The sequence below is a fragment of the Methylocystis sp. genome, assembly GCF_050246715.1.
Taxonomy (GTDB): Bacteria; Pseudomonadota; Alphaproteobacteria; order Rhizobiales; family Beijerinckiaceae; genus Methylocystis.
Window position 1 is genome coordinate 1 of the sequence record NZ_JBFWVN010000007.1, and the last position, 56679, is coordinate 56679.

Genomic DNA, 56679 nt, shown 5'->3' on the forward strand with positions numbered 1-56679 from the left:
ACAACTTCCGCCGCCTGCTCGCATGGCTGGCGCTTCTGTGGGCCTTGTTCCTGAGCGTCCTCGACGACGCCAACGCCTCAAATCGCCGACTAATCGCCGCTTAAATCGCGTTCTTCACGGGCGACGGGCTTGCTCTGGATTCCCGATCGCGCGCGCTGCGCGCGTCGGGAATGACAGCTGAACGGTTCAACCACATTTTAGAACAGAGACGCCACGCTCTGCGCGAAGAAGCCCGCGAACAGCACCAATCCGGCGTCGCGATTGGAACGGAAGAGGCGAAGCGCGGTCGCCGGCGCGGCATCTTCTCGGGTCTGCGCAGTCTGCCAGGCGAGATGCGCCGCATAGGCGGTGACGCCGAGATAGGACAGCCATCCGCCGCCCGCCAGTAATACCGCAATCGCGGCGCTTGCGACGGACAGGGCATAGAGCGCGCCGACCGCCAATTGCACGCGCGGCCCGAAGAGACGCGCCGTCGAGCGCACGCCGACGATCGCGTCGTCGGCGAGGTCCTGAAGCGCGTAAATCGTATCGAAGCCGATGGTCCATAAGATCGCGGCGGCGTAAAGGAAAAGCGCCGGCGCGCCGATCGCGCCCGTTTGCGCCGTCCAGCCGAGCAACGCGCCATAGGCGAAGGCCGATCCGAGAATCGCCTGCGGCCAGGAGGTGAACCGCTTGGCGAAAGGATAGATCAGCACGATCAGCAGCGAAATCAGTCCAAGCGCGATCGTCAGCCCGTTGAACGACAAGAGCACGGCGAGCCCGACAAGGCACTGCGCGACGATAAAGACGAGCGCGGCGCGCGGCGTCACCCGTCCGCTGGCGAGCGGTCGCAGTCGCGTGCGCTCGACCTTGGCGTCGATGTCGCGATCGACATAGTCGTTATAGGTCGAGCCCGCGCCGCGCATGACGACGGCCCCGATGAAAAACAGGGTCAGATGCCAGAAATTAGGGCCTTCGCGCAGCGCGCCTGACGCGACCGCGCTCGATTCCCAGCAAGGCAGCAGGAGCAACCACCAGCCGATAGGCCGGTCGAGGCGCGCGAGCTGGAGAAAAGGCAAAAGCGCCGGAGGTGCGCGACGCAGTAACGCATGGTCGGCGATCGCGTCGGGCAGCGCGGCCGCTCCAGGCGAATCGCCGCTTCGTCTTATGCTCACAGCGGTCCGGCAGGCAACTTCGGCGGCGCCATCATGCCGCCGCCGCCTCCAGCGGCCGCCTGATCGCGCATCTCTTTCACCTTCGCCGCCGCCGCGCAGGCCTGCGAGGCGAAGCTCTGGGTCTTGCCGCGCGCATCCTTGAAGCCGTCGACGACATTGTCCGGAATGTTGCACCATTCCTTGTTCTTGGTCAGGTAGTTCATCATCTCCGTCTCGACGGCGACGAGTCGGCGCGCGGCCGGGCAGGCGGCCTCAGGATCCATCTTGCCCTTGCCCGCTTTGCCGATGGCGTTGAGCGCCTCGATGCCGGCCATCCGCTTGACGGTGAGCTTCTGAAAGTCTTCCTGACAGCTCTCCGCATGCGCGCCGCCTGCGGCGAGTAACATCGCGAAGAGCGCAAGGATCGGATTTCGTGCGACAGCGCGAGGAAAAGCGACAGCGCCAATGATCATGTCTCTTGGTCCGCTCATCAGGTTTGCAGCAATACCAGCAGGCTTGCCGGCGACGCAAGTTTTAGCGAACCTGCGCGGCAACAAAGCGGCGGCTTCATGGCAAGCGCGCATCGCGCTCGCGTCGCCGCTCGGAAGCGATTGTGTCAGCTTATGATTTTACGGCTCAGCGCCTGTTCGTTCGCGACGAACTCGCGCCCAGCGCCGAATTCGCGCCTTCAGCTGAGGCGTTAAATTATCTGCTCAATGTCCTGCGCATGCGCGAGGGCGCCGCGATACATGTGTTCAACGGCCGGGACGGGGAATTTCGCGCGACGCTCTTCGACGTTTCGCGTCGCGCCGCGAGATTGCGCGTTGCGGAGCGCCTGCGCGTCCAGCCCCATCGCGCCGACCTCGATTATTGCTTTGCTCCCCTGAAGCAGGCGCGGCTCGATTATGTGGCGCAGAAGGCCACTGAAATGGGAGCCGGCCGGCTCGTGCCGGTGATCACGCATCGCACCCAGATTCGCCGAGTAAATTCGGGACGGCTTCAATCGAATGTCATCGAAGCCGCCGAGCAATGCGGCGTGCTGGCCGTGCCCGAAGTCGCTGCCGCAATCGAATTACCTGATTTTCTGGCGAATTTGCCGGCGGAGCGGCTACTCGCTTTTTGCGACGAACATGCCGATCTCGCCAATCCGGTCGATGCGCTCGCCGGCCGCACGGCCGGGCAGGGCGTAAGCGTGCTCATTGGACCGGAAGGCGGCTTCGACGATGCCGAACGGGCGGCGATTCGACGTTTGCCGAACGTCGTCTGTTTGTCGCTTGGACCCCGCGTGCTTCGCGCCGACACCGCCGCCGTCGCCGCTTTGGCGATCCTTCAGGCCGCGATTGGCGATTGGCGATCCCCGGCGTCGACCCGCGCCTAAACAGAAAATAAATAAATAAATAGAAAATAAAGCGTACGGCTCGTGTGGCGCCGGCAGGCTTCGCGCGCAGGCGTAAAAGACACGATCCTGCCACGATGTTTGGCTCTAGTTGGAAGAAGAGTGAACAGCGTCGGGCTGGCGCGAGCGCGTATCTTCGCCGACGGCCTGAATATGTCGCATCGAGAGACAGGTCGGGATTGCAAGGCTCCTGAAATCCGCGCGCAGGCGCGAATTTTCGGAGGTGAGGCTAAGAAATTATGACGACCCTAAACATCATCTGCCGCAGCGAACGTCATTTTCCGGGGCGCCTGCTTGGAGTCGTCGCGCTTGCCGCGCTTGCTGTGACGCCGGCTCGCGCCCAGAATGTGAGCCAATGCGCGCGCTACGGTGCCGATTATGTCCCGGTCGCGGGATCGAATGGCTGTGTTCGGCTGGGCGGTCACGTGCGCGTCGCCATGCCGAGAACGCCGGTCGCGCCGATGGGCTATGCGGAGATGCCGCGTGACGGCATGCGGCATGCCGCCGCGAGTTCCTCATGGTTCCCGATGGCGCCCTTCGGACTGCACGACCTCTTCCCGCGCTGAATCACGCCGCGTTTCCGCGCATTTCGAAGCCGCTACAGGGGAAGCACGCAATCGACGAAGGCGGCGTCGATCGATCGTCCCCAGCCGCCGTAATAGGCGTCCAGCCGCTGCTGCGCCAAACTTCGTCCATCTTCGAGAATCGCTTCCAGCGGCGCGAGATAAACGGTCTCGTCGTGTCCTTCGGCGTTAAGTCGCGCGCGGCGACGCAAGCCGTCCTTGGCGAGCGATAGGACGTCGCGCCCGATGTCGCGCAGGTTTCGGCCTCCGATCGTCGCGTCGAGCGCCAATGCGGGAACGTCGTTGCGCAGCGCCTGGCGGGCGTCGGCGCTCCAATCCTTCGTGAGTTCGCCCGCCTCGTCGAGCGCGCCCGGATCATAGAACAGGCCGGCGAAGAGCGCGGGAAGGGCGGTGAAATGCGCGCGAGGCCCCGCGTCGGCGCCGCGCATTTCGAGATAGGTCTTCAGTCTCACCTCGGGAAAAATCGTTGAGAGGTGATTGGCCCAGTCGGACATTGTGGCGTATTCGCCGGGCAATTGCTGAAGGCGCCCTTTCATCAGATCGCGAAAGCTCGCGCCCGCGACGTCGTAATAGACGTCCCCGCGCTTGACGAAATACATTGGCACGTCAAGCGCATAGTCGACGTATCGCTCGAAGCCGAAACCCTGTTCGAAAGCGAAAGGCAGCATGCCGGTGCGATTCGGGTCGGTATCGAGCCAAATGTAGGATCGCTGCGACAGCCGGCCGGTCGGCTTGCTGTCGAGAAAGGGCGAGTTGGCGAAAAGCGCCGTGACGAGCGGCTGCAGCGCGAGGCCGACCCGCATCTTTTGAACCATGTCGGCCTCATCGACGAAGTCGACGTTGACCTGCACGGTGGCGGTGCGAAACATCATGTCGAGTCCGCGCGCGCCGACTTTCGGCATAAAGGCCTGCATGATGGCGTAGCGCTGCTTCGGCATCGCCGGCGTTTCCGTGCGCGACCATTTGGGGCTGCAGCCGAGATCAAGGAAACGCACGCCGAGCCCGCGCGCCACCGGCGCAAGCGCGCCAAAATGCGCGTCGAGCTCGTCCCTTGTGGCGTGAACGTCGAGCAGCGGCGCGCCGGAGAGTTCGAATTGGCCGCCGGGCTCGAGAGAAATCGCGCCGCCGCCGTCCGGTTGATAGAGGCCGATCAGCGCGTCGCGGTCGAAAATGGGCGCCCAGCCGAGCGCATCGCCCAGGCCCTCGAGCAGCGCGCGCACGCCGCCGCGGCCGGCCGAACCCTCATAAGGGACGGGCGCGTTGTCGACGGCGTAAAACGGGATTTTCTCGTGTTCCGTGCCGATGCGCAGCGGCGCGCCGCCGGTCTTGCACCCGGCTTCCAGCCATTCGACCAACATGTTGCGCGACGTGATCGGCGTCGTGTCGGATACGTCGCGAGCCATCTATGGAAAATTGTCCGTGTTTGACGAGGGGCGCGATTGCGGCGCGAACGCGCCTCGCGCCGTCGAGGTATTGCGCCGATTGGATTGCAGGAAAGCCGGCGCTGCGCAAGCCTCCGTCGCGCCGGCGGGGAAGGGCGCCTCTTATAAAGATGGGCCGCCGTCCCCAGCGGCTTGGCCCGCCGCCGTCGACCGCGCCGACTCTCTCAGCGTTTGCCCAATATTTGACCGATGATGCTTTCGAAATCCGAGCGCGGACCAGCGGATTCGCCCCGAGTGGCGGATCCGATCTGCAGCGTTTTCTTGATTTCCTCGATCGCCTGCTGGATCGACGCCTGGTCCATGTCGTCCGGCATGCCCTGGGGGCGGCCTCGACCCGGGTCGAGATCAAGCGGGCCGCCGCCGGCCGAATCGTCGGCTGGTCCACGGTAGGGGCCCGGCGCTGGACGGCGACCGGCGCCGAGCAGCGATCCCAGGATCGATCCCAGGATCCCGCCCAGCGCGCCGCCGCCCAATCCCCCGCCGCGCGGCAAGGGCATGGGCGTGGGCATCGGCGCGGGTTCGGGCTGCGGCGCGCGGCCGCCGCCGAGCATTTGCTCCAGGATTGAGCCCAGCGCGCCGGAATTGACGAGTTGACCTAAAACGCCCCCGAGACCGCTCTTGCTCATATTCTTGAACAATCCGCCGATGAGCACCGAGGCGAGAACTGGCAGGAGCTGCGAAAGAATATCGGGACGCAGCCCCGTCTCGCGGGCGGCGACCTGTACGATCTGTCCGGCGGCCGCCGGAGAGCCGAAGAGATCGTCAAGTAGCTGTCGCGACTGGGCGACAGAGTCCACGTCGTGCGCCGCGCCGGGCTCGTCAAAGGCGGCCACGCGTCCGGGCGACGCGATGTCGCCCAGAAGCCTTTGAAACATCGCTGGCTCTTGGGCGGCGTTGCTCAAACCGATTTCGAGCGCGGGGGCGAGCGCTCCGATCGCGCCCTCCATCTGTTCGGTTGTAAGGCCAAAGCGTTGAGCCAGATTGGCGACCAGCTGGCCGCCTTGCGCCGACTGCAAAATCTCGTCGAGATACGACATGCGCGCAGCTCCGTTCATGCGGGTCCCGAATGCCGAGCCCGCCATCATGGTGTCACAGACCGGCGGCGCAGCCAATCGGCGGCGATTTCGGGAAACCGTTCGGGGCGCTCGATGTTTTGCAACGCTTTGGCCAGGCTTGCGGATGAGTCTTTCGCCGCCGACCCGCGCGTCGCCGGCGGCTTGACACCGTCGCGCATGCGCGACATTGCTTGCCGGCGTTCAGTCCGGGGGTCCGGATGGCCGCGTTTGGCGCTTGAGCGATTCGCCGCCTCGCGCCGCCTCTGCCAAAGGCGCGAAGATGAACGTTCACCCTCGGCCCGCGAAGCCGCCGCTCAAAATACTACTGTGTTCGCCGCGGGGTTTTTGCGCCGGCGTCGTGCGCGCGATCGACGCCGTCGAGCGGGCGCTCGCCAAATTCGGCCCGCCTGTCTATGTGCGGCACGAAATCGTCCACAATCGCTATGTCGTCGAATCGCTCAAAGCCAAGGGCGCGATTTTCGTCGAGGAGCTCGACGAGATTCCGAAGACTAAAGCGCCAGTGATCTTCTCGGCGCATGGCGTCGCCAAATCGGTCTCCGCCACGGCGGCCGAACGCGGGCTTCTCGCGATCGACGCGACCTGTCCGCTCGTCACCAAAGTGCATCGGGAAGCGGAAATTCATTGGCGGCGCGGCCGTCGGGTGCTGCTCGTCGGACATTCCGGCCATCCGGAAGTCGTTGGCACGATGGGGCAGCTTCCGGACGGCGCTGTGGTGCTGGTCGAATCCGTCGATGATATCCATCGACTTAAATTCGACGACGAATCCAATCTCGCTTATGTGACGCAAACGACGCTGTCGCTCGACGATTCTCAAGAGATCGTCAATGCGCTGATGCGGCGTTTCCCGAAGATCATCGGCCCGCATAAGGAAGACATCTGCTATGCGACGACGAACCGCCAAGCTGCGGTTAAGGAGGTCGCGCCTTACGTCGACGCGGTGATTGTCGTCGGTTCGCCGAATTCCTCCAACTCGCAGCGGCTCCGCGAAGTGGCGGAGCGCGCCGGCGCGCCGGCGCAGCTCGTACAGGGCCGGGGAGAGATCGACTGGGTGATTTTCGGCAGCATCTCAACGCTCGGCATTACCGCCGGCGCGTCGGCGCCCGAGGTTCTGGTCGAGGAGATCATGGACGCTTTCGCCGAGCGTTACGACATTGTCGTCGAAACCGTTTCCAGCGCTGACGAGAACGTATCCTTCCCCCTGCCAAAGGAGCTGCGGGCGATCGCCTGAGGGCGGCCCGCGGGAACGGTCGGCGCGCATGGCCGTCTATACGTTGGTCGACGATGAGGAGCTGATCGCTTTTCTCTCGGCCTATGACCTCGGCGACTTGCTGTCCTGCAAAGGAATCGCCGAGGGCGTCGAGAACTCCAACTACTATCTCCACACCGGCGCCGGCAGCTTTATCCTCACGCTTTACGAAAAGCGCGTCGCGGAAGCCGATCTGCCGTTCTTCCTGAACCTCATGGAGCATCTCGCGGCGCGGGGCGTCATCTGTCCGTTGCCGGTGCGAGACCGCGCCGGCGTCGCGCTCGGGCGACTCGCCGGCCGTCCGGCCGCGATCATCACCTTTCTTGACGGCTATTCCGTCCATCATCCCGAAGCGGCGCATTGCGCCGCGCTCGGCGCGACGCTCGCGCGACTGCACCTCGCCGGCGCCGATTTCACGCAGCGGCGCCGCAATGCGCTGTCAGTTGAGGGGTGGCGACCGCTTTTTTCGACCTGCGCGTCGCGCGCCGAAGAGGTTGCGACGGGCTTGCGCGCGCTCGTCGAAGCGGAGCTCGATCATCTCGAACGTGGCTGGCCGCGCGACCTGCCGAGCGGCGTCATCCACGCCGATCTTTTCCCTGACAATGTTTTCTTTCTCGGCGAGCGCATCTCGGGGCTGATCGACTTCTATTTCGCCTGCACTGACGCCTACGCCTATGATCTCGCGATTTGCCTCAATGCCTGGTGTTTCGACGCCGAGCATCGCTATCAGTTTGAGAAAGGCGCTGCGATGCTCGATGCCTATCGCCGGGTTCGGCCGCTCTCCTCAGCCGAGATCGCGGCGTTTCTGACGCTCGCGCGCGGCGCCGCGCTGCGCTTTCTGCTGACTCGATACGTCGACTGGCTCAACGTGCCGCCAGGCGCCTTGGTGCGTCCGAAGGACCCGCGCGAATATCTCGCCAAGCTTCGCTTTCATCAGTCCGCGGCCGACGCGCGCGTCTATGGCCTCGCTTCGTGACGCGCCGCGTCGCGATCTGGACCGACGGCGCCTGCTCGGGCAATCCGGGCCCCGGCGGATGGGGCGCGATTTTGCGATTCGGCGATCGCGAAAAAGAGATTAACGGCGGCGAGCCGCTCACCACCAATAACCGCATGGAGTTGATGGCGGCGATCAGGGCGCTCGAAACGCTGACGCGGCCTTGCGCTGTCGACCTTCATACTGATTCGCAATATTTGCGCGGCGGAGTCACGTCATGGATCGCGGGCTGGAAGGCGCGCGGCTGGCGAACCGCCGACCGAAAGCCTGTGAAAAACGTCGATCTGTGGCAAAGGCTGGAAGCGGCGGCGGAGCCGCATTACGTCGACTGGCATTGGGTCAAGGGCCACTCGGGTCACGACATGAACGAGCGCGCCGACGAATTGGCGCGCGCCGGCATGGCGCCCTTTCTTCCGGGAAGGCCTGCGGCAAGCGAGCGCGCTTCCTCGAAATAGTCTTGTCGGCGCGCTGACAAACTCTATCTCTTAGTCAACCAGGACTCTTCTTCGCCTTTGGGGAGCGCGGCGCGGCCGTGTTCCCCATTTTGCTTTGGATATCGCTGAGCGTTCGCCATCATATTGACATCACGCCGCGCAAAGGGAGCCATGTGCGGTTAAAGTATGCGCGTCTTCGCTGATTCTCTCTTCGATGGAGGGCAAGACGTCGATGCACCTTCCCAAGAAATGGTGGATTGGTTTGCCGGTCCTTATGGGACTCGGATATTTTGCGCAGCAGGCGCTGACGCCTCTGCTCGAGAATGATCTGCGCGATGCGGTTCTCTCGCGCCTCGCTAAATCGCCTGACGCGATCGACAGACCGAATGTCCGAGTCGCGGGCCGCGACGTGATTATCGCCGGCATTTCACTGTCGCCCGATGTGAAGGCGCGCCTTCTGACGGCGTTGGGAATCGAAACGCCCGCGCGGCGAATCGTCGACGCGACCGAGCCGCTTTCGCGCGCGACGCCCTTCGTGCTGAAACTCGAACGTCACGGCGGCAAGGCGACGATTTCGGGCAATATCCCGCCGACAGGCGCACGCGAAAGGCTGCGCGCCGAGATCGCCTCTTTGGGCCTCGAAGTGAGCGACGCCGCCGCCTATGCCGACGGCGCGCCGCAATCCTTCGCCGATCTTGCGTCCTTCGCGATTCGCCGTCTCGCCGAACTCGACCCTGCGACGACGACGATCACCGACGGCGCGCTCTCGGTCGCAGGCGAAGCCCGCAGCGCTTCCGATTACGACAAGGCGCTTGCGGCGCTCAAGTCGCCGCCATTCGACGCGGGCGCCGTAAAGGCCGCAGTGTCGCCGCCGCGCGTTTCGCCTTACGTGTTTTCCGCAGCCTTGCGCGACGGCGTCGTCAGCCTGTCGGGTCATCTTCCGAATGACGATCTGCGCAAACAGATCGTCGCCATGGCGGCAGCGGCCGGGGTCGGCGCTGCGGTCAGCGACGCCACGCGGCTTGGTGCCGGCGCACCGGAAGGCGACTTCGCCGGCGCGCTCGCATTCGCGGTCGGCGAACTCGGCAAGCTGTCGCAAGGCAAGGTCGTCGTGACCGACGGCAAGATTGTCATCGAAGGCCAAGGACGCGAAAACATAATGGGCGCGACGATTGAGGCCGACGCCAAAGCGCGCCTGCCCTCAAAATTCGAGATCGCACGGCTCGACGTCCTGGCCGGTCCGGTCGCGCCTTACGTGTTTGAGGCGCAGCGCGCCGGCGGAGAAGTGACGCTCACCGGCTATGCGCCGGATGAAACTGTCCGCAATCGTCTCGTCGAAACCGCGCGCAGGAGTTTCTTCGACGCGACGGTGGTTGACCAACTCGTGATCGCGAAGGGCGCGCCGCAGAATTTTTCCGAAGCGACGGATCGTTCCCTCGCCGCGCTCGCGCGCCTCGACGAAGGTAATCTTTCGATCAGCGACGCGACGGTCTCGCTCGTCGGCGTCGCGCGTCATCAGGGCGCGCGCGCCGATATCGCAGCGGCGTTTGACGAGGGGCTGCCGCAGAGCTTCCACGGCGACGCGCAGCTCTCGACGCGCATCGTGGGCGCGCCGCTCGACGCCGGCGAATGCGGCGCCACGCTGTCGCGGCTTATCGCGAAATCGCCGATAGGCTTCGCGTCGGATGATTCGACGATCGCGCCTGAATCCGCGCCTCTCGTCGATGCGATCGCGGCGACGGCGCTGCGCTGCCAGGGAGCGTCCATCGAAGTCGGCGCGCATACCGACAATGTCGGCATTGCGGAAGTGAACATGGGACGCAGTAAGCGTCGCGCGCAGGCGCTCGTCGATCGTCTTGTGAAGGCTGGGATCGACCCGTTCAAAATAAGGGCCGTCGGCTATGGCGGCGAGCGTCCGATTGTCGCCAATGACAGCGACGAAAATCGCGCGCGCAATCGTCGCGTCGAAATCATCGTCAAGTAGCGTCAGAAAAGGAGAAAGCAGATGGCTTATGTGCTGACGCTCGGCTGGCCCTGGTTCGCCGCAGCTTGCGCGCTTGGCGCGCTTATCGGCTATGTCACGACCTTGCCGGCGAAGGACGCGCCCGCGGCGCCCGGCTGGAACATTGTCGCGATCGCTGTGGCGCTAGCAGGCGGCGCGGCCGCGTCCTGGCTCGGGCTTCTTGAAGGGCGCGCCGCGCTGACGATGGACATATTCCTTGTTGCGGGCTTCGCCTATCTGATCGGCTTGCCGATCGGCGGCGCGCTCAAGCGGGTTCAGGCGTCGGCGCCAGCCCATGTGACGAAGCGGCCGACGCTCATGCTGCGCAGTGCGACGGCTGAAACTTCTGAACCTGTCGTCGCGCCATCGCCCGAGCCGCAAGCAGCGATCGCCGCGACGGAAGAACCCGTGCCCCTAACGCCGATGAGCGTCGAGCCGGCCCTGGAGGCGGCGGCTTCCGCCGCCAAGGCGTTGAACGAGAAAGCCGCGCAGATGCGCGCGCCAAGCGGCAGGATCGTTGGGATGCCTCCTGCAACGCTTTCTGCGCCGCGCGCCGGAGCGGCGGACGATCTCGCCAAGATCAAGGGGCTCGGACCTAAGAGCGTCGAGAAGCTGCACGCGCTGGGTGTTTTCCATTATGATCAAATCGCCGCCTGGAGCGAGGACAACGTCAAATGGATCGAATCATCGATCGGCGCGGCGGGCCGGGTGAGACGCAGCGGCTGGGTCGAGCAGGCGCAAGCGCTGGCGGGCGGCGCTGATCGGAGCGCCGACGCCGCGTAGCGCCGGAGAGGAACGAGTGGGTGTATATGCGTCATGTTCTGAGCTTCGTCCTCGCAATCGTCGCGTTCCTGTCGGCTCCAAACCTTCGCGCTCAGGATATGCTGCCAGGCGTAGACCTTGCTCAGCCGGCCTATTCCAAGGCTGAACTGACGCGCGCCGACGTTGAAGCGGCGCTGCAGCAGCGCAAGAACGGACGCACGGTCGATCTCTCGGAGAAAAGTCTCAACGGCCTCGATCTTTCCGGACTCGATCTGCACGGCGTCAATTTTCGCGCGGCCCGCATGAACAAGACGCGTCTCGCCGGCGCGCGGCTCGATGACGCGATCCTCGATCAGGCCTGGCTCATCGAAGCCGACCTCTCCGGCGCATCGCTCAAAGGCGCGCACGCCTTCGCCTCGCAAATGCAGCGGATGCGGGCCGACGGCGCCGATTTCGCCCATGCGCGACTCGCGGGTGATCTGACCGGCGCATCGGCGCGCGGCGCCAATTTCGCCGACGCGGATCTTTCCGCCGATATGAAGAACCAGTCGATGGGCTTGATGCGCGCGGTGCTGCGTTCGGCCGCGCTCGAAGGCGCGCGTTTTCACAACGCCAATCTCGCGAGCGCCGACCTCCGCTTTGCGAAAGCCGCGCGCGCGGATTTTTCCAAGGCCAATTTGAAGGGCGCCGACGCCGCCGGCGCGGATTTCACCGACGCCAACTGGAGCGGCGCGAAGACCGAAGGCCTTGACCTCGATTCGGCGCAGATCGACTCCGCCGCCCGGGCCACGCTCTCGGACGCGCAGAACATCGATCGCGCTCGCGTGAAATGATGCGTGACTTTGTTCGGATCGGCGTCGATCTCGGCGGCACGAAGATCGAGGCGGTTGCGCTCGACGCCGAGGGCGAAACGCTGGCGCGCCGCCGCATCGCGACGCCCGCGCATGATTATGAGGCGATCGTCAAGTCGATCGCGGCGCTCGTCGGCGACATGGAATCCGATATCGGACAGCGCGGCGCTGTCGGCGTCGGCACGCCCGGCGCGATCTCGACCCACACCGGGCTGGTGAAAAACTCCAACACCGCCGTCGTTAATGGCCAACCGCTCGACGTCGATCTTGCGCAGGCGCTCGGACGGCCTGTGCGAGTCGCCAATGACGCCAATTGTTTCGCGCTGTCCGAGGCGATCGACGGCGCCGGCCGTGGCGCCGGCGTCGTTTTCGGCGTTATCCTCGGCACGGGCGTGGGCGGCGGAATCGTCGTCAATGGCAAGATTGTCGAGGGACGCAATCGTGTGGCGGGGGAGTGGGGCCATACGCCGCTGCCTTGGATGACGCCGCAGGAATATCCGGGAGAGCTCTGCTTTTGCGGACATCGCGGCTGCGTCGAGACGTTTCTGAACGGCGCGGGGCTTTCGCGCGAATATGAGGGGCGTTCGCGCGTTTGGCGCCCCGCGACCGAAATCGCTGCGCTAGCGGACGCCGGAGAGCCCGCCGCATGCGAAAGCCTCCAGCGCTATCAAGACCGTCTGGCGCGCGCGTTGGCGATGGTCGTCAATCTCATCGATCCCGACGTGATCGTGCTCGGCGGCGGCGTTTCGAATATCTCGTTGATCTACGACGGGCTTGCGGCGCGGGCAGGGGAATACGCCTTCACAGACGCTTTCGACACGAAAATCCTGCGCAATGTACATGGCGATTCAAGCGGCGTGCGTGGCGCGGCGTGGCTTTGGAGCGCGGGGGAGTTTGATTGACGAGCGGGGGATGCGAAGTGCGGCTCGCGCAAAGGCCCCCGTTCCATCCGGCCGCGCGCCGGTGTATGCGGAAAGGGTCGCGGCGGCAAGAGCGCGCTGCGGAAAGGTGGGAACCGGTTTTTCGCGTAAAGCGCGCTCCAAATTATAAGAATCGATGACGTTATCCGCGTTCAGGCGAGTCGGCCTGAACGCAGCGTGATCTAGGGGCGAGCGCGAGGGGAGTTGCGATGGGCGCCGCCGGAGACCAGCCGAATAACGCGAAAAGGCCGTTCGCCAAACTCGCCTTTCTCGCCTCGGGCGCGCCGGACGCGGAAGAAGCGCGCCGGCGCCTCGTCGAAAAATACGGCGACTGCCCGCCCGAAGAGGCCGACTGCATCGTCGCGCTCGGCGGCGACGGCCTCATGTTGCGCACGCTGCATCGCTTCATGGACGCCGGCAAGCCGATCTATGGCATGAACCGCGGCTCGGTCGGCTTTCTGATGAATCAATATCGCGAGAGCGGGCTGCGCAAGCGGCTCGCCGACGCCAAATCCTCGATCGTCCATCCGCTGCTGATGCACGCCATCAATGTGCGCGGCGACGAATTCTCGGCGCACGCCATCAATGAAGTGTCGCTGCTGCGCCAGACCTCGCAGATCGCCAAGCTACGCATTCTGGTCAATGGCCAGGAACGCATGCCGGAACTCGTCACCGACGGCGTGCTCGTGTCGACGCCCGCCGGCTCCACCGCCTACAATCTTTCCGCCAATGGCCCGATCCTGCCGCTCGACGCGCCGCTGATGGCCTTGACGCCGATCTCGGCCTTCCGCCCGCGCCGCTGGCATGGGGCGCTGCTGCCGGACGCCGCCAAGGTGCGGATCGAAGTGCTGGAGGCGGCCAAGCGCCCGGTCTCGGTCGTCGCCGACCATGACGAATTCCGCGATCTTGCTTATGTGGATGTCGAGATGGACCAGGGAACGGAACTGGTCCTGCTGCACGACCCCGGCCATTCGCTGGAAGAGCGAATCCTGCGCGAACAATTCGGATATTGAATGCCTGAAACAGCGATCAAACCTTTCCGCAGCCATATCTTCGTCTGCGTCAACCAGCGCGACGGCAAGCCGGCCTGCGAGGACCACGGCGCCAAGGCGGCGCTCGCCAGGGCGAAAGAGGCGATGAAGGCGCTGCCCTTCGCCAAGCGCGACGGCGTGCGCCTGTCGCAGTCGGGCTGCCTCGGCCAATGCGAACACGGCCCGGTGGCGGTCGTCTATCCGTCCGGCAAATGGATCAGCTACGCTTCGGCCGACGAGCTGACCCGCTTCGTGCTGGAGGCGTGCGAGGCGGAGGAGTGATCAGCGGCTGCCGCCGGAGCGTGCTAGAAGTCGGGCGGAACTTCCCTGACCTGACGCCACGCCTGATTATATGCGCGCCTGTTTGATCCTTGATCCAGGTCTCCGCGACGAAGAGATCGCCGCCGCGCTCGATTGCGGCGCCGATGCGCTGCTGTTGCGGCTTGGCGACTGCGTCGAGAATGACGCGCGGCGCGACGCGCGCGCGTGGGCTTGCGAGTTTATCGGCTCGGCGCGGCGGAAGAGCAGGGCGCCGAAGCTCTTCATCGAACTCGCCCCTCTCGACAGCGACCTCGTCGAGGCCGATCTCGACGCATTGTTCGGTCCGGGACCTGACGGCGTCTTTCTGCCCGCCTGCGCCAGCGCCGCCGGCCTGCAGCGCTTGGCGGTCAAGCTCGCCGTGCGCGAGGCGCTGGCCGGCGTCGCCGACGGCGCGACCAGGATCGGCGCCTTTGTCGGCGGCGATCCGGCTGGCGTTCTGGCGCTGCCGAGCTTTGCTGGCGCGTCGCCGCGTCTTGCGGCGCTGGTCTTCGACGACGCCGGGCTTTGCGCCGCGCTTGGCCTCGCCGGCGGCGGCGGGGCCGCTATCGAAACGGCGCGCGCGACGGTCGTTCTTGCCGCAGCCTCGGCGCGCGTTCCGGCCCTCGCGCCGCCTGTCCGGGCCGGGGAAGAGGCCGACTATGTGGCCCGGCGCCGCGACGGCTTTGCCGGCGCGATGGCGTTTTCCCCAGGACAGATCGCGGCCATCCTCGCTGTCTTTGCGGCGGGCGAGAATCGACAAAACTCGAAATCGCCGGCATAGACGGTGGAATGAGCAAGGTCCGATCGGGCGCGCTATGCGGAGTCGCCGTAGCGGCGCTCTTGAGCGCGGCGGTTCTTTCCCAGCCGGCGCAGGCGCAGCAGCAGGCGCCCCATCATCCCCGCCCGCCGCATGGCGCCTCAGAATCGGCCGAGACGCCGGCGCCGCCGGCCCAGAGGCTGTCGACGCTGCGGCTGAGCGCGACGCTTGCCGCCAATGATTCGCAGCCAGTCCGGTCCGGCCTCGTCTGGCGGGTCTTCGAGGAAAGCGCCCAGCCGGACGGCTCGCATAAGCTCGTGGCCCAATCCGAGGAAGCGTCGCCGACTCTGGCCCTGCCGGATGGCTCCTACATCGTTCACGCCGCCTATGGCCTTGCCGGGGTCACGCGCCGCGTCGCCATGGAAGGCGGCAATGTTTCCGAGCGGATCGCGCTGAACGCGGGCGCGCTCAGGCTCATTGACAAGCTGGGCGACGCGCAAGTGCCGGCGCAGCGGCTGTCGATTTCGATCTATGTTCCCGAACGCGGCAATTCCGAAGCAAAGCTCATTCTTTCCAACGCCAAGTCCGATGAGATGATCGGCCTCCCCGAAGGCGCCTATCACGTCGTGTCGACATTGCTCGATACGGGTCAGGGAGCGCAGGGCGGCGCCAATGAAACCAATTCCGTCGTCACGGCGGATTTGAAAATCCCCGCAGGCAAGCTCATCGAAGCGACTCTGCGGCATCGTGCGGCGACAATAACCTTGAAGCTCGTCAAGCAGCCGGGCGGCGAAGCGCTCGCCAATACGAGCTTCTCCGTGCTGACCCCAGGCGGCGACGTCATCCGCGAATTGATCGGCGCCTTCCCATCGCTGGTGCTGGCGGAAGGCGAATATGTCGCCATCGCGCGCCACGAGGGCAAAACCTATCAGGGAACCTTCCGCGTCCAGTCGACGAAGGACGCCGACGTCGAAATTTTGATACGCGATCAGCCGCGCGCTCACGCCGACGAGGAACAACCGCAATAAAAAGCCGCCCGGCGAACCGGACGGCTTTTCGACGCGCTTGGGAAGTTGGTCTTATAGGAGCGTGAAAGGAACGACCACGTCCATATTGAACATGCCCTGCGAGGAACTGTACCCGCTGCGGTTAAAGAAGGGCGTCGTGCCGTTGACCGACGTATCCCAACGCAGTTCCGGACGCAAGATCAAGCCAGTAATCAAGGGCAGCTTGGGCAGCTCGGGGGTGATCGTCATGCCCATCGTGAGCCCGAGATAGCTCGTGCCGACATTTGAAGGTCCGGCAATGCAGGATGGGCACGGGAAACCGTGAAAAACGTTGACTGAGTCGAAATACCCAGGCAAGGCGGCGACGAAGAAGTTCTTGTTGTCGCGGTAAAACTCGGCGCGGCCGTTGATCGTGAAGATGTCGTTGATTTTGTACGAGACATATTGCGCGATCGCATAGGAGTCTGCGCCTTGCGAATGCTGTGGCAGGGCCGCAAGGCCTGGCCAATTGGGGAGGACCGCGCCGAAGGCCTGGTCGACCCCGTCATACCAGTTGGCCGGGAAACCAGTGAAGGAGATCGGGTTCCAACCACTTTCTCTATTGTAGGCTATATCGGTGATGAACGTCAGATTCTCTGTCGCCTTCCAAGTCGTTGTCAAATTCGTGAAAGTGCGGTTGGCGGAGTTGGGGTTACACACGCAGGCCCCTGCTATGCCTTGGAGGGTATTGTTCGGCCAGTATAGGCCGGCGGCCGCGAAGGGAGGCGGCGTGTATTGGTAGTTGAATCGACCCTGACTCGAGTTTTGAGGCCCATGGTGGACAATACCCAAGATCGTCAGATTGCCGTCAAGCAGATTAAGCCCAAAGCCGCCGTGGAAAGAGGGAGATGCGTTGGGTTGGCCGGGATAGCCGATGAAGTTGTTCACGCCGGTCGTCACGCCCGTATAGACGTCTAACCACTCTCTCACGTGGGTCGTCACCATGACGCCGGTGTGAAGGAAGGGGCCGAAATTGAAGATATAGGAATGCGAGTAAAAGAGGTTATCCTTCGCGTACATGAGCTCTGCGCCATTGTACGTCGGGAATATTCCCGCCTTCACGTCGATCCCGCCCTCCGAAACAATGCTCTTCCATGGCAGATGCGCCAGGACGTTCGCCTCGAGGAAGCCAAACTGGGTGCGACTAGGTATCGCGTAATCGAGAAGGCCGGTGACATGGTTGTAGCGCATGTCCTCGCCGATCTGCGGCTGGAACTTGAAGCCGAAGTCATACCCTTCGGCCTTTGGGTCAAGCGGACGCTGGATCGTCATCGTTACGCTATTGAACGTTGGCCAATTGGCGCGGTCCGTATAGAGATGGCCCCAGTTGATCTTGTTGAACGGCTGATTGAAATTGAAGGCGACGCCGCCTTCGGCATAGCCGTCGATCGTCACCGTGTCGATCCAGGCGGGTGGGGGCGGAGCCTCGGCCGGGCCCTTGACGATCTTACCCTTCTTGGCGGGCTTGACCGCTGGAGGGGGCGCCGGTTGATTTTCCTCAATCAGAGTGGGATCGACCTCCAGCAGCTTCGACTGAGCGTGAGCGGCGCTCGTGATGCTGGTTGCCATTGCTAGTGCGGCGACGCTCGAAAGATAGTACCACTTCATTGCAGAGAACTCCGGCTGGAGGCGAAATCTGCTTGATATCACTCGCGACCCTGGTTCCATTCAAGTCTAAGGTCCGCGCATCTGCCTAACTTTTATGCAAAATGGGGCCGGATGAAAATTTGTTCTCGCGACTGTGGCGTCAATGTCACAATTTTCGGAGGCGCATAGCGCGTTCTGTTGATTTCACAGGGCTCGCTTTGTCAGAAACCGAACAAGCCATGCTCATTTTATGTCGAATCAGATCGATTGGGTCGTTGAACGATACTTGTCGATGCTCAAGCGTCGCCCTTTGTAAAGGATGGGTGGCGACGGCCTGGCCGCGGCGCCAGGCCCGTGAAAAAGGAAGAGCGACATGGCGGAAGCGGGGCGCGAGCAACCGGAGGGCCCCGATTTCTCGCTGGGAGTCGCTCCCCAGGACGTCTCGGACGATCGTCCCTTGCTCGGTCACGTGGCAGGCGAGGGGGCCGTCATGGCGCGGCAAGGCGGTTCGTTCTTCGTGATCGGCGCCTATTGCACCCATTATCACGGGCCATTGGCCGACGGGCTTGTGGTCGGCGGTTCGATCCGCTGTCCCTGGCACCACGCCTGTTTCAGCCTGCGCAGCGGCCGCGCCTTGCGGGCGCCCGCCTTTGATCCCTTGCCGCGGTGGCGGGTCGAGCAGGTTGACGGCAAGGTTTTCGCCCGCGAAAAACTTTCCGATCCAGCGCCGGCTGCGCATAAGGGCGACGCCCAACCGCGCAGCGTCGTCATCGTCGGCGGCGGGGCGGCCGGCTTCGCCGCCGCGCAGATGTTGCGGGCGGAAGGCTATGACGGAATTCTGGAGTTGATCAGCGCGGATCTGGCCGCGCCCTACGACCGGCCCAATCTCTCCAAAGACTATCTGGCGGGAACGGCTCGGCCCGAATGGCTGCCTCTGCGCGATCCGGCCTGGTATCGGGACAATGGCGTCCAGCTGCGTCTGGGCTGCCAAGTTGAGTCGCTCGATCCGGTGGGCAAGCGCTTGACGCTCGCCGACAGCGTGACGCTCTCATATGACGCACTGCTGATCTCGACGGGCGCCTTTCCGACGAAGCTGCCGACGCCGGGCGCCGATCGAAACCATGTTCACTATCTGCGCTCGCTGGCCGACTCCGACCGCCTCATCGCCGCCTGCGCCGGGGCGCGCCGCGTCGCCGTGATCGGCGCGAGCTTCATCGGTCTTGAAGCGGCGGCGTCGCTGCGCGCCCGCGGTCTCGACGTTCATGTCGTCGCGCCGGAGGCGATCCCGATGGCGCGCATTCTCGGACCTGAAATTGGCGCGCATGTGCGGAAGCTGCACGAGCGCCACGGCGTCGTCTTCCATCTCGAAGATACGGCGACGGAAATCGGCGAACGCGCGCTGACCTTAAAAAGCGGCGCGATTCTCGAAGCCGACCTCGTGGTCATTGGCGTGGGCGTCAAGCCGGATCTCTCCCTCGCCCAGTCCGCGGGCCTTGCCACGGACCGCGGCGTGATCGTCGACGAATATCTGCAAACCAGCGCGCCTGACGTTTATGCGGCCGGCGACATCGCGAGCTGGCCCGACAAAATCACCGGCGAGCGGATTCGCGTCGAACATTGGGTGGTCGCGGAGCGTCAAGGTCAGACGGCTGCCCGCAACATTCTTGGCCGCAAGGAAAAATTCGAGGCCGCGCCCTTTTTCTGGAGCCAGCACTATGACCAGACGATCTCCTATGTCGGCCACGCCGCCTCATGGGACCGGCTGGAAATTTCAGGCGATCCCGTCGTCGACTGCGCCGTGTCGTACTTTAAGGGCGACAGGCTGCTCGCGGTCGCGACGATCGGGCGAGACCTCGACAATCTTCGCGCCGAAGCAGCTTTTGAAACGCGCATAGGCGCCGAGGCGCCGGAAGCGATCGAATAGCGCCGCGCGCTATTCGAAACGTCCGCAGGCGTGGCCAAGCATGGTGTAGACCTTGCCGGCGTCGCCGGTCAGCAGATCGAGCGCTTTCGAGCCGTCGCGATCGTTGCGGCTCGTCTCGACGAGCAGATCCTCGAAATGCTTGATGTAGTGATCGGCCGTCGCGCGAAATTCCTGATCCGTGCGATAGCGGCGTCGGGTTTCGTCGAAGGCCTGATGGCCTTGCGCCGTGTAGAGACGCCGACCGAAAAGTCCGCCCTTCTCGCCGCGCTGATAACGGCGCCAGAGCTCGGTGACGGCGGCGTTGTCGATCATGCGCGCGATGTCGAGCGTCAGACTGTCGAGCGCGCCGGAGCCGGCCAAAGGTCGCGCCGGACGCGCCGGTTGCTGGGCTTCGTCGAACGAGGCGCGCGCCAGCAGGTCGCTCAGCCATCCGCCGTTTGGCTGGCGGCTCGACAGATTTTGCGCGCCGGCCCGCGGCGATGCGGCTTCCCTGCGCGCGGGCTGATCCAACGAGGCGCGGCGGGGCGGAGGAGCGCTCGGTTCGACGGCGTCATAGGCTCGGCTCGAACGCGCAACGATGTCGGAGAGATCGTTCAGCGCCTTCACCTGATCGCCCATGACCCGCCGCAGCGTCGCCGCTTGCTCCGCCGCTTCCTGCGGTATCTCGCTCGCGCCGCGGCGCACTTCCTGGCGGGTCTTCTCGATCTCGCTATGGATGGCGCGCGCCATGCCGCGAATTTCGCTTGCGGCTTGCTCGAATTTCGAACGCGCGCCGTCAAACAGCCCGGCGATTTCCGCATTGGCCTGCGCGTAGGCGGCGCGCAACGCTTCCGAGGTCTGCTCGCGTTCGCCTTCTGCGGCGGCGCGCACCTCGGCAAAGCGCGACTCGATCAGATCAGCGGTCTCCCTTGAGGTTTCGCTCAACGCGCCGCCAAGGTCGCGCGACCGCGCTTCGATTGAATGGAACGAGCGATCCATCAATTCGCTGAATGTTGCAATGGCGTTTTCGAGTTCGGCGCGCCGGCCTTCAATGGCCGCGGCCGCTTGTTCGAGCGAGTGATGGCGCTCGGCCATGGTCGCGTCGAGCGCCTGCTGGCTTTGCGCCAGTCTTTCGGCGCTCCGGGCCAGCGAATGTTGTCTCTGGTCGAGCGCCTCGACGATGGCGTTGGCGTCGCGCATCGAGTCGCTCGCCGTCGCGGTGACTTGCTCGATCTGCGTCGAGGCTTCGGTTAGCGCGCCTCGGAACTCGTCGAGCCGCTGGCCGAGCTCGTGTTCGAGCGTGACGAGATTGCCGCCGGCTTGGTCGACGATCGCGTGCAGAGAGGCGTTGGTCTGGCCGAGTCCGTCGAGAAGGATGGGCAACTCGGCGCGAATCTTGTCGTTCGTCGCCAAAAGAGCCGCAACCGAATTCCGCGCGCTGGCGTCGAGCGTCAACGCCAGCGCCTCGCGCGAAGCGTTGAGCGTGTCGGTCAACTCGTCGCTCTTCACGCCGAGGCGCGAGACAAGGTCGGCGCCGGCGCTTTCGACGGCGGTCGCCGCCAGATCGGCAACCTCGGTCAATTCTTTGGCGACGGCCGCGCCGCGTTCATCGAGCACCGCGCGCATTTGCATGAGCCGCGCGTCGAGCGCGCCGCTGACTTCGGTGACTCGCTCGGTGAGCGACTGACCGAGATCGCCGGTGCGCGCGTGAAGCGTCGTATCGAATTCGCGCTGCGCGCCGGCCAGAATTTCTTTGATGTCCTGCAACCGCGCGTTGATCGTGTCCACGACCAGCCGGCCTCTTTCGTCGATCTCCGAAGAAGCCGCGCCGAGCCGGCTGACGACATTGGTCTCGAGAAGGGCGATGCGATTGTCGAGTGTCGACTCCAGCTCCTTGGCCTGTCCTCCCAGTGTTTGATTGATCTCCTCCGTTCTCGACGCCAGAGCCTGAGCGAGTTCGCTCGATCGCGACAGGAGCACCCAGTCGACGTCTTTGATCTTGGCGTCCAACGCCTGCATGACTTGGCGTCCGCCATCTTCCAGCACGCGCGCGACGTCGCTGGCGTGTTTGGAAAGCGCGTCTTTCAGCAGATCGCCGCCCACGCCGAGGCCGGCGTCGACGCGTCCGACCAACTGATCGATGCGGTCGGCAGCCTCCACTGTTCGAGCGCTCGCGGTGCTCTCGAAGGCTTCGATCTTGTTGGACATTGTCGAGGCGAGGTCGATCGCGCGCGCGCCGAGCCTTTCGAGGAGATGGCCGCCCTTGTTTTCGATCGTTTCGTCGATTTCAGCCAATTTCGCATCGATTTCATCGGCGAAATGCCGAGAATTGTCGCCGATACGGGCGTTGTAATGCTCGACTTGCGCCGACAGCCGGTCGACGAGCGCGCCGCCCTCGGCGCGCAGCGTTTGATCGAGCGACTGCAACCGGTTGTCGAGCTGATGGGCGATCTGTTGCGCTTGCGCGTCGAGGCGCGCGGCCACATCGGCCGTTCGCGTCGTCAGATCGTCGACAAGCTGCGTTCCCTTGTTGCCGATCGCGTCTTCGACGGCGGCGAGACGTTGCGTGAGTTCGCCGCTGAGACGTTCGGCATGCGCGCCGACTCGATCGGCGACCGCGCCGCCGTCGCGCAGCAGCGCATTCTCGAACTGCGTGAGATGCGCGCCGAGCGTCTCTGCGATGCGCTGGCCCTTATCCGCCAGCGAGGCGACGACCTCTTTGCTGTCGGACAAGACGGCGTCCTCAAAGGAGCCAAGCCGGTCGTCCAGCAGTTCATGGAGCCGTTCACCCTGGGTCGCAATCGCGAGAACGGCGTCGTTCGCCGTTGTCGCCAAGCGCTCGTGCATCGTTTCGGCGTTTTCGGCGAGCGCCGAAGAAGCATCGGCGACGCTTTGGCGAAGCTTGTCGCGCAAGGCTGCGCTATGCGTGTCAAATTCCTGCAGCGCGAGTTCGCGCGTCGTCTCCATGGTTTTGGCGACGAGCATGCCCGCATTCTCCAGCGCATTAAGCCGCTCGTCGAGCAATTCGTCGACGCGCGTCGTATGTTCGCTGACGACCGATGCGACGCTGTCGCTATGACGCTTGATGGCGTCTTCGAATGAGCCGAGCTTTTCGGCGAGGCTCACGTCAACGCGACTGGCGTGCGCTGTCAGGCGGTCGGCGATCTCGCCGCCGCGGCCCACGAGCACGGTTTCGATGGCCTCGAGACCCTGCGCGACAGCGTCGTTGACCTGTCCGGCATTGCCGGCGACGCTCTCTTCGAAGGCGGAAAGCTTTTCGCCGAGTTCGACGGCGGCGCGCTCGGTGCGGGCGGCCACCCGGGCCGCCAATTCTTCTCCCTGGCCTGCAACCAGGTCTTCGAATTTCGAGAGACCCTGAGACAGGGCGGCGGTCGCGCGTTCGCCATGTTCGCCGACCCGCTGGACGATTTCCTCGCTGTGGCGCGTGACCGCCTCTCCGAAGGCGGCGAGCTGCGCCGAGAGGCCCGATGCGGCGCGTTCGCCGCGCTCAGCGACGCGTTCGGCGATGTCGTCGCCGTGACGCATGACGGCCTCTTCAAAGGCCGAGAGTTGCGCTGACAGCGTCGATGTCGCGCGTTCGCCCTGCTCGCCCACGCGCTGCGCGATCTGTTCGCCATGTTGCGTGACGGCGCTTTCGAACGAGGCCAGCTGAGCCGAAAGCGTCGACACTGCGCGCTCGTTCTGTTCGCTGACGCAAAGCGTGATTTCTGAACTGTGCCGCGCAACCGTCTCCTCAAAGCTGGTGAGTTCGCTCGCGACTGTCGATGATGCGCGTTCGCCGTGCTCGCTCACGCGCGCGGCGACTTCGTCGCTGAGGCGCGTGACCGCTTCCTCGAACGCGGCGAGCCCAGACACGAGCGACGAAGCGGCGCGGTCGCTATGTTCGCCGACGCTCCGCGCGATTTCCTCGCTGCGCAACGCCACGGCGTTTTCGAAAGCGGCGAGCTGAGTGGCGACGGCCGTCGCGGCGCGGTCGCTGTGTTCGCCGACGCTCTGCGTGATTTCCTCGCTGCGCGACGTAACGGCGTTTTCGAAAGCGGCAAGTTGGGTGGCGACGGTGGTCGCGGCCCGCTCGCTATGTTCGGCGACGCGCGAGACGACGTCATCTCCGTGCCGCGCAAAAGTGTCCTCGAAGGCTGCGAGTCCGTCCGAAATGGCGGAGCTGACGCGGTCGCCATGTTCAGCGATGCGTATGGCGGCTTCCGAACTGTTGCGAACGACAGCGTCTTCGAAGGCGGCAAGCCGCTCGACGACAGTGGTCTCGATCTGCTGCCCGCGTTCGGCGATGCGTTCGGCGACGTCGCCGCCGCGGCCGAGCACGGTTTCTTCGAACGCGGCAAGCCGCTCGACGACGGTAGTCTCGATCTGTTGACCGCATTCCGCGATGCGTTCGGCGACCTCGCCGCCGCGGCCGACCACCGTCTCTTCGAAGGCATGAAAATTGTCGGCGAGCGCTTCGTTGAGTCGGTCGCCATGCTGCCCGATCGCCGACACGGCTTCGCTGGCGGCGGCGACGAAGCGCTGCTGCAGGGCGTCGACCTGTTCGACGAGCGCCGTAGAGTTCTGGTTCAGGCTGCGCGAGATCGCCTCATGCAGCGCCTGGCCGCGCGCGTCGAATTCGCTCTGCGCCTTTTGATGCGTCTCATCAAGCAGGCCGACGATTCGCGTTTCCGCCGTCTCAAGCGTGGTTCGAGCATGTTCGACATGTTCGGCGACGCGGGCGGTGAGGCGCTCCTGCGTTTCGGCGAGCGAGCGCTCGAACGAGCCACCCTGCGTTTCGATGGTTTCGCGAATGGCGTCGCCGGTTTCGGCGAGCTGCGCGACGATCCGTTCTCCCCGGCCGCCGACCGCTTCGGAAAAACCGGCGCCGATCTCTTCGAACCGTTCGAGCATTTCGGCGCCGCGCGCGCCAAAGTCGCTGGCGATCGTATCGCCTGCGGCTTCCAGCTTGCGTTCGAAGTCCTCGGCGCCTTCAGCGAAGCGGCGGCTCACGTCGTCGCTTGCGCCAGCCACTTTTTGCGCGACTTCGTCGCCTGTCTGAGCAAGAGCGAAGAGCACGCGTTCGCCATGACTCGCGAGAGTCGATTCGAATGCGTCTCCCGCTTCGTCAAGCGCGAGCTTAATCTCTTCGCCCTTCGAGCCGAGGGAGGAGGCGACGCGCCCCCCCGCCTGGCTCACCGCTTCGGCAAGATGGACCGAGGTGGTGGCGAGTTCCTGAGAAAGCGTCTCGCGCGCGCCAAAAAGCGCGGTCCGCGCATTGTCGGCGTTGACGATGATGGCCTCGCGTTCGCGCGTCAGCTCGTCGATGAGCAGACGAATGCGCCGCTCATTGTCGGTGTAGGAGCGTTCGAGGTTGGTGACCTCCGTGCGCACGATCACTTCGAGTTCGCCGGCGCGCGCCAGCGCGCGTTCGATGCCGTCGCCCATGGAAGCGGCTTCGCGTCGAATGGCCTGTGACAGCGAGACGATCTGTTCGGTGGCCACCGTCTCCGGCTCGATGAGTCGAATGGCCACTTCAGTCATGGAATTGGCGATGAGCCGCATCTCATGGGCGCGGCGCGCCATCAATCCGGTGAGGAAGAGAAAGACCAGGGGCGCGATGAGCGCCGCGAGCGTTAGCACCGGCTTCGGCGCGAGTATCGAATTCTCGCCATCGAGGATTTCTCCTTGATGGAAATAAAGATACAGAACCCAGCAGGCCGCCCACAGCGCCATCGCGGCGAATGTGAGGGCCATGATCGAGCGGTTCGGCTTGATCTGCAGCGCCTGCCGCAACTCGCCGACCGTGCGACGGTCATCATTCGCCGGCGCAAAGGCGGGGGCGACGACGCCATGCTGCGGCGGTTGACGGTTCTGCGGCTCGCCAGCGGGCGCCGGCCGGCGCTGGTCTGCGGCCTGCGCGTCTGCTTGGGGGGTCGCGGCCGGGTTCGATCGGTCGTTCGCCTCCGCTGAGGCGTCCGGCGTCGCGCCGGTGTCCAGCGCCTCCTCGACCGCCGACAGAGCGGCGGTGGCCGCGTCCTGGATCTTTCCCGATGTCGCCATACACCCCACTCCAGCCGGCGCAGAACCACGCGGTCCGGCCGAAATCTGCGGCCTGCCGCCAGACGGCTGCCGGTGAATAAAGATTAACCAAACTTTACAGCCCATTCTGGGCAATTGAAACATAGGGGCGGCGCGTATCGGGAAACTTCGTTAACGCCTCCTTCAGGTTACGCGCGCCAGTGTTGAGGATAAGCGCTGTCTGGCGCCTTGGTCGCGGGCTCCCAGGCTTCGCGCTCTGCTATAAATATCAAGGAGAACAGGGAATGGGGATGGCGAAACTCGCGGAATCGGCCTTTCTGAACTGCGAAGCTCAGCCGCAGCCGCTTTTGGAGGCGGAGGCGGAACCGCCGATCGACCTCGTTCATCTCTCCCGCCAGACCTTCGGCGACCATAATCTCGAACAGGAGCTGCTGGAGCTGTTCGACGCGCAGGCGGCGCAGTGCGCCGAGCGCCTGCGTGCGCCCGCCAGGCTCGGCGACGCCGAATGGCGCATCCGACTTGCGCATACCATCAAGGGTTCAGCGCGGGCGGTGGGGGCGTTTGAGGTTGGAATTGCGGCGGAGGTCTATGAGCTGGCGTTGCGCGGCGAGGCGCCTGGCGTCGGCGACAAGCGCGACAGGCTCGACGCCGCATTAACGAGGGCGCGCGGCGCCATCGCGCTCTTGCTGGGCCGGTCGATTCAGAACGGCCCGACGGGGAAATATTTCAAATAAAGCTCGGCGAAGACGCCGCGTTGGGCGAGCCGGGCAAGCGCATAATCGAGCGCGCGGCGCAGCGGCGCATTGCCCTTCTTTACGGCAATGCCGATGCCTTCGCCAAAATATTTCGGATCGGTGAAGGGTCCGTCTCGAAAGACGCAGCAACCGGCGGCTTCAGCGCCGTTCAGCCAGTACGAAAGAGAGATCGCGTCGCCGAAGAGCGCCTGAACGCGGCCGTTTTTGAGCGCGTTGCGGGCCAAGGCGGGCGTTTCGAACGTCATCAATGTCGAGCGCGGATAGAAGGCTTTGAGAAAGGCCTCGTGCCGCGAGCCGGCGACCACAGCGATCGGCCGGTCGGCGAAAGTGGGGGGGGAAGCGGATTTCAGGGTCGTATCGGCCTGCACCGCGAAGCGCCCCGGCGTCGTCATGTAAGGCCCAGAGAAATCTACCTGTTTTCTGGTTTCGTCGTTGATCGCGAGCGAAGCGATGATGGCGTCGCCGCTATTGTCGTTGAGCGCGGGGATCAGCAGGTCCCACCGCCGTCTCTGGATGGTGCAGGCGATGTCGAGTTCGACGCAGATCGCCCGCGCGAGATCAATGTTGAAGCCCGCGACCTGCCCGTCCGGCAGCAGGAAGTTGAACGGCGGATAGTCGTCCTCGGTGAGGAACCTGATCTGTCGCAATCCCGAGAGGTCCGGCTTGTCCGGCGTGCGGTTGGGGTCCCAGAACGAAGGCGCCGTCGCGGCGGGCGGCGTTGGCGCGGCCGAGGCCGGAGCAGTCGCCGCGTCCTCCGCGTTCGCGGCCGGCAGGCAGGTCAAAATGACGAGCGCCGCGAGCGCCGCGCGAAGCGAAGCGAGAAGAGCCGATCGGGGCGAGCAGTGCCTAGGGCGCAAAAAGTTCATACGGCGCATAAAGTTATTGCATAGCTCCAGCTGGAGATCGATAGTCGTTCGAAGGCCGCCTGCTTTCGCCGGAATATTGCATGAATTTCGTTCCGATCGATAGTGCCGCCGCCTCTTCTGCTTCGCCGATCGGGGATGATCTTCGCCAGCCCGTCGGCAGACGGGCGTTCGCCGGGGCCGCCGTCGATCGCCGAGCCCCGCCGCATCGCGCGTCCGCGCCGCAATCCGTTCCCGTCGAAATCGCCTTTTTGTCTGGCCATGGCGTGCCGGAGGAAGTGTTGCGGTTCGCCGCGGCGACGGCGCGCCGCCAAGGAGTTTGCGCGGACCAAGCGCTGCTCGCTGAGGGGCTCGTCGCAGAGGGTGTCTTCTATCGGGCGCTGGCGAAACATCTTAACGTTGACTTCATCGACAGTCCTATCGAAGTCTGCGCGTCAGGCGTTGCGACGGTCGAATGCGGCTATGCGCGGGTTCGCGATGCGTCGCGCGGCTATCTTTGGCTGTTTGCGCCGAGCGGCGCCGGCGTCTTCCGGTTGATGAGCGTGCGGCGCGCAGCGAAAGGGCGGGCGCTTTTCGCCATCACCACTCGAACGCGCTTCCTCGAGGCGGTGCGCCGCGCTGATCCCGACGGGGCCGCCCGCAACGCGGCCTTTCTCGCTGAACGCGTCGACAGCGAACTCTGCGCGCGCGGCGGCCTTCAGCGGGGACGGGTGGGAGCTGCTCATTGCGTTGATCGCGCTCGCGGCGAGCCTCTACGCGCCCCTTTTCCTGCTGCGACTTGCATCGGCTCTGCTTCTTTCAGCCATGTTCCTTTGCGGCGTGTTGCTGCGGCTGTTCGCCTGCGCGGCGAGCTTTGAGCCATGCGCGGATGCGGAGCCGCTCGAAGACGATGCGCGGCTGCCGATCTACACCATCGTGCTGGCGCTCTATCAGGAAGCCGCGGTCGTGCGTCAACTCACCCGCGCGATCGACCGGCTGGATTATCCGGTATTATGTAGCTGATGCAAGTCGCCGAAATGGCGGCAACGCCGCCGATTTGCGACAATCGTCGCATGGCCGACCCGCACATTCTCACGACGTTGCGCGCCAAGCGCGACCAGATGGAAGCCGCGATTCGAGCCTATGAGAAGAAAACGGAAGCGCTCCGACGCGATCTGGCCCATGTGAACGCCACGCTGCGGCTGTTCGAGCTAAACGGCGCGCATGAGGTGTTCCCGGTCCACATGGACCTAACACGGCTGTTCAAGCGCGGCGAGGTCTGGCATATCTGCCAAGAGGCTCTTGCGGGCGCTCCAGAAGGATTGGACACGCGAGAGCTGGCGTTAGCCGTGATCCGAGCCAAGGGCATGGACGAAGGCGACGCCGTCCTGCGCAAGGCGATCAATTACCGGATCGTACAGGCGATGCGGATGCAGGAAATGCGGGGAAGAGTTGTTGGCTTGGGCAAGCGAAAGTCAGTTCGCGTGTGGTCGTCTCAGCCAAGCTAATGCCTATTGCTTACGACAATATGGCCGATAGCTTGGAGCGCCTTAGGCTTTTTCATCCAGACAAAACATATCCCGACCCCAAGAGCGAAACCAACAATTGCCAGCGGTTCCTTCACAAACATCGTGATAAGGAAAACCAAAAGCGCGCCCGTGAACGCAGCTAGGGAATACACTCCAAAAAGGACGACCCACCTTGTCCTGCGGGGAGATAAATGATTATGAGTCATCTCTCGTCGTCTTCCCGTTGGCCTTTAGATTTTCCCTCATCTCGTCGATCCCGAGCCAGAAGAAAACCAAAAGCGTTGCGAGGATGGCCCCGTCAAAGAGCCATTCCACCGGCACCGTGTCGAATAGTTTAGGGTCATGGCCTGCTACCACAAGCCATTTGGTCGCGATTAAAATTGCTATGGTAACTGCAGCGACTACGATATGGGAAGCCATACAAGCGCAGCAATGAAAGGCCGCAACAAATGGAGCGCGCCACGACATAAAATAATTCTCGCATTTGTGTCTTCACTTGGAAGCGCTTGAAGCAATCGGCATGGGCCAGCATATCTAATAACTATGGTCAGAGCAATTTGTTAAACAAACATTAACATTTTCAATTATCTATTTGATAGTCTTTGCCAGTAGCCCTTCCACTGCCGAGATACCGGATGCGTGAGCGCCGCATTCGCGACCATCAAATATTGCTCCCCGTTGCTCACGCGACGGTGATCCTCGCGCCAAGCCATTTCTCGGCTGTAGGCTACGAGATATGGGCCGGACAGATGATGGAAGTGGCCAGCTTCGGCTCGGCGGATGCGTGAGAAGAAGCTTTCCGCCGCGTTCGTGCAAGCCTCACCGTCGCTGTAGGAATGCTGATGGTTAATGCGCTTCATCAAGAAGATCGCGTGAAGCTTGTCCCAATGAGCCGCTTCGTCTGCATGAACGGTCGCATCCGGCGCCACGCGCTCGGCGATCGTTTCGACTGACTCGCCTTCCGTACGGAACGCGAAAGGAAGTGTGCGACCGTTGCGCTCGCGCATGACAACTACGACACGGCGCTTGCCGGTCTGATTTTCAGCCTTGCGGCGATCAATCCGGTTTTCCTTATAGTTGGCCGGGCGAACGTGGCCGCCGATATAGCAGCCGTCCACTTCAACTTCGCCGGACAACTGCAGCGTCTCAACTTCGGCAGCAAGAGCCTCACGTATTTTGTGGGCGAGGACAAAAGCTGTCATGTAGCTGACATTTAAATCGCGCGACAACGCAAGCGCATTCTTTCCCTTCACCTCGTTGACGAAAATCGCAATCGCCAACAAGTAGTCACGGATAGGGAGCTTACGGTCGGCAAAGATAGTGCCGGACGTGACGCTAAATTGGCGATTGCAGCTTTTGCACATGAACGCTGGGCGGCACTTGAGCGCATATACGCCCAAGCAGCCGCAACGCGGACAAACTGGCTGGCCTTCAGTCGACGCCCAGCGAATGAGGCGGAAGGCGTCGCGGGCTTCTTCGTCTGTCATGCGCGCCACTTTCGCCAGCGAGAGCGAGCGGGCGGCGGCGGAAAGAAGGAAGTGCTGGGCCATCTGCGTCTGTCCAACGATTTTCGTTAGACATGACGATAAGAGTTAGCATTTTGGGTGTCAATAACGATTTTCGTTCGTCTTGATGATTTTGTTCTTTGCTGCTATTCCTGTCCCATGACCCCAGCACAGTGTCGCGCAGCTCGCGGATTTCTCGATATTTCTCAAGACGATTTGGCGATAGCCGCGAAGGTCGGGCTTTCGACGGTCCGGAATTTTGAGAAGGGGCGGAGCATTCCGATAGGGAACAATCTATCGGCAATTCAATCTGTTCTGGAGCGGCGCGGGGTACGTTTTGTTTTTGAAAACGGGACATATGGCGTCCTATTCGCGCCGCCCGAAAAAGGTAGCGCGGTGTAGACAGGATTCGCTGATTCTGCTAAAGAAAAAGGTGGAGATAACGGGAGTCGAACCCGTCGGCTGAACTTGATGAGGGTCCCGTCCGGCGAACCTGCTATCCCCAGTGAGCGGTCGCCACGCCAACGCAATGGCGACCGTTCGGCCATAAGAAGTTTATCTTCTCATGTGCCACCTCCATTCTGCCCAGGGTTGGGGGCCTTGTCTGAAAATCCTGGGAAAGAGTCTGCAGAAACAGACTCCGGCTTAGAACCCGTAGGCGCACTTTCCGACGGCGTGCCTACGGGTTCATTCGATTTGGGGAATAGATAATTTTTCGGCAGCAAATACTTCGTGCCGTTTTTTTTCAGTTGGCCACGCTTCCACATACGCCAAGCAATCGGCCCAACAACGTCTGGGCGAACCGCTGACCACCACCTCTTGGCGATAAAGTCCCTGATATCGGCGGGCTCTAATCCACCATTCAGCATCGCCTCCGGCGTCGCCAGCGATTCTAGGACCATGTCCGGCATTGTCGGAATATTGGCCGGTTTAGCGTGAGGCGGCACGGGCGGTGACGATACTTCATCTTCAATTTCGGCTAATGCCTGATCAAATTCTTGATTCTCAAGACGGGTTAAGACTCTTGCCGCCACTTCGAGTTCAGGCAACTCCGCCTGTAATGCAGAAATGCGGTCGCGGCATTCTTGAATTTCTTTTTCGATTTCAGCCTTGCGGCGACGGATAAGGGCTAACGGCTGCGTCATGGCTGATGGTTAATCCACGCCGAGCGTTGAGTCAACGGCGGAGATATGGCTGTTCCTGATTTTTTCCTTATCTGGTATCCTGCGCATTATCGACACATGCGAATATCTTTATGTCTAACTGGTAAGAAAAAAACTTATCAGCAAGTCGATTTCTTCGCACGGCCACTTGCAAAAGGCGAACGCCAAAATCATTTGATTGGAACAAGCGTCAGCGTCAGTGAAAAACCCACCAACCGAAAGACATATCATGTCGAACAGCAAAGGGCCTTCGGGTAAGGCGTCCTCTAAATGCATTCCGTCGCCGCTAACGTCTCCCAAAATCAAGCACATTGCTTCGGAAGGGTTGCGTGCGCCGAGCACTCTATCAACGAAACAGACTCAGGAACTCGCGGCGTCTGTTATGGCCCATATTGAGCCGCGCAAACCTCCGCCGCGCGGCAAGTAACTAGATCATGGTCATCCGCTTAATGGCGCAAGCGGGGATTCTTATGATCCCGCTTGCTTGAATTTTTGAACGGCGAACATCTCCTAAATTTGGCGCGATAGCGACCGCGTCCTCGGTCCGAGCGATCAAATATCCGACCGATACGCAACCAACCGTTTCTGGCACTTCGTAGTCATCTACCCATTGCCAGCCGCTAACAGGCTGCGAGCTGTCTTCCCATTCGACAATAACCAAATCGTATGGGGTCGCAGGTCGTTGCTCGGGATTCCTCTTTATTTTCATGCTGGGCGTCACAAACCGTTGTTTCGTCTCATCCTTGCATCAGCTAGATAATACCGGGATTATCCGCGCGCAAAGCTCGACGTGAAATTCGTCATCGAAGCCGACGACGAAGCGACGGCGGCGGCGTTGCGGGCGCATCCGCCCCGAGCGCCGCATGAGATCGTGGTTGCGCCTGAAGGCGTTCCGCGCACCAAGCCGCGCGCCCTCAACGTCGCGATGCCGCTCGCGCGCGGGTCGCTCGTCGCCGTATTCGACGCGGAAGACCTGCCCGAACCGCGCCAGCTGCGCCGCGCGGCGACGCGCTTCGGCGCCGCGCCGAATGTCGCCTGCCTGCAGGCGAGCCTCGCCATTGACAATGGCGAATTGAACTGGATGACGGCGCTGTTCGCGCTCGAATGCGCCGCGCTCTTCGATGTTCACAACAGGGGCCTCGCCTCGATGGGCCTGCCGTTTTTTCTCGGCGGCACCTCAAATCATTTCCGCATCGAGGCGCTGCGCGAGATCGGCTTTTGGGACGCGTTCAACGTCACCGAAGACGCCGATCTCGGTCTGCGGCTGGCGCGCGCCGACTTCGAGGTGCGCACGCTCGATTCGCAAACCTTCGAGGAGGCGCCGGCGTCTTTCACGGCGCTGGTGCGACAGCGCACCCGCTGGTTCAAGGGTTGGATGCAGACCTTCGTCGCCCATTGCCGCCGGCCGCTGCGGCTGTTCGCCGATCTTGGCCCGCGTCGCGCCATTTCCGTGCTCGCAACGTTCGGTGGTGCATTGTTCGGGCCTTTGCTCGGCCCGTTCCTGGCGGTGCGGATGGCGTATGATGTTCTGTTCGGCGCGCTGCTGACGCCGGCCTCGCCTTTCGAGATCGCGCTCAGCACGCTGTGGTGCTTTCTAATGATCGCCGGGGCGGCGGCTCTCCTTCTCCCGCTCGCCATCGGCATGCGTCGGGGCGAACTTACGCGGCATCGCCCGTCGCTGATATATCTGCCGCTGTGGCTGGCGATGCTGAGCCTCGCCGCCTGGCGCGCCATTTATGAACTCTGGCGGCGTCCCTTCCACTGGGAAAAGACCCAGCACGGGCTCACAATGCGCAGCGCTCACGACACGGAAGTAAACGTCGATCCGTTTAGCTCACGAGAAGAGCCATTGTTTGATCAGGAAGCCGGCGCTTAGGGCCTTGCCGTAATGCTCATGCAGCGCGACGTGAGTCATGCCGGCGCGCGGCAGATCGGACTTCTTCAGACGCTTGAAGAAAGGAATGAGCACGTCCTCGAAATTCGCCACGGTGTATTTGCCGCCATGACGGTCGGCGACGCGCTCGGCGACATTAGTAAAGAGCAGCGCCAGGGCCTTGAACAGCGCCGGATGGGCGATCTGCTCGTCGGCGTTGTGCAGGCCGAGTCCATGCCGGCAGGCGCGCAGATAGGCGTTGAGCACGGCGTAGACTTCCTCGGCGCTTGCGTCGTCGAAGGCGCCCTTGATCGAACGCAGCGCGGCGTTGAAGGTGACGCGCGAAATCATGCCTTTGCGCCGCTCCGCCGGGCTGAGCAGGCCCTTGAGGGCGCTGTCGTTGTGGTTGTGGAAGAGATCGAAAACGTCATGCAGCAGCGCATCGGCTTTCGTCTCGACCTCTGAGAGGCGGCGGATGTCGAGCAAGAGTTCGTTGGGCACTGGCCGCTGCTTGGTGTTGATGTCCATGAACAGGCGACATTCTTCCGAGCGCTTGAGCTTGTTGTAGATCACCACGGGCACGTCGACCGCGCCTTTCGCCAGCTTGAAGCCGAAGACGCGATGCTGCCCGTCGATGATGAGGAAGGCGCGCGGGTCCTGCCGGAAAGTCAGCGTTCCAGCGGCGCGGTCATAATGCATATGGGCGCGCGACTGCGCCGACAGGACGACGGCGCCGGGAACCGTGCCGAAGCCGGCGTCGATATATTTGGCGATGGACTTGGCGCGCTTTACATCGAGCAGGCGCTGAAAACCCTCGATCGGATTTTCGACCCTTGGCTCGACGACGCAGGTCTCGGCGAGCAGGCTGCTGGGCAGCACCAGCGCGTAAAAGCGGTGCTTGCCCTGAGAGACCAGCTGCGCCGGAACGCTCATCGAATTCTTGCCGGCAGAGGCGGCGGAGCTGCGGTAGTCGGCGCCTTCGCCCGCCAAAGGGGCGGACTCGGCGATGTCGCCGAGCGTATCCCGATCCATGTTCTGATCCCTCGAAAGCGCGAACTTTGGCAGCGTTCGCGACAGCTGACTCGACGAATCGACCGGCACTCGTGTGCAAACGCTAAGCGGGAAAAGAGTCAAGAGCAAGACGCGTCGCGGGAAGAGGATCGATTTGAGTTCCGCAAAGCGCCACAAGCGGTCATGGAACGCGAGCGTCTCCTGCGTGGCTCGCCCGACCACAACATCGCAGCCGCCGCGCCAAGAAAGGTTCAGCTCAAGGGCCAGAGGCCTTGCATCGCGAGGATAGAAGCGGCGGTCCAGCAAGAGTTTCGTTATCGTCACAAGCGTTACATAGAAACCATTGCTCACGGACCTCCATAAACTATATCTTAATCAACGTTCATTGGCCAAGACGGCAGTGAATCGCGCAAGGCGATTTCATCCGCTATCGGCGGATTTCGGCCGATGGACAGGGCGCCTCAGCCCGAGAAGTTGAAGCGCGGAGCGCCGCCGTGCCGCCGTCGACGCGTATCCCGAGGGCGCAACACGCGAGGCCGCCGAGTGAACGTTTCCGCGCCCTTCATCAAACGGCCGGTCGCGACGACGCTGCTTGCGGGCGCGCTGTTTCTCCTGGGCGCGGTCGCTTATTTTTTCCTGCCCGTCGCGAGCCTCCCGGCGGTCGATCTTCCGATCATCGGCATTTCCGCGTTGCGGCCCGGCGCCGATCCGCAGACGATGGCGGCGTCGGTCGCGGCGCCGCTCGAACGTCGCCTCTCCACCATCTCCGGCCTGAACGAGCTGACCTCGACGAATTCGCTCGGTTCGACTCAGATCATGGCCCAGTTCGATATCACGCGGGACATTGACGCCGCCGCGCGCGACGTGCAGGCGGCGATCAACGCTGCGCTCACAGACCTGCCGAGCGATCTGCCGATGACGCCGCACTATCGCAAGGCGAGCCAGTCCAGCATGCCGGTGATCGTGCTGGCGATGACCTCCGACACCCTGCCTTCGAGCGCCGTTTTCGACGCCGTCGACTCGGTTATCGCGCAGCGCGTTTCGCAGGTTCCCGGCGTCGGCGAAGCGCGCCTCGTGGGCGCCGAACAGCCGGCGATCCGCGTCCAGGTCGACAGCGCGCGGCTCGCCGCTATGGGACTCGGCGTCGATGCGGTCGCCAATGCGCTCTATGCCGCCAACGCCCACTCCGCCGTTGGCGCGCTTGAGGGCGATACGCGCGAGATCACGCTTGCAACGACCGATCAGCTATCGACGCCCGACGATTACCGCAACATCGTCATCGCATCGCGCAATGGGGCGGTGCTCAAGCTCGGCGACGTCGCCAAGGTCGAACTCGGCATAAAAAATCGCAATGCCGCCGGATGGTTCAACGGTAAGCCCGCCGTCCTCCTGATCGTCACCAAACAACCCGACGCTAATGTGATCGAAACAGTCGATCACATTAAGGCGCTGTTGCCGCGGCTTAAGGAATGGATTCCGAGCGGCGTCAAGATCAATGTGCTCTCCGACCGCACCCAAACGATTCGCGCCAGCATTCATGACATTCAGCGCACCCTGGCGATCTCCATCGTGCTGGTGATGATGGTCGTCTATGTGTTCTTGCGCCGCTCGACGCCGGTCATCGCCGCTGGAATTACAGTGCCTCTCTCCCTGGTTGGCACTTGCGCGGCGATGTGGGTTGCTGGCTACTCGATCGACAATCTGTCGCTGATGGCCCTGACCGTCTCGGTCGGCTTCGTCGTCGACGACGCCATCGTGATGATCGAAAACATCCAAAGCAACGCCGAGCGCGGTTTGAGCCGCATGGAGGCGGCTCTGGTCGGCGCCAAGCAGATCGGCTTCACTGTCCTGTCGATCAGCCTGTCGCTCGTCGCCGTTTTCATTCCGCTGCTCTTCATGGAAGGCGTGATGGGCCGGCTGCTGCGCGAATTCGCCTGGACGCTGACCTTCGCCATCGCGATTTCGACGGTCATCTCACTGACCGTGACGCCGATGATCTGCGCGCGCTTGCCCGCGCCTCGCGAGAAGCCGCCATCACGCTTCGATCGGCTGATCGAAGGCGGTCTCGACAGGGTCGTGGATTTTTACGCGCGCAGCTTGCGGCCAGTGATCGATCACCCTTGGGCAACGCTGATTGTCGTGGTGATCTCGATCGCCTGGACGGTCCGTCTTTATGAGACGATCCCAAAGGGAACCTTGCCGCAAGACGATATCGGACTGATCAATGGTACGACCGAAGCGTCAGGGGACATTTCATTTACTGAAATGGCGCGGTTGCAGCGGCTCGCCTCCGACACGCTGCTCGCCGATCCCGACGTCGCCAATGTCGGCTCCTTCATCGGCGGCACTTATATGGCCTATTCGATGAATCAGGGCCGGCTGTATGTCGCCTTGAAGCCGGCCGACGAGCGACGCGCGTCAAGCAAGGAGGTGATCGCGCGCCTGCGTCGAGAATTCGCGAAAATCCCCGGGCTCGGCGTGTATATGGTGCCCTCTCAGGATCTGCGAAGGGGCGGGCGGCTCAGCAAGTCGCAGTATCAGTTCACCCTGTCGAGTCCGTCGGTCGAAACTCTCGAAGCATGGCGCGACAAGGTGCTGGAGCGCTTGAAACAAGCGCCCGAACTCGTCGACGTGACCTCAGACCAGGAGCGCGGCGGGTTGCGCGCCAAGGTCGTCATCGATCGCAAGGCCGCCTCGCGGATGAATGTGCAGATTTCCGCCATCGACGCGGCGCTGAACAGCGCGTTCGGGCAAAGACAGGACGCAATCATCTATACTCAGCGCAATCAATATCGCGTCGTCTATGAGACTCCAACCGAAAGGCAGCGCGACATTCGCGATCTTGCAGGAATTTACGTATCGACAGCGACCGGCGACCAGATTCCGCTGACCGCGCTCGCCCATATCGAGCGCAGCTCGTCGCCGCTCGTCGTCCATCATCAGGGCGTCGTGCCGGCGACGACCATTTCCTACAATGTCGCGCCCGGCTACAGTCTCGACGCGACCGTATCGGCGATCGAAAAGGCGATCGCGGAGCTCAATCCGCCGGGCGGCCTTCGCGCCGAATTCGCCGGCGATGTTGCAGATTTTCGCAAAGTCGCGGGCGGCATGGCGGCGCTGATGCTGGCCGCTCTGCTCTCGGTCTACATCATTCTCGGCATTCTCTATGAAAGCCTCGTCCATCCGATCACGATCATCTCGACGCTCCCGTCAGCGGGGCTCGGCGCGCTGCTGTCGCTTGAACTGTTCGGCGTCGAATTCACCATCATCGCCTTCATCGGCATTTTGCTGTTGATCGGCATCGTCAAGAAGAACGGCATCATGCTGGTGGATTTCGCCTTGCAGGCGGAGAGAGACGGCGGCATGTCGGTGCACGACGCCGCGCTCGCGGCGGCGCGCGAACGCTTCCGTCCCATTCTGATGACGACCTTCGCCGCGATCTTCGGCGCGCTGCCGCTTGCCTTCGCGACCGGGATCGGCGCCGAACTTCGGCGCCCGCTCGGCATCGCCATCGTCGGCGGCTTGCTGCTCAGCCAGGCGCTGACGCTCTACACGACGCCGGTGATCTATCTCTTGATGAGCAAGCTCAAACGGAATAAGCCCGCCGCGCCTTCGCCCGCCAAGGGGACCAAGGGAGCGGACGCGGCGATGTCATCGAGCGTATCCCGATCGATGTTCTGATCCCTCGAAAGCGGGAACTCTGAACATGGAATGAGAATGGAGGCGGGATGGCTGACCTCCCTCTCCCCCCTCACTCGCTCGTCCGCGACGACCATGTCGCATGCGAGACGCCGTCGAGACGGGCGAGGGAGTCGACCACCGCGTCGAGCTGTTCGCTCGTCACGCTCGACGTCGCCAGCGTCGTGACGATTTCGACGTCGTCTTCGCGCTCATGTTCGGCGATGTCCTGAATGGGGTAGGCGGCGGCCTCCAGCCTTTCGATCATCTGGTCGCGAATGGCGTCGCGCCGCGCTTCGCTGCCGGCGACGCGGACCTCATAGACCGCCTCGGTCGCGCTCTCGTCGATCGGCGCGCGTTCGATGAGATGCACCAGCGGCCGCAGGAAGGTGTTGCCGGCGAGCACGAAGGCGGAGAGCAGGACCGCTTCAGCCGGCCGGTCGGCGCCGGCGAAACCGCCCATCACCGCCGAGCACCAGATCGTCGCCGCGGTGTTCAGCCCGCGGATGTTCATGCCCTCCTTGAGGATGACGCCGGCGCCAAGAAACCCGACGCCCGACGCGACATAAGCGAGGACCTGGGTCGCGCCCTGATTGCCCATCAGCCGCATGCCGAGATCGACGAAGGCCGAGGCGCCGAGCGCGACCAGCGCATTGGTGCGCAGCCCGGCGGTGCGCTGGCGATATTGGCGCTCGGCGCCTATCGCGGTGCCGAGAACGATCGCCACGCTCAACGAGACGAAGGTGTTGAGAATTTCCGCGCCGTCGAAATTCGCGATTGCGTTCATGGCTTAATCCATCGGCGTTGCGCTTTCCGGCTTATAGGCGGACAGAGGAGGCTTGTCGCCTGCGATGAAATTCCAGGTCAACGATGCTCCATCTCACCGCGTCATGGCCGGGCTTGTCGCGGCCATCCGCGCCGGGACGCCGCGCGCTGACGAAGCAGACGCCGCACGATCGCTCTTGACGTTCCGGCCGATCGCAATGTCCTGCCGTGGATGCCCGCGACACGCGCGGGCATGACGGCGGAAAGCGGGCTGAAATTAACCCGAGTTCGAGGCGCTGGCGCTTTCTTGCTTTGAATTGACCGTAACGCAACGCTCCTGTATGAAGGCTGCGCTGCGCCGCAGCATGAGGCGCTCCAGCCGCGTATGTCGACGTTGCCGTCGACGAGCTGTCGAGCGCCCCCTTTTCCCATACAGACGGCCCGTTACGCGGGGCCCGATCTCTTTTTCGTCCGGAGCCGGCGTCTTCACGCGCGGTCCTTCGGGCGCGAATCGACAACTGAAAGCAACAACGAAGTGACCACATTCTCCGATCTCGGTTTGAACGAGATCCTGCTGCGCGCGCTTAACCGCGAAGGCTATGAAATTCCGACGCCGGTCCAGGCGCAATCGATCCCCGCCCTTCTGCAAGGCCGCGACCTTCTAGGCGTCGCGCAGACCGGCACCGGCAAGACGGCGGCTTTCGCTTTGCCGATCCTGCACCGGCTGCTCGCCGATAAGCGCCGCCCGGCGCCCAACACGGCGCGCGCGCTGGTGCTCGCGCCGACGCGCGAACTCGCCACCCAGATCGCCGACAGTTTTCGCGCCTATGGCCAGTTCTTTAGGCCGAGCGTCGGCGTCATCGTCGGCGGCGTGTCGCATCGTCCGCAAATCGACATGCTGGCGCGCGGACTCGACGTCTTGGTCGCGACGCCGGGACGGCTCCTCGACCATATCGGCAGCGGCAGGCTGAAGCTTGCAGCGACCGAAGCGCTGGTGCTCGATGAAGCCGACCATATGCTCGATCTTGGATTCATCGTGCCGATCCGCCAGATCGTCGCGAAACTGCCGAAGCGCCGCCAGACGCTGCTGTTCTCGGCGACCATGCCGCGCGAAATCGCCGCGCTCGCCGACGACATGCTGCACGAGCCGGCGAAAGTTTCCGTCACCCCGGCAGCGACGACCGCCGAGCGCGTCGAACAGCATGTCTATCTCGTCGCGAGCGGCGCCAAGCGCGACCTGCTGGTGGAATTGCTGGGCGACCGCGACATCGCGCGCGCCATCGTGTTCACGCGCACCAAGCGCGGCGCCGATCGCGTCGCGCAGCATCTCGAAAGCGCCGGAGTCGGCGCTGACGCGATTCACGGCAACAAGAGTCAGAGCCAGCGCCTGCGCGCGCTCGATGGATTTCGCAAGGGCCGCACGCGGGTGCTGGTCGCGACCGACATCGCCGCGCGCGGCATCGATGTCGATGGCGTGACCCATGTCGTCAATTACGAATTGCCCGAAGTCGCCGAAGCCTATGTGCATCGCATCGGCCGCACCGCGCGCGCCGGCGCGACGGGCAGAGCGATTTCGCTCTGCGACAATGGCGAACGGCCGCTGCTGCGCGCGATCGAGAAGCTGACGCGCCAGACGCTTGCATGCACCGACCGGCGCGGCGCGGAGGCGCGGGAGGATGATGGCGCTCCGGTGCGCCAGCCGACCAGGGCGTCCAGAAGCCCAAAGCCGCCGGCGCCGCATCGAAACGGCGCGCAGCATCCGCGCCGCGACGGACAGCGTCCCGCGGCGAAGCGACAGGGCGCGCCGAACGGCCAGAAACGCCGCGCCAATGGCGGCGCGCGTCACAAGCAGGCGGGCCGTCCACAGGCGTAGCGCTATAGTCATGGCGTTTCGATTCGAGTGACGCCATGATCTACGATCTTCTCATCGTCGGCGGCGGGATCAACGGCTGCGCCATCGCGCGCGACGCGGCGGGGCGCGGCCTGTCGGTAAGGCTTGTCGAGCAGGGCGATCTCGCGCAGGGCACGTCCTCCGCCTCGACCAAGCTCATCCATGGCGGTCTGCGCTATCTCGAACTTTATGAATTTCGCCTAGTGCATGAGGCGCTCGCCGAGCGCGAATTGTTGCTCGCCGCCGCGCCGCATGTCATCTGGCCCTTAAAATTCGTTCTGCCTTATGAGAAGGGGTTGCGGCCCGTCTGGCTGCTGCGTCTTGGTCTCTTCCTTTACGATCATCTCGCGCGCCGCAAGCGTCTTGAAGGCTCCCATATGGTGCGCCTCGCCGGCGACGCGCTCGGCGCGCCGTTGCGCGAAGCTTACCACGTCGGCTTCACTTACGCCGATTGCTGGGTGGATGATTCGCGCCTTGTCGTGTTGAACGCGCGCGATGCGGCGGAGCGGGGCGCGACGATCAGCGTCGGTGCAAGGCTCGTTCACGCCGAACGTCGCGGCGACCATTGGCGCGCGACGGTTGCGGATGGAGAGACGATCGAGGCGCGCGCGCTCATCAACGCCGCCGGCCCCTGGGTGTCTCAGGTGATCGAAGACGCGCTGCGCATTCCTTCGCGCAAACATGTGAGATTGGTGAAGGGCTCGCATCTCGTTCTGCGCAAGCTTTTCGAGGGCGCGCAGGCCTATATTCTGCAAAACCCCGACGGCCGCATCATTTTCACGATTCCCTATGAGCGCGAGTTCACGCTCGTCGGCACGACCGATGTTTCCTATGATGGTCGGCCCGGCGCCGTCGCGATCAGCGACGCAGAGACGGACTATCTGCTCGCGTCGCTCAATCATTTTCTGCGTCAGCCGGCGACGCGCGACGACATTGTCTGGAGCTACGCCGGGCTGCGGCCGCTTTATGACGATGGTTCGCTCAAAGCATCGGTCGTCACTCGCGATTACGCCTTCGATCTCGATGCGCCAGAAGACGCCGCGCCGTCGCTCTCGATTTTCGGCGGCAAGATCACCACGGCGCGCCGCCTCGCCGAACATGCGCTCGATCAGCTCGCGAGCTTTCTTCCGCCGCATGGCGCGGCCTGGACCGCGCGCGCTGTTTTTCCCGGCGGCGACATGCCGCAAGGCTTTGATCGATTTCTCGATGATCTCAAACGCGACAAGCCATTTCTCGGCGATGAGCTGGCGCTGCGTCTCGCGCGCGCTTACGGAACGCGCGTCTTTCAAATATTGAACGATGCGCGTTCGCTCGACGCTCTTGGCCGCGATTTCGGCTGCGGGCTGAGCGAGGCGGAGATCGCCTATCTGTGCGAAGGGGAATGGGCGCGCACGGCGCAGGATATTCTCTGGCGCCGTTCAAAACTCGGCCTGCATATAAGCGCGGAGCAGCAGATGGCGTTGCGGGAGTTTGTCGGAGCCTGACGACTTTTTCCCGCGTCATGGCCGCGCTTGTCGCGGCCATCCACGCATCGCCGCCACGGTCCATTGACGATCGTTCGGCGATGTCCTGGCGTGGATGGCCGGCACGAGGCCGGCCATGACGTCGTTGGATGGCGCTCGGAGTTTCCTTATTCCCCAAGCGCCGCATGCGATTCATTCACCGACGCGTCGCCTTCGATTACTGTCTTCGCTAAGCCTGGCGCGGCGACGGCGAGATGATCGGCGAAGAAGCGGGCGAGCGCGGCGTAGCGCGCCGCGCTGGGATTATTCTCTTTCGCCGCGGCCTTCGCGCCCTTCACCAGCAGCGTCGCGCCGCGCGCCAGCGCGAAGAGCCGCAGATAGGGCGTCGCGCCGGCGAGCGCGGCGACGGCTTCCGTCTTCGTCAGAAATTCGCTCGCCCGCGCCAGCGCCTCGACTGCTTCGCGCAGCGCTTCTTGCGAAAATTCGGCGTCGCGCACGATGGCGCGCATGTCCTCGGCCTCGGCGGCGAGCGCCGCGCCGTCGCTGTCGCGGATTTTGCGCGTGACGAGATCGATCGCCTGAATGCCATTCGTGCCTTCATAGATCGCGCAGATGCGCGCATCGCGTATGAGCTGGGCGACGCCGGTTTCTTCGATATAGCCCATGCCGCCGAAGATTTGGATGGCGAGCGACGTCGCCTCATTGGCGATATCGGTCGAAAACGCCTTGGCGACCGGCGTGAGAAGACTCGCGCGCTCATGCGCCGCCGTTGCGCGGGCAGCGTCACTTTCGCGGCGCGCGCGATCGATGGACGCCGCCGTCTCACAGCAGATCGCCCGCGCGGCGACCGTCGAACTGGCCATGGTCAGCAACATGCGCGCGACATCAGGATGTTCAATGATCGCGCTCGCTTCCTTGGCGCCGGGCGCGCGTCCCTGTTTACGCTCGCGGGCGTAGTGAAGCGCCATCTGCGTCGCGCGCTCGGCAAGAGCGACGCCTTGCAGCCCGACGGCGAGGCGGGCGTTGTTCATCATCGTGAACATGCAGGCGAGGCCCTTGTTCTCCTCGCCGAGGAGATAGGCGACGGCGCCGCCTTCATCGCCATAGATCATGGTGCAGGTCGGCGAGCCGTGAATGCCGAGCTTGTGCTCGATGCCCGCGCAACGCACATCGTTGCGCCGCGTGAAAGCGCCCGCCTCGTCGGGCAGAAATTTCGGCGCCAGAAACAGTGAGATGCCGCGCGTGCCCTTGGGCGCGTCGGGAAGACGCGCGAGCACGAGATGCACGATATTGGGCGCGAGATCGTGCTCGCCATAGGTGATGAAAATCTTCTGGCCAAAGAGGCGGTAGGAGCCGTCGCCGGCGCGTTCGGCGCGCGTGCGCATCAATCCGAGATCCGATCCCGCGCCGGGCTCGGTCAGATTCATCGTCGCCGTCCATTCGCCGCTGACGATCCTGCGCAGATAGGCCTCTTTCAGCGCATCGCTCGCATGCGCCTCCATCGCCTCGATCGCGCCATGGCCGAGCAGCGGGCAGATGGCGAAGGCCATGTTCGCCGCGTTCCAAATCTCGGTGCAGCCGGCGTTGAGCAGGGCGGGGAGGTCGAGACCGCCATAATCCGCGCCGGCCGCGATGGCGTTCCAGCCGCCTTCTTTCCATTGGGCGTACGCCTCTCGCCAGCCGGGAGGCGTCGTCACCGCGCCATTGGCGTATGTCGCGCCGACGCGATCGCCGATCTTGTCGAGCGGCAGCAGAATCTCTTCGGCGAATTTCGCGGCCTCGGTCAGCGTCTGCTCGGCGACCCCTTCGGCAATATCGCCATAGGCGCCGTCCGGCTCGATCGCGCCTTCGCCGGCCGCGAGGCGGAGCGCGAAGAGAATATCGTCGAGCGGCGCGCGGTAAGTCATCCGAAGGTCCTTGATGCGAATCGATGCGTGGAATTTAGCGTGCCGGGAGGGCAGGGTCGGCGCGCTTCTCCGACGCGGCTTGCGCCGGGCGAGCGGACCGTTAAAATCGCTCATCCATCCGATGAGCCGCCTGAGAGGGCTAATGCCGCTTTTCGCCTATCGCTGCAATGATTGCGCGCATGAATTCGAGACCCTGTCGCGTTTTGACGAAACGCCCGAATGCCCGGCTTGCGGCGGCGCCCATGTCGAGCGCCAGCTGTCGTTGATCGCGCGTCCCGCGGCGGGCGGCGAGTCCGGGGAAAGCTGCGCCGCCATGTCCGGCGGCGCGCCCTGTCCGAGTTGCCCGGCGCTCGCGGGACAGATGTGACGTCGGCGGCGACCCTTCTCGGGGCGCGTCGCATCATCGTTCCAGCCAATGGCATTGAATTCGAGGTTTTCGAAGCTGGCGCGGGCGACCGGCTCGCGCTGCTTCTGCATGGCTTTCCCCAGCACGCCATCATGTGGCGCCATCTCGTGGGTCCGCTCGCCGCGGCGGGATTTCGCGTCTGGGCCGTCAATCAGCGCGGCTATGGCGCGACTGCCCGCCCCTCAGAAAAAGACGCCTATTCGCTCGAGGCGCTGACCGGCGACGTCGCCGGATTGATCGACGCCGCACGTCCCGCCTCGGTTTCACTCATCGGCCATGATTGGGGCGGCTTCATTGCCTGGGTCGTCGCTATACGCCGGCTGCGTCCGATCGACGCGCTCGTCGTAATCAATATTCCGCATCCTCTGTGCTTTCGACGGGCGCTCGAACAGCAATGGCGGCAGAAGTTCAAATCCGCCTATGCCGCCTTTTTTCAACTGCCCTGGCTGCCCGACCGGCTCCTGTCCGCGCGCGGCGGCGCCTTCGCCGAGCGGCTAATGCGATGGTCGGCGGCCAGCCGCGAAGGCGTCTTCTCGAAAGACGCGATGGACCTTTATCGCGCCAATGTCGCTTCGCCCGGCGCGGCGACGGCGATGCTCAACTGGTATCGCGCGGCGGGGCGCGAGATTCTCGAAGCGGAGGACCTCGATTCGCCGATCGATGCGCCCACGCTGGTCATCTGGGGACTTCGTGACGCGGCGCTGGGCGTCGCCTGTCTTGACGGCCTCGAATGCTACGTTCGCAATCTCCGAATCGAACGGCTGCCCGCCGTGTCGCACTGGACTCCGGAGGACGCGCCGGAAAAGGTTAACGCGCTGATTTTGGGCTTTGTGTAACAATATTCGACGCTCGCTGCGCAAAAAGCGGCGTCCAGGAGCGTCGAACGGTTGACTTGGCGCGCTGGCGTGGGAATCTGTACCATGGTCCCGGACCTGCGAGTCCGGCGGTCGCTGTTTTGCGCCTATCGCTCTGCGGCCGGCTGTTGGCCAAGAGAAGGAGATGATCCATTCGCCGTCCACAGAAGAGCGTCGCAGCCCCCCAGAAGGAAGGGCCGCGCATAAATCGGGAAATTCGCGCGCGAGAAGTGCAGCTAATCGATTCCGAGGGGAAAAATCACGGCGTCATCCAATTGCCGGAGGCGCTGGCCATGGCCGAAGGAGCGGCGCTCGATCTCGTCGAGATCGCGCCGAATTCCACTCCCCCCGTCTGCAAAATTCTTGATTACGGGCGTTTCCGCTTCGCCGAGCAGAAGAAGGCCGCCGAGGCGCGCAAAAAGCAGAAAGTGGTCGAGGTCAAGGAAATCAAGCTCCGGCCCGGCATCGACGACCACGACTATGACGTCAAAATGAAAGCGGTGCGCCGCTTCTTCGAAGAAGGCGACAAGGTCAAGGTCACGCTTCGCTTTCGCGGTCGCGAAATCGCGCATCAGGATATCGGTTATCGGCTGCTGTCGCGCGTAAAGGCGGAAACGGCCACGCTGGCCAAGGTCGAACTCGAACCGTCCATGGAAGGACGGCAGATGGTGATGGTGCTCGCGCCTCGATAGCGCGCGCCTCGCCGCTCGATCACGTTATCTGCATTTTGGCGAAATCGCCAAAATGCAGATAACGTGATCGATCTCAAAAGTTTAGAGCGCGTTATGCGCGAAAAACCGGTTCCCACTTTTTCACAACGCGCTCTAGGGCTGGGGCCGGGCTGCGGCCGGGGGATGGCGATCGCCATGTTTGAATCTGGATTTCGGACTTTGGCTGCGCGCCGCGTCGGCATTTTTGGCGCAGCGGCGCTCATCGCCGCCGGCGTCGCCATCGCCAGGGCTCAGATTGTCCTCCCCGGAGCGGTGGCGCCGAGCCCGGAGGGGACGGTCGCCGGCGGCGCGAAGAAAAAAAGCGTCGGCGGCGAGATGGGCGCGGCCGCAGGGCCCGCAATCATGCCGAAGGCGCCTGCCGAAGATGCGATCGTCGGAAAGACTCTCAAGCGCGACGGCGAGGGGAGCGCCATCGAATTCTCCCGAGCCGGCGCCGAACTGCAGGTCGCTAAACTCACGCTTGTCGGCGATGATTTGCGGCGTTCGGGCGAATCCTGCCGGGTCGAGGTCGCTGGCATGCCGCTCAAACTCGCGGCGCTCGAGAGCGACACTGGACTGCGTCGCTATCAGATCGCCTTTCCCCCCTGTCCCTTTGCCTTCAGCGTCCTCGATGGCGCGATCCTCGTCACCAATGAGGGCAAGGCCTGCGAATTGAAGCAGGCGGAGTGCCGCGCCGATCCCGAAGGGCTTTGGGGTATGGGCGTCGACGAAATCGATCCCAAGAAGGGCGAAGAAATGCTCGGCGCCCGCGCCCGTGTCGAGAAGACGGTTCGCAATACGTTTCGCGAGCTCTACGACCGTAACAAGAAGGAAAAGCCGATACGCAACTTCCTCGTCAAGGAGCAGGCGGGCTTCTCCTCCTGGCGCGAGGAAGTTTGCCGCTCCTATGCGCGCGAGCCGGATTTCGGCTATTGCGCCTTGCGATTGACCGAGGCCCGCGCGATCGCGCTCGGCGCGCAACTCGCCTCGGGCGTCAAGCTGCCGCCGGGCGTCGCTGAAGAGCTCGCGGCAGAGAACGCGAAAAAGGACGCCAAGAAATAAGGGGCGGAGTTCATCGTCGCCGCGCCAGCCAGACAGTGTGACGGCCGCAACTTGGATCGTCCGCCACATGCCTCATGACCTCGAAACCATTCGAGTCGAGGAGCGATACATACTCCTCGGGCGCGAGACTGGCGTGATAAAGCAACTCGCCTTCGAATTGACCAAACGCCTCGCCATGCGCCGGTCCGCTGGTGAACATCAATGCGGCGCGGGGCGAAGCGTGCGCGCCGAAGATCGGAAACATCCGGCGCTGATCGTCGAATCCCAAGTGAAAAAAACTGTCCCAGGGGACGATTCCGTCGAAGGAGCGCTCCAGCGAGAGCGCCCGCATGTCGGCGACGCGCCAGTCGCCTTGACGCAAGTTCTCCCGACACAGAGCGATCATCTCAGGCGCCGAGTCGACGCCGGTCACGTCGCATCCGTTTTCGATGAGGTAGCGGGCGATGGGCCTGCCAGAGCCACAGCCCAGATCGAGCACGCTCGGGCGCGCCGGCAGTAATTCTCTGAAACGGTCGAGCCAATGCGCCTCGATCAGCCGATCATCCCGGCGTTGCGCCCATAAGCGGGCGTGGCGCCGATAAAGTCCGATGATGCGATCGGCGCCACCGCTCATGAGTTCGCCTTTCGCCGAAAGATGGCAGGAAATTCTATCCTTTCCGCATCAGCATGCCGCGCGCCGGATCGTAGGCAAGGATCGCCGCGATAAGGAAGACGCTCGTATAGACGAATACGATCGCAAGAGATGTCCATGCGACTTTCTCGTAAAAGGCGAAACGGATCAGTTCGACTGCGTGAGTGAACGGATTGACTTCGCAGACGTAATAGAGCCAGGGACTCGACTCCCTGACGCGCCACAGCGGATAGAGCGCGGACGACGCAAAAAACATCGGAAAGATCACGAAGTTCATCACGCCGGCGAAATTTTCGAGCTGCTTGATCAGCGACGACAGCAACATGCCGAGCGCGCCGAGCATCAGCCCGCTGAGCGCGAGCGCCGGCAGCGCGGTCAGATAGCCCCATTTGGTGGGCGGCTCGATCTCCCAGAAATAGGCGATCAACAGAAAGGCGTAGACCTGCAGAATCGAGACGGCGACGCCGGCCAGAAGTTTCGAGCCGAGCAGAAACCAGCGCGGGAAGGGCGAAACGAGCAGCGTGCGCATATTGCCCATCTCGCGGTCGTAGACCATCGAGAGCGACGACTGCATGCCGTTGAAGAGCTGGATCATCGCCATCAAACCGGGCGCGATATAGACTTCATAGAGCACATAGGTTTCGTAGGGCGGGATGATCGACACGCCGAGCACCTGCCGAAATCCCGCGGCGAAGATGAAGAGCCAGACAAGCGGGCGCACCAGCGCCGAGACGAAGCGTTCGCGCTGATGCAGAAAGCGCAGGCCCTCGCGCCACACCACGCCCGAAAGACAGATGAGATATTGGCGGGAGGCGAAGCCCTTGGGCGCGGCGATTTCGCTCATGCCGAAAGCCTCTCCTGGACGGCGCCAGTGATGCGTGTGAAGGCGTCGCCAATGTTCATGGCGCCTTGCGCGGCGACGATCGCCTGAACCTGGTCGGTCGCGAGAACTTTGCCCTGATGCAGAATGACCACCTGATCGCCGTCGCCGATTTCGTCGATGAGATGCGTCGCCCATAAGACGCCGAGAGTCTTTTCCTGCACAAGGCCTCGCACAAGCGCGAGAAGATCGGCGCGCGCCTTGATATCGAGTCCGACCGTCGGTTCGTCAAGCAGAAGTAGCCGCGGATCATGCAGCAGAGCGCGGGCAATCTCGACGCGGCGCATCTGTCCGCCAGACAGGGCGCGGGCCTTGTCCTTCGCGCGGTCTGAGAGTCCCGCGCGCGCCAGCGCCGCTTGCGCGAGGCGATGCGCTTCGATCGGGCCAATGCCGTGCAAGGCGGCGTGGTAGATGAGATTCTGCATCACGCTCAATTCGAGATCGAGCGTGCGCGCCTGAAACACGACGCCAAGCCGGCGCAGCGCGGCGCCGGGCTCGCGCATGACGTTATGGCCGAAAATATCGATCTCGCCGTGACGCGCCGCGTAGAGCCGGGTGATCAGCGAAAACAGCGTGCTCTTGCCGGCGCCGTTGAGGCCGAGAAGAACGGTGAAACTGCCCGGCGGCACGCAGAAGCTCACGTCGTCAAGCGCCTTGCGCGCGCCGTAGGAATGGCTGACGTTTTTTATTGCGAGCGCGGGGGTCACTGCGTGCGCTCCAGACCCAATGCCAGCCCAGAAGCGTCGCAGAGCGTGTCATTCCCAGCGCGCGCAATGCGCGCGACCGGGAATCCAGGGCCGCGCCCCGTCTCGCGAAAAGAGGCTCTGGATTCCCGATCGCGCTTCGCGCGTCGGGAACGACAGGCGGGAAGAGCCAACCTCATTGCGGCGCCACGACGATGCCCCAGGGAAAGGCGCCGACAGGAATTGACTTCACCACTTTGAGCGATGCGACATCGATCACCGACACGTCGTTGGAGACGCCATTGGCGGTGAGCAGATATTTTTCATCGGGTGTGAAGGCGAGATGCCAGACGCGCTGGCCGACAAGCAGATATTTTTCGACCTTCTTGGTTTCGGCGTCGATCACCGCGACGCGATTGGCCGGGCCAAGCGCCACGAAGGCGCGCTTTCCGTCGCGCGTAATTGAAATGCCGATCGGCTGGATCGCCTCCTTCGACATCGCCGGAATCTCGAAGCTGATCTTCTGCTTCAATTCACGTTTTACGGGATCGATGACGGCGACCGTCCCGCCGACTTCCGACGACACCCAGAGCTCCGAGCCGTCCTTCTTGAATTCGGCGAAACGCGGTCTGCCGTCGACGAGAATATTGGCGACGATCGCTTTCGACTGTGTGTCGATGAGATGCGCCATATTGGTGGTTTCCGAAGTGTTGACCAGCAGCCTGCCATCGGGGCTGACCGCCATGCCCTCAGGCTCGACGCCGACCGGAATGTCGCCGACCATCTCCTTCTTCTTCACGTCGATGAGCGTGACGAGATTGTCGTTTTCGTTCGAGACATAGATGATATTGCCGTCGGGACTGAGAGCCAGAAGCTCGGGATCGGGGCCGGACGGCAGCTTGCCGGTGATCTTCATCGTCTTCGTGTCGAGCACCTGAATCGCATCGTCGTCGCCGGCGCAAATGTAAAGTTCGGAACCGTCCTTATTGAGTTCAATGCCGCGTGGGCGCCGGCCGACTTTCACCGTTGTCGTCGCTTCGAGCTTCTCAGTGTCGATAACGGTGATGGAATTTCCCTTCTCGTTGCTGACATAGACTGTGTAGGCGTGAGCGGGCGTGATCAGTGTCGCGAACAGTATCGCGACGCCGAGCCCCCACCCTGTCCCTCCCCCGCTTCGCGGGAGAGGGGACGCCAACGATCGGCGTTTCGCGAAAAGGAAGGAGAGGCCGAATCTGGTCCCTCTCCCGCGACAGCGGGGGAGGGTTGGGGAGGGGGCGTTCGTCACTTCAATTTGCATTTCGTCTCCGGCTGGTCAGTTCCCAGCGTGTCAAGTTCGCTGACTTGATGAAGGAAGCCTTCCTGCGGCGAAACCGAGACGACCATGCGTCCGTCAGAAAGAAGTATCGGCTGGCGCAGTTGCAGGTTCCACGGGCGCAGCGTCAGCCGCACGCCTTTGAAGGCGGCGATCGAGAAATCCTTGCCGAGCATGTAGAGGCGCAGCTTCTCTGGGTCGTTCGAGGCGGTGCGCGTCGCGGCTTCGCCGATCATCCGCATGGCGAGCCAGGCCGCATTGTCACGGGCGTTCATCAGACGTCTGAACGTCTGGATGAAGCGATTCTGCAATTGAAGCGCGCCCCATTGTTCATGCGCCGGATCCCAATTCGTCGGCATCAGCCCGGCCGAGCCGGCGACCGGGCGCGGATCCCAGGTACGATAGGGAAGATAATTGGCGAACACCTCGCTCTCATCGGCGGCGAGGAGCGCGTCATAGGCAGACGCGTCCTGCGTCAGGACCGGAATCTGCCGCTGCGTCTGCACCGAGCCGGAGTCGCTGCGCCGTCCGCCGCCGGTGTCTTCATAGACGCGTTCGTCGACGATTTTCGCGCCGAATTTCCTGGCGCTGTTGCGCAACGCCTGCGCCATGAGTTCGTCTTTCGGATGCGATCCTTTGAAGAGCAGCCAACGTCGCCATTGCTTCCAGACGAGATATTGCGCCAGCCCGTCGGCGAGCATCGAACGCGTCGGCGCGACATGGATGACATTGGCGCGGCAGTCCTCTTCGCGCAGCCTGTCATCCGTCGCCGAGACGTTGAAGAGTAGCGCGCCCCTCATCTTGGCGCGCTCGGCGGCCGCGAGCAGGCGCTCGGGCGAGAGGTCGGCGATGATGAGAAGCGCGCCCTTGTCGATCAGCGTGTCGAGCGCCGCGACTGCATCGTCGTCTTCCTCGAGCCTGGCGCCGATCGTCTCAAATGTCTGGTTGGTGAATTTTCCCGTGGTGTTGTTGTCGGCCGCGCCGAGCAGGGCGCCGGCGAGCGTGTCGTCGGCGGCGGGAATATCTAGAATGGAGAGGGTCTCACGCGAATGCGCTTCGCGCAGAACGCCGACTTTGACATTTAGCGTTTCCGCCGCGACCGGCGTGGCGAGAAGCAGCAAGCAGAAGGCGGCGAGCAAGCTTTTCATGTCGCCTAAATGGCCGCTTTGGCGCGCGGGATCAAGTTGCTCGGCGCTCCCGCGCGCCCTCGTTTGTCACCGCATTACGCGCAGCAGCGCCTTGCCGTTCTTGGACGCGATTTCGTCGGCGTCGAGCGCGCCGTCATTATCGGGATCCGCATCCTTGAACATGCCGCTGATCATGATGAGAAACTCGTCCTTCGAGAGCGTGCCGTCGTTGTCGGGGTCGGCCGCTTCGAATTCCTTTTTCGAGACGCGACCCTTCATCTCTTTTAGGTCGACGGTCCCATCCGAATCCTTGTCTAGGCGCGTGAAAAGCTCCGTGGCGTGGTTATTGACTTCGTTGAGGTCGATCATGCCGTTATTGTCGGCGTCGAGCGCGGCGGCAGGGCCGGTCGCCTTCGCGAGCGCGGACGTGGCCGGCGGCGCCATGACGCCGGCGAGCGCCAGCGCGCCGAGCAGCAATGCCTTGTTCATTTACGACTCCCCTTAATAAGCCGATCGGACCAATATAGCGCGGGCCGCGTCGAACCGGCTAGGGCCGAATTACTGCGGCGCGTGTGATATATTGGAAGGTTTCCGGCGTAGCGGCAGGCTGGCGATTAGCACGGCAAGTATTCCCGTGACAAATATGCCGTCGAAGGTTCCCGCGCCGCCAAGCGAGGCGATAGGCGTTCCGATCTCTCGCATCTTGTCGAGATTGAGCAGATCGGCGCCGATGAGCGTGCCCAGGCTGCCGCTGACATAGGCGACCGGCGCGGCATGGTCGCGCGACAGCAAGAGCGCCAGACCCGCCGAGAGCAGCGGAGGCGCCACGATCGGAACGCTGATGCCGACGCCCGGCACGATCCGCGCCAGGAGATGGACGACCAGAGCGACGATCGCCGTCGCCACGGCGCCGACAATCCAGATTCGATTGCGGGCGAGCAGAAAGAGCGACAGGAAAAACGGAATCACGGCGCCGCCGACATTGACCGCCAGTATCATGCCCGGCCAGTCGACGACCATGGGAACGACATAGCGCCTTCCGAAAAAGTCGATCACTTCCTGTGGCACGACGCGCTCGCTAGCGAAATGCGCGATCGGTATGTTGACGTAGCCGCCGAGTAGCGAAGCGAGCAACAAGAGCGTCGCAGATGTGGAGCTCAGGCCGATGCGGCCGTAGGCGTAGCTGAGCACGCCGATTTGTATCAGCACAAAGAGCGCCACCAGCGCGCCGAGCAGGGCCGCGTAGACGATTGGCGGCAGCGGAAGATAATGAAGCTGATGCGAATACACGCGCGGCCTCCCTGGGCGTACGATCAGGCGCCGCAACCCCATATAGGGGGCGTGCGACCGAGATGCAGTCCAATCCGAAAGGCCAATGACGTGGCCTTGGGCGACAAAGATTACTGCGTCGCTTTTCCGGACAGGATGTTCGCCCAAGTTAAGGTTTGGGCCGTCCAGCTCAGAGTTGATGCATGGCGGCAAGCTTTTCACGCTCGCCCGCCGCTTACAGTTGAGGAGAATGCCGGTGATCGAGCAGCTGCCGAACTTCCCCGAGAATGTTGTTGCAATTCTCTGCAGTGGGCGCGTGACCAAGGCGGATTATGACTCTGTCCTCGTTCCCGCGGTCGAGGATGCGCTCAAGAAACATGAGAAGGTCAGGATCTATTATGAGATTGCGCCCGATTTCTTGGGAATCGATCCCGGCGCAATGTTCGAGGATTTTAAGGTCGGAATGGGACATCTTTCCCGCTGGGAGCGAATCGCGCTTGTCACTGACGTCGATTGGATCAAACACACGATGCAGCTTTTCAGCTTCATCACGCCCGGCGAAATGAAGCTGTTTCCAGGGTCGCAAGCCGATGCGGCGCGCGCCTGGATTACGGCTTAACGCTCCTTCGTGGCGCCACTGCGCAGCGGCAGCGACGCGGTAAGCCGCGCGCCGCCTTGCGGGTCATTCGTCAGCGCGAGCGCGCCGCCAAGCGCGCCGACTCTTTCACTCATGCCGCGTAACCCGAGTCCGCCCCTCGACGAAGGATCGCGCGTCGCGTCGAAGCCGGACCCATTGTCGCGCACGACGATATGCAAGGCGCCCTTGGCGCCCTTGGAGCTGTTGGCGCGCGTGACGCTCACATCGACGTGATCGGCGCCCGAATGCCGCAGCGCATTGGCAAGGCCTTCCTGCACGATGCGATAGGCGGTAAGCGCGATTCCCTCTTCGAGCTCGCCGGAAGCGCCGTCGAGCGAAAGCGCGATGGCGACGCCGGGGTTCGCCTCGCGCCAGCCCTGCGCCAGCGCCTGCAAGGCGTCGGCGAGTCCCATCTCTTCGAGAGCGGCGGGCCGCAACCGCCCGAGAATGCGCCGGTTGACCTGCTGCAAAGCGGCGATCTGCGCATCGATGCGCGCGCAATCTTCGGCTAGACGCGCCGGCTCGGCGCCTGGAGCGGCGGCGCGGCGCGCCAGCGCGCCGACTCCAGCGCGGATAGTGAACAGGAAGGGACCGATCTCATCATGCAAATCGCGCGCGATGTCCTTGCGCTCTTCGTCCTGCACCTGGATCATGCGCCGCACGAGCCGGCGATTTTCATCGTCGAGCTGTTGCAGCGTCGCGGCCAGCGCGTTGATCCGCTCCGCGATGATGATGAATTCCGGCGAGCCGTCGGCGGGAACACGCACCGAATGTTCGCCGCGCTCCAGACGCTGCAGGCCATCGGCGAGAGTCGCGACGGGGCGCAGCGTTCGCGATACGGCGAGCGAGACAAGTCCGAAGGCGGCGACCGCGATTCCAGCGCCGCCGATCGCAAGCCAGACGATCTCCTGCCAAATCTCGGCGATCTCATCCGCGGGATTGGGAGAGATCAGGATCAAGCCATGGCCGGTTTCGATGCGCGTCACGGCGGCGTTCGGCAGCACGAGCCGCGCGAACCATTGCGGCGCGCGATCGACATCTCCCTTCGCGGGCGTTTCCTCTCCGGCGAGCGCGACGCGTATATGGCGCAGCCGTCGCACGTCGGCGAGAAGTCGCGCAATCTCGGCCTGCGGATCTGGCGCGGCGTCGAGTCGCGGCAATGTCGCTTCGACCAGATCGCGCGCCAGTCGCGTCGCGCCGTCGACCTCGGCGCGAACCCGCGCGCCGGCGTGCAAGAGGAGCAGGCCGACGCCGAGCGCCAATCCCAGCGCGAGCACGGCGCCGAGCAGCAGCGAGAGGCGAAGGCGAAGCGAGAGCCTTCGAAGCATGGGTCATTTTTCTAGAGAAGCGCGCGACTTTACGAAAGGTCCCAATGCCGTCAATGTCTTGCCGCCGGTTCAGCAGACCAGGGTTCGTGGAGCCAATTCGAATATGCGCGTTCTCATCGTTGACGACCATCCGATCATCGTTTCCGGCTGCGCGGCGATGCTCGTCGGCGAGGGCGACATCGACGTCGTCGACGCGCGCGACGCGGAGACGGGACTTGCCGTCTTCACGGCGGAAAAGCCCGATGTGACGGTCGTCGACATCGGCCTGCCGGGCGTTTCGGGCTTCGAACTGACGCGGCGGATTCTGGAATCCGATCCAGGCGCGCGCATCGTCATTTTCAGCATGAACGACGATCCGATCTTCGCGGCGCGGGCGATTCAGATGGGCGCCAAGGCCTATGTGACGAAGAACGACGACCCCTATCTCTTGCTGACGGCGGTGCGCGAAGTCGCCAAGGGCGGCGTTTTTCTAATGCCCAAAATCGCCAACCGACTCGCCTTCGAAAAGAGCGGCGTGGCCGCCAGTCCGCTTTCGGCGCTGACCGCGCGAGAATTGGAGATTTTGCGGATGCTCGGACGCGGGCTAGGCATGGCGGAAATCGCCGACGCGACGCAAGTCTCCTACAAGACGATCGCCAACAGCTGCTCGATCATGAAACGAAAGCTCGGCGCCCGCACGCCGATGGAGCTGATGCGCATCGCGCTCGAACAGAAGCTGACATGAGGGATACGATCCTTCTCCCGCTTGCGGGAGAAGGTGTCGTCATGAAGTGATGACGGATGAGGGCCGTCTCCCGGATAGCAAATCAGTTTGAAATTTTAGACGGATGATGCGCCTTCATAAGGCAACCCGTCGTCTTCAAGTTGGGCCTGAAGAAGTGCGGCGAGGTATTCTTCCATTTTGGTAAAGTCGAGGTGCCCATCGTCCCATGCGCGATCGGCATGTTTTAATGCGTCCTCGTAGCCGGCCCTGTCTTCTTTGATGCGCTCGGGAACGATCTTGCGGCCTGGTAATAGCTTTTCGGATCGAGCGCAAAGGAGATAATAGCAAACCGCTCGCGCTGTGCGGCCGTTCCCCTCAATAAACGGATGAATCCAATTCAGCCGCCAAAGCCCATATGCAGCCAACTCAGTAGCTGTCCAGATGAACCAATTTTCCTGCACAGTTGAAATGAACCGATCCATCCAATCTGATACATCCTTAAAATGCGGCGGCTTATGCTCTCCTACGTAAATCGGTTCGTTCCTAAATCTTCCTCCAAACTGAGAGATATTAGCTACGGCCACGTGGTTTAGCGCCCACAGCATGTATTTATCAAACGCAACAGGCCCTTTCATTAGCCCTATTTCGATGCAGTTAATTAATAACTCATATTGCCTATTCAGCTTTTGTTCTTGTATTCTGTCGTATAATTCTTGGTCTTCTTGCTCTAATACGAACATATTTAAAGCCTTTCGTGGACGAGGCGGGATGACCCACCCACGCCCTATTCGGCTTCGGCCTTCAGACGAACGCGATCGACCGCGCCGATCGCCGACGCTTTAGTAATACGCGACCCCTTTGGGGCATTTCCATACACAAAGCTTGCTCGCTGTTCACGAAGCATGGCTTCCGTGACATGAACCGTTTTTGCCTCTGCCAGAAGACGTTCAAGTGTTGGGCGTTGAGGCGCTCGGTTCAAAGCCGACTTGCGCTCAGCCATTGATTCTCCCCCTGATTCTGTGTTCGGCGAACCATTACGACTGAAACGGTTTCCAGCAAGTGTCGTTCCCGCTGTTGGAGAAAAATTCTTCACTTTTAATATAATGATAACATGAAACTGGCGCTCCGTCCGACTTATACGGACGTCCAACCCTGCTTCGCGGGGCCAACCTCTCCCGTAAGCGGGAGA

49 protein-coding genes and 1 pseudogene are annotated in these 56679 nt (G+C 63.1%); 28 read left to right on the forward strand and 22 right to left on the reverse strand.

From position 1 onward, the window contains the following. Positions 1-197: 197 nt before the first annotated feature. Together ubiA and AB7I51_RS04685 are read right to left on the reverse strand one after the other, a co-directional pair. A complete protein-coding gene (ubiA, locus tag AB7I51_RS04680) occupies positions 198-1154 on the reverse strand; it encodes a 4-hydroxybenzoate octaprenyltransferase (protein ID WP_428403231.1) in 957 nt (318 codons plus the stop codon). After that, entirely contained in the window at positions 1151-1606 is a 456-nt protein-coding gene (locus tag AB7I51_RS04685; RefSeq protein ID WP_428403230.1) for a hypothetical protein, read from the reverse strand. The genes ubiA and AB7I51_RS04685 overlap by 4 nt, the downstream gene beginning before the upstream one ends. Positions 1607-1746: 140 nt before the next feature. Between AB7I51_RS04685 and AB7I51_RS04690 the strand changes: the two genes are divergently transcribed. Both AB7I51_RS04690 and AB7I51_RS04695 read left to right on the forward strand, forming a co-directional pair. Next, complete coding sequence (locus tag AB7I51_RS04690; protein ID WP_428403229.1) at positions 1747-2511, forward strand: 16S rRNA (uracil(1498)-N(3))-methyltransferase; 765 nt, start codon at positions 1747-1749, stop codon at positions 2509-2511. A 257-nt stretch (positions 2512-2768) separates the two neighbouring features. Further along, a complete protein-coding gene (locus tag AB7I51_RS04695) occupies positions 2769-3095 on the forward strand; it encodes a hypothetical protein (RefSeq protein WP_428403228.1) in 327 nt (108 codons plus the stop codon). A gap of 32 nt (positions 3096-3127) precedes the next feature. Here AB7I51_RS04695 and AB7I51_RS04700 read toward each other — a convergent pair whose 3' ends face one another. Together AB7I51_RS04700 and AB7I51_RS04705 are read right to left on the reverse strand one after the other, a co-directional pair. Beyond that, positions 3128-4516, reverse strand: a complete 1389-nt coding sequence (locus AB7I51_RS04700; protein WP_428403227.1) for a glutamate--cysteine ligase — start codon at positions 4514-4516, stop codon at positions 3128-3130. Positions 4517-4719: 203 nt separating this feature from the next. Continuing rightward, a complete protein-coding gene (locus AB7I51_RS04705; protein ID WP_428403226.1) occupies positions 4720-5592 on the reverse strand; it encodes a DUF937 domain-containing protein in 873 nt (290 codons plus the stop codon). Positions 5593-5890: 298 nt separating this feature from the next. On the opposite strand from AB7I51_RS04705, the gene ispH reads away from it, so the two are divergent. The 11 genes from ispH to AB7I51_RS04760 all read left to right on the forward strand — a co-directional run bounded on the left by ispH (position 5891) and on the right by AB7I51_RS04760 (position 15956). Then, the gene (gene ispH, locus AB7I51_RS04710) at positions 5891-6859 is read left to right on the forward strand and encodes a 4-hydroxy-3-methylbut-2-enyl diphosphate reductase (protein WP_428403225.1); all 969 of its coding nucleotides are present in this window, start codon (positions 5891-5893) and stop codon (positions 6857-6859) included. Positions 6860-6887: 28 nt separating this feature from the next. Next, a complete protein-coding gene (gene thrB, locus AB7I51_RS04715; RefSeq protein WP_428403224.1) occupies positions 6888-7853 on the forward strand; it encodes a homoserine kinase in 966 nt (321 codons plus the stop codon). Beyond that, positions 7850-8326, forward strand: a complete 477-nt coding sequence (gene rnhA, locus AB7I51_RS04720; RefSeq protein ID WP_428403223.1) for a ribonuclease HI — start codon at positions 7850-7852, stop codon at positions 8324-8326. The genes thrB and rnhA overlap by 4 nt, the downstream gene beginning before the upstream one ends. 211 nt (positions 8327-8537) lie before the next feature. Beyond that, positions 8538-10289, forward strand: coding sequence for an OmpA family protein (locus AB7I51_RS04725; RefSeq protein ID WP_428403222.1), 1752 nt, complete (start codon positions 8538-8540; stop codon positions 10287-10289). 21 nt (positions 10290-10310) lie between these two features. Continuing rightward, the gene (locus AB7I51_RS04730) at positions 10311-11090 is read left to right on the forward strand and encodes a hypothetical protein (protein ID WP_428403221.1); all 780 of its coding nucleotides are present in this window, start codon (positions 10311-10313) and stop codon (positions 11088-11090) included. A gap of 26 nt (positions 11091-11116) precedes the next feature. After that, positions 11117-11902 carry a pentapeptide repeat-containing protein gene (locus tag AB7I51_RS04735; RefSeq protein WP_428403220.1) on the forward strand — a complete coding sequence of 262 codons (786 nt, stop codon included), beginning with the start codon at positions 11117-11119 and terminating at the stop codon, positions 11900-11902. After that, on the forward strand, positions 11899-12822 hold the full coding sequence (locus AB7I51_RS04740) for an ROK family protein (protein ID WP_428403219.1): 924 nt from the start codon (positions 11899-11901) through the stop codon (positions 12820-12822). Before AB7I51_RS04735 ends, AB7I51_RS04740 begins: the two co-directional genes overlap by 4 nt. A gap of 227 nt (positions 12823-13049) precedes the next feature. Continuing rightward, positions 13050-13853, forward strand: coding sequence for an NAD kinase (locus tag AB7I51_RS04745; RefSeq protein ID WP_428403218.1), 804 nt, complete (start codon positions 13050-13052; stop codon positions 13851-13853). Beyond that, positions 13854-14153: a (2Fe-2S) ferredoxin domain-containing protein gene (locus AB7I51_RS04750; protein ID WP_428403217.1), complete on the forward strand. Its 300-nt coding sequence runs from the start codon at positions 13854-13856 to the stop codon at positions 14151-14153. An 82-nt stretch (positions 14154-14235) separates the two neighbouring features. Continuing rightward, positions 14236-14952 carry an aldolase/citrate lyase family protein gene (locus AB7I51_RS04755; protein WP_428403216.1) on the forward strand — a complete coding sequence of 239 codons (717 nt, stop codon included), beginning with the start codon at positions 14236-14238 and terminating at the stop codon, positions 14950-14952. A gap of 8 nt (positions 14953-14960) precedes the next feature. Further along, positions 14961-15956, forward strand: a complete 996-nt coding sequence (locus AB7I51_RS04760) for a hypothetical protein (protein ID WP_428403215.1) — start codon at positions 14961-14963, stop codon at positions 15954-15956. 51 nt (positions 15957-16007) lie between these two features. Here the strand turns inward: AB7I51_RS04760 and AB7I51_RS04765 are convergent, their stop codons facing one another. Next, entirely contained in the window at positions 16008-17582 is a 1575-nt protein-coding gene (locus AB7I51_RS04765) for an outer membrane beta-barrel protein (RefSeq protein WP_428403214.1), read from the reverse strand. Between the two features lie 352 nt (positions 17583-17934). On the opposite strand from AB7I51_RS04765, the gene AB7I51_RS04770 reads away from it, so the two are divergent. Continuing rightward, on the forward strand, positions 17935-19485 hold the full coding sequence (locus tag AB7I51_RS04770; protein WP_428403213.1) for an FAD-dependent oxidoreductase: 1551 nt from the start codon (positions 17935-17937) through the stop codon (positions 19483-19485). Positions 19486-19494: 9 nt separating this feature from the next. On the opposite strand, the gene AB7I51_RS04775 is transcribed toward AB7I51_RS04770, so the two are convergent. Continuing rightward, positions 19495-25527, reverse strand: coding sequence for an apolipoprotein acyltransferase (locus tag AB7I51_RS04775; protein ID WP_428403212.1), 6033 nt, complete (start codon positions 25525-25527; stop codon positions 19495-19497). A 269-nt stretch (positions 25528-25796) separates the two neighbouring features. On the opposite strand from AB7I51_RS04775, the gene AB7I51_RS04780 reads away from it, so the two are divergent. Continuing rightward, a complete protein-coding gene (locus tag AB7I51_RS04780) occupies positions 25797-26240 on the forward strand; it encodes an Hpt domain-containing protein (RefSeq protein WP_428403211.1) in 444 nt (147 codons plus the stop codon). On the opposite strand, the gene AB7I51_RS04785 is transcribed toward AB7I51_RS04780, so the two are convergent. Beyond that, positions 26207-27127 carry a transporter substrate-binding domain-containing protein gene (locus AB7I51_RS04785; protein ID WP_428403210.1) on the reverse strand — a complete coding sequence of 307 codons (921 nt, stop codon included), beginning with the start codon at positions 27125-27127 and terminating at the stop codon, positions 26207-26209. The genes AB7I51_RS04780 and AB7I51_RS04785 overlap by 34 nt on opposite strands. 80 nt (positions 27128-27207) lie before the next feature. Here AB7I51_RS04785 and AB7I51_RS04790 point away from each other — a divergent pair, with 80 nt between their 5' ends. The 3 genes from AB7I51_RS04790 to AB7I51_RS04800 are packed head-to-tail and all read left to right on the forward strand — an operon-like array spanning position 27208 to position 28611. Next, a complete protein-coding gene (locus tag AB7I51_RS04790; RefSeq protein WP_428403209.1) occupies positions 27208-27981 on the forward strand; it encodes a hypothetical protein in 774 nt (257 codons plus the stop codon). After that, positions 27947-28126, forward strand: coding sequence for a hypothetical protein (locus AB7I51_RS04795; RefSeq protein WP_428406122.1), 180 nt, complete (start codon positions 27947-27949; stop codon positions 28124-28126). Before AB7I51_RS04790 ends, AB7I51_RS04795 begins: the two co-directional genes overlap by 35 nt. Positions 28127-28176: 50 nt before the next feature. Next, positions 28177-28611 (forward strand): hypothetical protein, encoded by a 435-nt coding sequence (locus tag AB7I51_RS04800; RefSeq protein ID WP_428403207.1) that lies wholly within the window; start codon positions 28177-28179, stop codon positions 28609-28611. A gap of 605 nt (positions 28612-29216) precedes the next feature. Here AB7I51_RS04800 and AB7I51_RS04805 read toward each other — a convergent pair. Both AB7I51_RS04805 and AB7I51_RS04810 read right to left on the reverse strand, forming a co-directional pair. Then, positions 29217-30182, reverse strand: a complete 966-nt coding sequence (locus AB7I51_RS04805) for an IS1595 family transposase (RefSeq protein WP_428403206.1) — start codon at positions 30180-30182, stop codon at positions 29217-29219. Between the two features lie 518 nt (positions 30183-30700). Then, positions 30701-31282 (reverse strand): hypothetical protein, encoded by a 582-nt coding sequence (locus tag AB7I51_RS04810; protein ID WP_428403205.1) that lies wholly within the window; start codon positions 31280-31282, stop codon positions 30701-30703. An 802-nt stretch (positions 31283-32084) separates the two neighbouring features. Here AB7I51_RS04810 and AB7I51_RS04815 point away from each other — a divergent pair. Next, positions 32085-33176, forward strand: a pseudogene (locus AB7I51_RS04815) (glycosyltransferase family 2 protein); the annotation flags it as partial. On the opposite strand, the gene AB7I51_RS04820 reads toward AB7I51_RS04815, so the two are convergent. After that, a complete protein-coding gene (locus AB7I51_RS04820; RefSeq protein WP_428403204.1) occupies positions 33135-34205 on the reverse strand; it encodes a DGQHR domain-containing protein in 1071 nt (356 codons plus the stop codon). The pseudogene AB7I51_RS04815 and the gene AB7I51_RS04820 sit on opposite strands and share 42 nt — an antisense overlap. Before the next feature lie 522 nt (positions 34206-34727). Between AB7I51_RS04820 and AB7I51_RS04825 the strand changes: the two genes are divergently transcribed. After that, positions 34728-37865: an efflux RND transporter permease subunit gene (locus AB7I51_RS04825; protein WP_428403203.1), complete on the forward strand. Its 3138-nt coding sequence runs from the start codon at positions 34728-34730 to the stop codon at positions 37863-37865. Between the two features lie 70 nt (positions 37866-37935). On the opposite strand, the gene AB7I51_RS04830 is transcribed toward AB7I51_RS04825, so the two are convergent. Continuing rightward, positions 37936-38649 (reverse strand): MgtC/SapB family protein, encoded by a 714-nt coding sequence (locus AB7I51_RS04830; protein ID WP_428403202.1) that lies wholly within the window; start codon positions 38647-38649, stop codon positions 37936-37938. Between the two features lie 513 nt (positions 38650-39162). Here AB7I51_RS04830 and AB7I51_RS04835 point away from each other — a divergent pair. Both AB7I51_RS04835 and glpD read left to right on the forward strand, forming a co-directional pair. After that, on the forward strand, positions 39163-40500 hold the full coding sequence (locus AB7I51_RS04835) for a DEAD/DEAH box helicase (protein WP_428403201.1): 1338 nt from the start codon (positions 39163-39165) through the stop codon (positions 40498-40500). 35 nt (positions 40501-40535) lie between these two features. After that, positions 40536-42002, forward strand: a complete 1467-nt coding sequence (gene glpD, locus AB7I51_RS04840; protein WP_428403200.1) for a glycerol-3-phosphate dehydrogenase — start codon at positions 40536-40538, stop codon at positions 42000-42002. Between the two features lie 146 nt (positions 42003-42148). On the opposite strand, the gene AB7I51_RS04845 is transcribed toward glpD, so the two are convergent. Further along, entirely contained in the window at positions 42149-43888 is a 1740-nt protein-coding gene (locus AB7I51_RS04845; protein WP_428403199.1) for an acyl-CoA dehydrogenase, read from the reverse strand. Positions 43889-44030: 142 nt separating this feature from the next. Here AB7I51_RS04845 and AB7I51_RS04850 point away from each other — a divergent pair, with 142 nt between their 5' ends. The 4 genes from AB7I51_RS04850 (at position 44031) to AB7I51_RS04865 (ending at position 46920) form a co-directional block, all read left to right on the forward strand. After that, the gene (locus AB7I51_RS04850) at positions 44031-44255 is read left to right on the forward strand and encodes an FmdB family zinc ribbon protein (RefSeq protein WP_428403198.1); all 225 of its coding nucleotides are present in this window, start codon (positions 44031-44033) and stop codon (positions 44253-44255) included. Further along, the gene (locus AB7I51_RS04855; RefSeq protein WP_428403197.1) at positions 44252-45130 is read left to right on the forward strand and encodes an alpha/beta fold hydrolase; all 879 of its coding nucleotides are present in this window, start codon (positions 44252-44254) and stop codon (positions 45128-45130) included. The genes AB7I51_RS04850 and AB7I51_RS04855 overlap by 4 nt, the downstream gene beginning before the upstream one ends. 170 nt (positions 45131-45300) lie before the next feature. Continuing rightward, complete coding sequence (gene infC / locus AB7I51_RS04860; RefSeq protein ID WP_428403234.1) at positions 45301-45840, forward strand: translation initiation factor IF-3; 540 nt, start codon at positions 45301-45303, stop codon at positions 45838-45840. 174 nt (positions 45841-46014) lie between these two features. Next, positions 46015-46920, forward strand: a complete 906-nt coding sequence (locus AB7I51_RS04865; RefSeq protein ID WP_428403196.1) for a hypothetical protein — start codon at positions 46015-46017, stop codon at positions 46918-46920. Between the two features lie 10 nt (positions 46921-46930). On the opposite strand, the gene AB7I51_RS04870 is transcribed toward AB7I51_RS04865, so the two are convergent. The 7 genes from AB7I51_RS04870 to AB7I51_RS04900 all read right to left on the reverse strand — a co-directional run bounded on the left by AB7I51_RS04870 (position 46931) and on the right by AB7I51_RS04900 (position 52843). Then, complete coding sequence (locus AB7I51_RS04870) at positions 46931-47533, reverse strand: class I SAM-dependent methyltransferase (protein WP_428403195.1); 603 nt, start codon at positions 47531-47533, stop codon at positions 46931-46933. A 34-nt stretch (positions 47534-47567) separates the two neighbouring features. Next, positions 47568-48395 (reverse strand): ABC transporter permease, encoded by an 828-nt coding sequence (locus AB7I51_RS04875; protein ID WP_428403194.1) that lies wholly within the window; start codon positions 48393-48395, stop codon positions 47568-47570. Further along, on the reverse strand, positions 48392-49138 hold the full coding sequence (locus tag AB7I51_RS04880; RefSeq protein ID WP_428403193.1) for an ATP-binding cassette domain-containing protein: 747 nt from the start codon (positions 49136-49138) through the stop codon (positions 48392-48394). Before AB7I51_RS04880 ends, AB7I51_RS04875 begins: the two co-directional genes overlap by 4 nt. Positions 49139-49310: 172 nt before the next feature. Further along, positions 49311-50252 carry a YVTN family beta-propeller repeat protein gene (locus AB7I51_RS04885; protein WP_428403233.1) on the reverse strand — a complete coding sequence of 314 codons (942 nt, stop codon included), beginning with the start codon at positions 50250-50252 and terminating at the stop codon, positions 49311-49313. A 143-nt stretch (positions 50253-50395) separates the two neighbouring features. Then, positions 50396-51574 (reverse strand): ABC transporter substrate-binding protein, encoded by a 1179-nt coding sequence (locus AB7I51_RS04890; RefSeq protein WP_428403192.1) that lies wholly within the window; start codon positions 51572-51574, stop codon positions 50396-50398. Positions 51575-51640: 66 nt separating this feature from the next. After that, positions 51641-52042 carry an EF-hand domain-containing protein gene (locus AB7I51_RS04895; protein ID WP_428403191.1) on the reverse strand — a complete coding sequence of 134 codons (402 nt, stop codon included), beginning with the start codon at positions 52040-52042 and terminating at the stop codon, positions 51641-51643. A gap of 69 nt (positions 52043-52111) precedes the next feature. Further along, positions 52112-52843 (reverse strand): DUF1614 domain-containing protein, encoded by a 732-nt coding sequence (locus AB7I51_RS04900; RefSeq protein ID WP_428403190.1) that lies wholly within the window; start codon positions 52841-52843, stop codon positions 52112-52114. 235 nt (positions 52844-53078) lie between these two features. On the opposite strand from AB7I51_RS04900, the gene AB7I51_RS04905 reads away from it, so the two are divergent. Next, positions 53079-53441, forward strand: a complete 363-nt coding sequence (locus AB7I51_RS04905; protein WP_428406123.1) for an STAS/SEC14 domain-containing protein — start codon at positions 53079-53081, stop codon at positions 53439-53441. Here AB7I51_RS04905 and AB7I51_RS04910 read toward each other — a convergent pair. Then, entirely contained in the window at positions 53438-54787 is a 1350-nt protein-coding gene (locus AB7I51_RS04910) for an ATP-binding protein (RefSeq protein WP_428403188.1), read from the reverse strand. The two genes, AB7I51_RS04905 and AB7I51_RS04910, sit on opposite strands and share 4 nt — an antisense overlap. A 103-nt stretch (positions 54788-54890) precedes the next feature. Between AB7I51_RS04910 and AB7I51_RS04915 the strand changes: the two genes are divergently transcribed. Then, positions 54891-55511, forward strand: coding sequence for a response regulator transcription factor (locus AB7I51_RS04915; RefSeq protein WP_428403232.1), 621 nt, complete (start codon positions 54891-54893; stop codon positions 55509-55511). Positions 55512-55606: 95 nt separating this feature from the next. Here the strand turns inward: AB7I51_RS04915 and AB7I51_RS04920 are convergent, their stop codons facing one another. Beyond that, positions 55607-56230, reverse strand: coding sequence for a Fic family protein (locus tag AB7I51_RS04920; protein WP_428403187.1), 624 nt, complete (start codon positions 56228-56230; stop codon positions 55607-55609). 44 nt (positions 56231-56274) lie between these two features. Then, complete coding sequence (locus AB7I51_RS04925; protein WP_428403186.1) at positions 56275-56490, reverse strand: hypothetical protein; 216 nt, start codon at positions 56488-56490, stop codon at positions 56275-56277. Between the last annotated feature and the right edge of the window lie 189 nt (positions 56491-56679).

What these genes read in the sequence shown, in the direction of transcription:
- AB7I51_RS04685 (WP_428403230.1), bottom strand. Translation starts at nt 1,606, where the DNA reads ATGATCATTGGCGCTGTCGCTTTTCCTCGCGCTGTCGCACGAAATCCG.
- AB7I51_RS04695 (WP_428403228.1), top strand. Translation starts at nt 2,769, where the DNA reads ATGACGACCCTAAACATCATCTGCCGCAGCGAACGTCATTTTCCGGGG.
- AB7I51_RS04700 (WP_428403227.1), bottom strand. Translation starts at nt 4,516, where the DNA reads ATGGCTCGCGACGTATCCGACACGACGCCGATCACGTCGCGCAACATG.
- AB7I51_RS04705 (WP_428403226.1), bottom strand. Translation starts at nt 5,592, where the DNA reads ATGTCGTATCTCGACGAGATTTTGCAGTCGGCGCAAGGCGGCCAGCTG.
- ispH (WP_428403225.1), top strand. Translation starts at nt 5,891, where the DNA reads ATGAACGTTCACCCTCGGCCCGCGAAGCCGCCGCTCAAAATACTACTG.
- thrB (WP_428403224.1), top strand. Translation starts at nt 6,888, where the DNA reads ATGGCCGTCTATACGTTGGTCGACGATGAGGAGCTGATCGCTTTTCTC.
- AB7I51_RS04725 (WP_428403222.1), top strand. Translation starts at nt 8,538, where the DNA reads ATGCACCTTCCCAAGAAATGGTGGATTGGTTTGCCGGTCCTTATGGGA.
- AB7I51_RS04730 (WP_428403221.1), top strand. Translation starts at nt 10,311, where the DNA reads ATGGCTTATGTGCTGACGCTCGGCTGGCCCTGGTTCGCCGCAGCTTGC.
- AB7I51_RS04735 (WP_428403220.1), top strand. Translation starts at nt 11,117, where the DNA reads ATGCGTCATGTTCTGAGCTTCGTCCTCGCAATCGTCGCGTTCCTGTCG.
- AB7I51_RS04740 (WP_428403219.1), top strand. Translation starts at nt 11,899, where the DNA reads ATGATGCGTGACTTTGTTCGGATCGGCGTCGATCTCGGCGGCACGAAG.
- AB7I51_RS04745 (WP_428403218.1), top strand. Translation starts at nt 13,050, where the DNA reads ATGGGCGCCGCCGGAGACCAGCCGAATAACGCGAAAAGGCCGTTCGCC.
- AB7I51_RS04750 (WP_428403217.1), top strand. Translation starts at nt 13,854, where the DNA reads ATGCCTGAAACAGCGATCAAACCTTTCCGCAGCCATATCTTCGTCTGC.
- AB7I51_RS04760 (WP_428403215.1), top strand. Translation starts at nt 14,961, where the DNA reads ATGAGCAAGGTCCGATCGGGCGCGCTATGCGGAGTCGCCGTAGCGGCG.
- AB7I51_RS04765 (WP_428403214.1), bottom strand. Translation starts at nt 17,582, where the DNA reads ATGAAGTGGTACTATCTTTCGAGCGTCGCCGCACTAGCAATGGCAACC.
- AB7I51_RS04770 (WP_428403213.1), top strand. Translation starts at nt 17,935, where the DNA reads ATGGCGGAAGCGGGGCGCGAGCAACCGGAGGGCCCCGATTTCTCGCTG.
- AB7I51_RS04775 (WP_428403212.1), bottom strand. Translation starts at nt 25,527, where the DNA reads ATGGCGACATCGGGAAAGATCCAGGACGCGGCCACCGCCGCTCTGTCG.
- AB7I51_RS04780 (WP_428403211.1), top strand. Translation starts at nt 25,797, where the DNA reads ATGGCGAAACTCGCGGAATCGGCCTTTCTGAACTGCGAAGCTCAGCCG.
- AB7I51_RS04785 (WP_428403210.1), bottom strand. Translation starts at nt 27,127, where the DNA reads ATGAACTTTTTGCGCCCTAGGCACTGCTCGCCCCGATCGGCTCTTCTC.
- AB7I51_RS04790 (WP_428403209.1), top strand. Translation starts at nt 27,208, where the DNA reads ATGAATTTCGTTCCGATCGATAGTGCCGCCGCCTCTTCTGCTTCGCCG.
- AB7I51_RS04800 (WP_428403207.1), top strand. Translation starts at nt 28,177, where the DNA reads ATGGCCGACCCGCACATTCTCACGACGTTGCGCGCCAAGCGCGACCAG.
- AB7I51_RS04805 (WP_428403206.1), bottom strand. Translation starts at nt 30,182, where the DNA reads ATGGCCCAGCACTTCCTTCTTTCCGCCGCCGCCCGCTCGCTCTCGCTG.
- AB7I51_RS04810 (WP_428403205.1), bottom strand. Translation starts at nt 31,282, where the DNA reads ATGACGCAGCCGTTAGCCCTTATCCGTCGCCGCAAGGCTGAAATCGAA.
- AB7I51_RS04820 (WP_428403204.1), bottom strand. Translation starts at nt 34,205, where the DNA reads ATGGATCGGGATACGCTCGGCGACATCGCCGAGTCCGCCCCTTTGGCG.
- AB7I51_RS04830 (WP_428403202.1), bottom strand. Translation starts at nt 38,649, where the DNA reads ATGAACGCAATCGCGAATTTCGACGGCGCGGAAATTCTCAACACCTTC.
- glpD (WP_428403200.1), top strand. Translation starts at nt 40,536, where the DNA reads ATGATCTACGATCTTCTCATCGTCGGCGGCGGGATCAACGGCTGCGCC.
- AB7I51_RS04845 (WP_428403199.1), bottom strand. Translation starts at nt 43,888, where the DNA reads ATGACTTACCGCGCGCCGCTCGACGATATTCTCTTCGCGCTCCGCCTC.
- AB7I51_RS04850 (WP_428403198.1), top strand. Translation starts at nt 44,031, where the DNA reads ATGCCGCTTTTCGCCTATCGCTGCAATGATTGCGCGCATGAATTCGAG.
- AB7I51_RS04865 (WP_428403196.1), top strand. Translation starts at nt 46,015, where the DNA reads ATGTTTGAATCTGGATTTCGGACTTTGGCTGCGCGCCGCGTCGGCATT.
- AB7I51_RS04870 (WP_428403195.1), bottom strand. Translation starts at nt 47,533, where the DNA reads ATGAGCGGTGGCGCCGATCGCATCATCGGACTTTATCGGCGCCACGCC.
- AB7I51_RS04875 (WP_428403194.1), bottom strand. Translation starts at nt 48,395, where the DNA reads ATGAGCGAAATCGCCGCGCCCAAGGGCTTCGCCTCCCGCCAATATCTC.
- AB7I51_RS04890 (WP_428403192.1), bottom strand. Translation starts at nt 51,574, where the DNA reads ATGAAAAGCTTGCTCGCCGCCTTCTGCTTGCTGCTTCTCGCCACGCCG.
- AB7I51_RS04895 (WP_428403191.1), bottom strand. Translation starts at nt 52,042, where the DNA reads ATGAACAAGGCATTGCTGCTCGGCGCGCTGGCGCTCGCCGGCGTCATG.
- AB7I51_RS04910 (WP_428403188.1), bottom strand. Translation starts at nt 54,787, where the DNA reads ATGCTTCGAAGGCTCTCGCTTCGCCTTCGCCTCTCGCTGCTGCTCGGC.
- AB7I51_RS04915 (WP_428403232.1), top strand. Translation starts at nt 54,891, where the DNA reads ATGCGCGTTCTCATCGTTGACGACCATCCGATCATCGTTTCCGGCTGC.
- AB7I51_RS04920 (WP_428403187.1), bottom strand. Translation starts at nt 56,230, where the DNA reads ATGTTCGTATTAGAGCAAGAAGACCAAGAATTATACGACAGAATACAA.
- AB7I51_RS04925 (WP_428403186.1), bottom strand. Translation starts at nt 56,490, where the DNA reads ATGGCTGAGCGCAAGTCGGCTTTGAACCGAGCGCCTCAACGCCCAACA.